At 62.7% G+C, this 53382-nt stretch carries 60 protein-coding genes, 1 tRNA gene and 1 pseudogene (2 of these 62 only partly in view); 29 read left to right on the plus strand and 33 right to left on the minus strand.

From position 1 onward, the window contains the following. Positions 1–5, plus strand: the 3' portion of a protein-coding gene (locus AC1DXU_RS24000) for a chloramphenicol phosphotransferase CPT family protein (protein ID WP_477372987.1). Its footprint begins 547 nt before the window's first position; the window shows 5 of its 552 coding nt (coding positions 548–552); its start codon lies beyond the left edge, outside the window; it ends in the stop codon at positions 3–5. Between the two features lie 6 nt (positions 6–11). Next, the gene (locus AC1DXU_RS24005) at positions 12–749 is read left to right on the plus strand and encodes a class I SAM-dependent methyltransferase (protein ID WP_477372989.1); all 738 of its coding nucleotides are present in this window, start codon (positions 12–14) and stop codon (positions 747–749) included. Positions 750–753: 4 nt separating this feature from the next. Here the strand turns inward: AC1DXU_RS24005 and AC1DXU_RS24010 are convergent, their stop codons facing one another. Both AC1DXU_RS24010 and AC1DXU_RS24015 read right to left on the minus strand, forming a co-directional pair. Then, the gene (locus tag AC1DXU_RS24010) at positions 754–3087 is read right to left on the minus strand and encodes a response regulator (protein WP_477372991.1); all 2334 of its coding nucleotides are present in this window, start codon (positions 3085–3087) and stop codon (positions 754–756) included. Positions 3088–3190: 103 nt separating this feature from the next. After that, positions 3191–3775 (minus strand): TetR/AcrR family transcriptional regulator, encoded by a 585-nt coding sequence (locus AC1DXU_RS24015; protein WP_477372993.1) that lies wholly within the window; start codon positions 3773–3775, stop codon positions 3191–3193. Between the two features lie 103 nt (positions 3776–3878). Here AC1DXU_RS24015 and AC1DXU_RS24020 point away from each other — a divergent pair, with 103 nt between their 5' ends. Genes AC1DXU_RS24020 through AC1DXU_RS24030 form a run of 3 tightly spaced genes read left to right on the plus strand, consistent with a single transcriptional unit; the run spans position 3879 to position 6678 of the window. Further along, positions 3879–4694 (plus strand): oxidoreductase, encoded by an 816-nt coding sequence (locus tag AC1DXU_RS24020; RefSeq protein WP_477372995.1) that lies wholly within the window; start codon positions 3879–3881, stop codon positions 4692–4694. A 24-nt stretch (positions 4695–4718) separates the two neighbouring features. Then, entirely contained in the window at positions 4719–5642 is a 924-nt protein-coding gene (locus AC1DXU_RS24025; RefSeq protein WP_477372997.1) for an alpha/beta fold hydrolase, read from the plus strand. A gap of 31 nt (positions 5643–5673) precedes the next feature. Next, on the plus strand, positions 5674–6678 hold the full coding sequence (locus AC1DXU_RS24030) for an NADP-dependent oxidoreductase (protein ID WP_477372999.1): 1005 nt from the start codon (positions 5674–5676) through the stop codon (positions 6676–6678). A 46-nt stretch (positions 6679–6724) separates the two neighbouring features. Here the strand turns inward: AC1DXU_RS24030 and AC1DXU_RS24035 are convergent, their stop codons facing one another. Then, the gene (locus tag AC1DXU_RS24035) at positions 6725–7303 is read right to left on the minus strand and encodes a TetR/AcrR family transcriptional regulator (protein WP_477373490.1); all 579 of its coding nucleotides are present in this window, start codon (positions 7301–7303) and stop codon (positions 6725–6727) included. A 110-nt stretch (positions 7304–7413) separates the two neighbouring features. Here AC1DXU_RS24035 and AC1DXU_RS24040 point away from each other — a divergent pair, with 110 nt between their 5' ends. Together AC1DXU_RS24040 and AC1DXU_RS24045 are read left to right on the plus strand one after the other, a co-directional pair. Then, positions 7414–8202 (plus strand): SDR family NAD(P)-dependent oxidoreductase, encoded by a 789-nt coding sequence (locus AC1DXU_RS24040; RefSeq protein ID WP_477373001.1) that lies wholly within the window; start codon positions 7414–7416, stop codon positions 8200–8202. A 124-nt stretch (positions 8203–8326) separates the two neighbouring features. Next, a complete protein-coding gene (locus AC1DXU_RS24045; protein WP_477373003.1) occupies positions 8327–9412 on the plus strand; it encodes an alkene reductase in 1086 nt (361 codons plus the stop codon). A 115-nt stretch (positions 9413–9527) separates the two neighbouring features. On the opposite strand, the gene ssuD is transcribed toward AC1DXU_RS24045, so the two are convergent. The 6 genes from ssuD to AC1DXU_RS24075 form a co-directional block, all read right to left on the minus strand. Then, the gene (gene ssuD, locus AC1DXU_RS24050; protein ID WP_477373005.1) at positions 9528–10670 is read right to left on the minus strand and encodes an FMNH2-dependent alkanesulfonate monooxygenase; all 1143 of its coding nucleotides are present in this window, start codon (positions 10668–10670) and stop codon (positions 9528–9530) included. A 41-nt stretch (positions 10671–10711) separates the two neighbouring features. Next, positions 10712–11560, minus strand: a complete 849-nt coding sequence (locus tag AC1DXU_RS24055) for an ABC transporter permease subunit (protein ID WP_477373007.1) — start codon at positions 11558–11560, stop codon at positions 10712–10714. Then, positions 11557–12351, minus strand: coding sequence for a taurine ABC transporter ATP-binding protein (locus AC1DXU_RS24060; protein WP_477373009.1), 795 nt, complete (start codon positions 12349–12351; stop codon positions 11557–11559). Before AC1DXU_RS24060 ends, AC1DXU_RS24055 begins: the two co-directional genes overlap by 4 nt. A 67-nt stretch (positions 12352–12418) precedes the next feature. Further along, entirely contained in the window at positions 12419–13426 is a 1008-nt protein-coding gene (gene tauA, locus AC1DXU_RS24065) for a taurine ABC transporter substrate-binding protein (protein ID WP_477373011.1), read from the minus strand. 334 nt (positions 13427–13760) lie between these two features. Beyond that, positions 13761–14639, minus strand: a complete 879-nt coding sequence (locus AC1DXU_RS24070; protein ID WP_477317878.1) for an FkbM family methyltransferase — start codon at positions 14637–14639, stop codon at positions 13761–13763. A 169-nt stretch (positions 14640–14808) separates the two neighbouring features. Beyond that, the gene (locus AC1DXU_RS24075) at positions 14809–15726 is read right to left on the minus strand and encodes a polyprenyl synthetase family protein (RefSeq protein ID WP_477373013.1); all 918 of its coding nucleotides are present in this window, start codon (positions 15724–15726) and stop codon (positions 14809–14811) included. 79 nt (positions 15727–15805) lie between these two features. On the opposite strand from AC1DXU_RS24075, the gene AC1DXU_RS24080 reads away from it, so the two are divergent. The 3 genes from AC1DXU_RS24080 (at position 15806) to AC1DXU_RS24090 (ending at position 17561) form a co-directional block, all read left to right on the plus strand. Next, entirely contained in the window at positions 15806–16567 is a 762-nt protein-coding gene (locus tag AC1DXU_RS24080) for a biosynthetic peptidoglycan transglycosylase (protein WP_477373015.1), read from the plus strand. Between the two features lie 164 nt (positions 16568–16731). Continuing rightward, positions 16732–16914 carry a 50S ribosomal protein L32 gene (gene rpmF, locus AC1DXU_RS24085; protein ID WP_008834724.1) on the plus strand — a complete coding sequence of 61 codons (183 nt, stop codon included), beginning with the start codon at positions 16732–16734 and terminating at the stop codon, positions 16912–16914. A gap of 245 nt (positions 16915–17159) precedes the next feature. Continuing rightward, the gene (locus AC1DXU_RS24090) at positions 17160–17561 is read left to right on the plus strand and encodes a hypothetical protein (protein ID WP_477246266.1); all 402 of its coding nucleotides are present in this window, start codon (positions 17160–17162) and stop codon (positions 17559–17561) included. Between the two features lie 17 nt (positions 17562–17578). Here AC1DXU_RS24090 and AC1DXU_RS24095 read toward each other — a convergent pair whose 3' ends face one another. The 3 genes from AC1DXU_RS24095 to AC1DXU_RS24105 all read right to left on the minus strand — a co-directional run bounded on the left by AC1DXU_RS24095 (position 17579) and on the right by AC1DXU_RS24105 (position 19053). Next, on the minus strand, positions 17579–18010 hold the full coding sequence (locus AC1DXU_RS24095) for a GlcG/HbpS family heme-binding protein (protein ID WP_477317886.1): 432 nt from the start codon (positions 18008–18010) through the stop codon (positions 17579–17581). 196 nt (positions 18011–18206) lie between these two features. Continuing rightward, positions 18207–18446 carry a hypothetical protein gene (locus tag AC1DXU_RS24100; protein WP_477373017.1) on the minus strand — a complete coding sequence of 80 codons (240 nt, stop codon included), beginning with the start codon at positions 18444–18446 and terminating at the stop codon, positions 18207–18209. Positions 18447–18525: 79 nt separating this feature from the next. After that, the gene (locus AC1DXU_RS24105) at positions 18526–19053 is read right to left on the minus strand and encodes a winged helix-turn-helix transcriptional regulator (protein ID WP_477373019.1); all 528 of its coding nucleotides are present in this window, start codon (positions 19051–19053) and stop codon (positions 18526–18528) included. Positions 19054–19154: 101 nt separating this feature from the next. Between AC1DXU_RS24105 and AC1DXU_RS24110 the strand changes: the two genes are divergently transcribed. The 4 genes from AC1DXU_RS24110 (at position 19155) to AC1DXU_RS24125 (ending at position 21602) form a co-directional block, all read left to right on the plus strand. Continuing rightward, entirely contained in the window at positions 19155–19991 is an 837-nt protein-coding gene (locus tag AC1DXU_RS24110) for an alpha/beta fold hydrolase (RefSeq protein ID WP_477373021.1), read from the plus strand. 122 nt (positions 19992–20113) lie between these two features. Then, entirely contained in the window at positions 20114–20770 is a 657-nt protein-coding gene (locus AC1DXU_RS24115; protein WP_477373023.1) for a glutathione S-transferase family protein, read from the plus strand. A gap of 11 nt (positions 20771–20781) precedes the next feature. Then, the gene (locus AC1DXU_RS24120; protein ID WP_477373025.1) at positions 20782–21126 is read left to right on the plus strand and encodes an ArsR/SmtB family transcription factor; all 345 of its coding nucleotides are present in this window, start codon (positions 20782–20784) and stop codon (positions 21124–21126) included. An 11-nt stretch (positions 21127–21137) separates the two neighbouring features. Next, positions 21138–21602, plus strand: a complete 465-nt coding sequence (locus tag AC1DXU_RS24125; RefSeq protein WP_477373027.1) for an SRPBCC family protein — start codon at positions 21138–21140, stop codon at positions 21600–21602. A 15-nt stretch (positions 21603–21617) separates the two neighbouring features. On the opposite strand, the gene AC1DXU_RS24130 is transcribed toward AC1DXU_RS24125, so the two are convergent. The 3 genes from AC1DXU_RS24130 to AC1DXU_RS24140 all read right to left on the minus strand — a co-directional run bounded on the left by AC1DXU_RS24130 (position 21618) and on the right by AC1DXU_RS24140 (position 23551). Next, positions 21618–21905 (minus strand): ArsR/SmtB family transcription factor, encoded by a 288-nt coding sequence (locus AC1DXU_RS24130; protein WP_477317898.1) that lies wholly within the window; start codon positions 21903–21905, stop codon positions 21618–21620. Positions 21906–21936: 31 nt separating this feature from the next. Beyond that, the gene (locus tag AC1DXU_RS24135) at positions 21937–23184 is read right to left on the minus strand and encodes an MFS transporter (RefSeq protein ID WP_477373029.1); all 1248 of its coding nucleotides are present in this window, start codon (positions 23182–23184) and stop codon (positions 21937–21939) included. Positions 23185–23356: 172 nt separating this feature from the next. Continuing rightward, positions 23357–23551: a DUF1192 domain-containing protein gene (locus AC1DXU_RS24140; protein ID WP_477373492.1), complete on the minus strand. Its 195-nt coding sequence runs from the start codon at positions 23549–23551 to the stop codon at positions 23357–23359. A 112-nt stretch (positions 23552–23663) separates the two neighbouring features. Between AC1DXU_RS24140 and AC1DXU_RS24145 the strand changes: the two genes are divergently transcribed. The 3 genes from AC1DXU_RS24145 (at position 23664) to AC1DXU_RS24155 (ending at position 26169) form a co-directional block, all read left to right on the plus strand. After that, positions 23664–24674, plus strand: a complete 1011-nt coding sequence (locus AC1DXU_RS24145) for an NAD(P)H-quinone oxidoreductase (protein ID WP_477373030.1) — start codon at positions 23664–23666, stop codon at positions 24672–24674. A 358-nt stretch (positions 24675–25032) separates the two neighbouring features. Further along, positions 25033–25173 carry a DUF1127 domain-containing protein gene (locus AC1DXU_RS24150; RefSeq protein WP_477317903.1) on the plus strand — a complete coding sequence of 47 codons (141 nt, stop codon included), beginning with the start codon at positions 25033–25035 and terminating at the stop codon, positions 25171–25173. Between the two features lie 300 nt (positions 25174–25473). Then, a complete protein-coding gene (locus tag AC1DXU_RS24155; RefSeq protein ID WP_477373032.1) occupies positions 25474–26169 on the plus strand; it encodes a DUF1013 domain-containing protein in 696 nt (231 codons plus the stop codon). Between the two features lie 81 nt (positions 26170–26250). Here the strand turns inward: AC1DXU_RS24155 and AC1DXU_RS24160 are convergent, their stop codons facing one another. From AC1DXU_RS24160 to AC1DXU_RS24180, 5 genes are all read right to left on the minus strand, one after another. Next, a complete protein-coding gene (locus AC1DXU_RS24160; RefSeq protein ID WP_477246294.1) occupies positions 26251–26970 on the minus strand; it encodes a helix-turn-helix transcriptional regulator in 720 nt (239 codons plus the stop codon). A gap of 73 nt (positions 26971–27043) precedes the next feature. Beyond that, positions 27044–27454: a hypothetical protein gene (locus tag AC1DXU_RS24165; RefSeq protein WP_477373034.1), complete on the minus strand. Its 411-nt coding sequence runs from the start codon at positions 27452–27454 to the stop codon at positions 27044–27046. Between the two features lie 14 nt (positions 27455–27468). Further along, positions 27469–27834: a VOC family protein gene (locus AC1DXU_RS24170; protein ID WP_477373036.1), complete on the minus strand. Its 366-nt coding sequence runs from the start codon at positions 27832–27834 to the stop codon at positions 27469–27471. A gap of 53 nt (positions 27835–27887) precedes the next feature. Next, positions 27888–28478, minus strand: a complete 591-nt coding sequence (locus AC1DXU_RS24175; protein ID WP_477373038.1) for a DJ-1/PfpI family protein — start codon at positions 28476–28478, stop codon at positions 27888–27890. An 85-nt stretch (positions 28479–28563) separates the two neighbouring features. Continuing rightward, positions 28564–28731: a hypothetical protein gene (locus AC1DXU_RS24180; RefSeq protein ID WP_477246300.1), complete on the minus strand. Its 168-nt coding sequence runs from the start codon at positions 28729–28731 to the stop codon at positions 28564–28566. Between the two features lie 278 nt (positions 28732–29009). Here AC1DXU_RS24180 and AC1DXU_RS24185 point away from each other — a divergent pair, with 278 nt between their 5' ends. Then, positions 29010–29963 carry a ring-cleaving dioxygenase gene (locus AC1DXU_RS24185; RefSeq protein WP_477373040.1) on the plus strand — a complete coding sequence of 318 codons (954 nt, stop codon included), beginning with the start codon at positions 29010–29012 and terminating at the stop codon, positions 29961–29963. 46 nt (positions 29964–30009) lie between these two features. Continuing rightward, complete coding sequence (locus AC1DXU_RS24190; protein ID WP_477373518.1) at positions 30010–30189, plus strand: hypothetical protein; 180 nt, start codon at positions 30010–30012, stop codon at positions 30187–30189. A gap of 16 nt (positions 30190–30205) precedes the next feature. Here AC1DXU_RS24190 and AC1DXU_RS24195 read toward each other — a convergent pair. The 8 genes and pseudogenes from AC1DXU_RS24195 to tkt form a co-directional block, all read right to left on the minus strand. Then, a pseudogene (locus tag AC1DXU_RS24195) lies at positions 30206–30918 on the minus strand (SGNH/GDSL hydrolase family protein). A 79-nt stretch (positions 30919–30997) separates the two neighbouring features. Next, a complete protein-coding gene (locus tag AC1DXU_RS24200; protein WP_477373042.1) occupies positions 30998–31753 on the minus strand; it encodes a DUF899 domain-containing protein in 756 nt (251 codons plus the stop codon). Positions 31754–31927: 174 nt separating this feature from the next. Further along, positions 31928–32953, minus strand: coding sequence for a class I fructose-bisphosphate aldolase (locus AC1DXU_RS24205; protein WP_477373044.1), 1026 nt, complete (start codon positions 32951–32953; stop codon positions 31928–31930). A gap of 124 nt (positions 32954–33077) precedes the next feature. Next, on the minus strand, positions 33078–34274 hold the full coding sequence (locus AC1DXU_RS24210; protein ID WP_477373046.1) for a phosphoglycerate kinase: 1197 nt from the start codon (positions 34272–34274) through the stop codon (positions 33078–33080). Between the two features lie 113 nt (positions 34275–34387). Beyond that, positions 34388–36277: a potassium/proton antiporter gene (locus AC1DXU_RS24215; protein WP_477373048.1), complete on the minus strand. Its 1890-nt coding sequence runs from the start codon at positions 36275–36277 to the stop codon at positions 34388–34390. 136 nt (positions 36278–36413) lie between these two features. Next, positions 36414–36968, minus strand: coding sequence for a putative glycolipid-binding domain-containing protein (locus tag AC1DXU_RS24220; protein ID WP_477373050.1), 555 nt, complete (start codon positions 36966–36968; stop codon positions 36414–36416). Positions 36969–36972: 4 nt separating this feature from the next. Next, on the minus strand, positions 36973–37980 hold the full coding sequence (gene gap, locus AC1DXU_RS24225; protein WP_477317926.1) for a type I glyceraldehyde-3-phosphate dehydrogenase: 1008 nt from the start codon (positions 37978–37980) through the stop codon (positions 36973–36975). Between the two features lie 213 nt (positions 37981–38193). Next, positions 38194–40185: a transketolase gene (tkt, locus tag AC1DXU_RS24230; RefSeq protein WP_477373052.1), complete on the minus strand. Its 1992-nt coding sequence runs from the start codon at positions 40183–40185 to the stop codon at positions 38194–38196. A 261-nt stretch (positions 40186–40446) separates the two neighbouring features. Here tkt and AC1DXU_RS24235 point away from each other — a divergent pair, with 261 nt between their 5' ends. The 3 genes from AC1DXU_RS24235 (at position 40447) to AC1DXU_RS24245 (ending at position 41947) form a co-directional block, all read left to right on the plus strand. Then, positions 40447–40719, plus strand: coding sequence for a DUF4164 domain-containing protein (locus AC1DXU_RS24235; protein WP_477317930.1), 273 nt, complete (start codon positions 40447–40449; stop codon positions 40717–40719). 4 nt (positions 40720–40723) lie between these two features. Beyond that, positions 40724–41089, plus strand: coding sequence for a cell division protein ZapA (locus AC1DXU_RS24240; RefSeq protein WP_258606986.1), 366 nt, complete (start codon positions 40724–40726; stop codon positions 41087–41089). A 198-nt stretch (positions 41090–41287) separates the two neighbouring features. Further along, positions 41288–41947: a peroxiredoxin gene (locus tag AC1DXU_RS24245; protein ID WP_477373054.1), complete on the plus strand. Its 660-nt coding sequence runs from the start codon at positions 41288–41290 to the stop codon at positions 41945–41947. Between the two features lie 324 nt (positions 41948–42271). Here AC1DXU_RS24245 and rpoH read toward each other — a convergent pair whose 3' ends face one another. Beyond that, on the minus strand, positions 42272–43183 hold the full coding sequence (gene rpoH, locus AC1DXU_RS24250; RefSeq protein ID WP_477246322.1) for an RNA polymerase sigma factor RpoH: 912 nt from the start codon (positions 43181–43183) through the stop codon (positions 42272–42274). Positions 43184–43371: 188 nt separating this feature from the next. Further along, entirely contained in the window at positions 43372–44412 is a 1041-nt protein-coding gene (locus tag AC1DXU_RS24255) for an RluA family pseudouridine synthase (RefSeq protein ID WP_477373056.1), read from the minus strand. Positions 44413–44435: 23 nt separating this feature from the next. Between AC1DXU_RS24255 and AC1DXU_RS24260 the strand changes: the two genes are divergently transcribed. The 3 genes from AC1DXU_RS24260 (at position 44436) to AC1DXU_RS24270 (ending at position 45430) form a co-directional block, all read left to right on the plus strand. Next, positions 44436–44819, plus strand: a complete 384-nt coding sequence (locus tag AC1DXU_RS24260; protein ID WP_477373058.1) for a fimbrial protein — start codon at positions 44436–44438, stop codon at positions 44817–44819. A gap of 36 nt (positions 44820–44855) precedes the next feature. Continuing rightward, positions 44856–45269, plus strand: a complete 414-nt coding sequence (locus AC1DXU_RS24265) for a VOC family protein (protein WP_477373060.1) — start codon at positions 44856–44858, stop codon at positions 45267–45269. Positions 45270–45355: 86 nt separating this feature from the next. Beyond that, positions 45356–45430 (plus strand) — tRNA-Glu (locus AC1DXU_RS24270). Between the two features lie 669 nt (positions 45431–46099). Here the strand turns inward: AC1DXU_RS24270 and AC1DXU_RS24275 are convergent. Then, positions 46100–46990 carry an adenylate/guanylate cyclase domain-containing protein gene (locus AC1DXU_RS24275; protein WP_477373062.1) on the minus strand — a complete coding sequence of 297 codons (891 nt, stop codon included), beginning with the start codon at positions 46988–46990 and terminating at the stop codon, positions 46100–46102. Positions 46991–47383: 393 nt separating this feature from the next. Here AC1DXU_RS24275 and AC1DXU_RS24280 point away from each other — a divergent pair, with 393 nt between their 5' ends. Both AC1DXU_RS24280 and AC1DXU_RS24285 read left to right on the plus strand, forming a co-directional pair. Then, positions 47384–47965, plus strand: coding sequence for a VOC family protein (locus tag AC1DXU_RS24280; protein ID WP_477317942.1), 582 nt, complete (start codon positions 47384–47386; stop codon positions 47963–47965). 29 nt (positions 47966–47994) lie between these two features. Next, positions 47995–48852, plus strand: a complete 858-nt coding sequence (locus tag AC1DXU_RS24285; RefSeq protein WP_477373064.1) for a glutathione S-transferase family protein — start codon at positions 47995–47997, stop codon at positions 48850–48852. 457 nt (positions 48853–49309) lie between these two features. Here AC1DXU_RS24285 and AC1DXU_RS24290 read toward each other — a convergent pair whose 3' ends face one another. Further along, complete coding sequence (locus AC1DXU_RS24290; RefSeq protein WP_477317946.1) at positions 49310–49525, minus strand: hypothetical protein; 216 nt, start codon at positions 49523–49525, stop codon at positions 49310–49312. 189 nt (positions 49526–49714) lie between these two features. Between AC1DXU_RS24290 and AC1DXU_RS24295 the strand changes: the two genes are divergently transcribed. After that, positions 49715–49951, plus strand: a complete 237-nt coding sequence (locus AC1DXU_RS24295; protein WP_477373066.1) for a hypothetical protein — start codon at positions 49715–49717, stop codon at positions 49949–49951. Positions 49952–49979: 28 nt separating this feature from the next. On the opposite strand, the gene AC1DXU_RS24300 is transcribed toward AC1DXU_RS24295, so the two are convergent. Then, a complete protein-coding gene (locus AC1DXU_RS24300) occupies positions 49980–50327 on the minus strand; it encodes a hypothetical protein (protein WP_477373068.1) in 348 nt (115 codons plus the stop codon). A gap of 189 nt (positions 50328–50516) precedes the next feature. Here AC1DXU_RS24300 and AC1DXU_RS24305 point away from each other — a divergent pair, with 189 nt between their 5' ends. Continuing rightward, a protein-coding gene (locus tag AC1DXU_RS24305) for a PAS domain-containing protein (protein ID WP_477373070.1) crosses the window boundary here: on the plus strand, positions 50517–53382 show its 5' portion. 1715 nt of this gene lie beyond the right edge of the window; only the first 2866 of its 4581 coding nucleotides appear in the window; the start codon lies at positions 50517–50519; its stop codon lies off the right edge, out of view.

The raw sequence follows: 53382 nt of genomic DNA on the forward strand, positions 1-53382 counted from the left end.
TATAGGTTGCCATGACCGACCGCCTCTACAGCGACCCCGACCTCGTCCAGTTCTACGACATCGAGAATGAGCGCGGCGTCGATTTCGACTATTGCGTCCGCTTCGCTGGCGACGCCCGCTCGGTTCTCGATCTCGGCTGCGGCACCGGGCAACTGGCCGCGGCACTTGCCGATGGGCGCAGCGTCACCGGCGTCGATCCAGCCCCGGCGATGCTCGCTATCGCGCGCAGCCGAGCGAGCGGCGAGAGCGTCGATTGGGTCGAGGCCGATGCGCGAAAAGTCCGGCTCGGGCGGCGCTTCGATCTGGTGTTGCTGACCGGACATGCTTTCCAGGTGTTTCTCACGCCAGAAGATCGCAAGGCGGTGCTTGGCACCATCGCGGCGCATCTTGCTCCGGGCGGGCGCTTCATCTTCGACACGCGAAATCCCGCGGTCGAGGAATGGCTGGAATGGACGCCTGAGCGGTCGCATCGGATGCTGGATCATCCCGGACTGGGCACGATCAAGGCATGGAACGATGTCCGGCACGATGCCGCAACCGGCGTCGTCACCTATTCGACCCACTATGAAATCCCGGGCCGCAGGGAGGTTCTGAGCGCCGAATCGAAAATCGCGTTCCCGGAGAAGGACGAGCTTGCCGGCATGCTCGGTGAGGCCGGCCTAGTTGTAGAAGAATGGCTCGGCAGCTGGCTCGGCCAGCCCTATGGTCCTGTGTCGCCGGAGATCATCCCGATCGGCCGGCTGCGCTAACGGGCTATGCCGTCTTTGCCACCACCGTCTCGCTGAGCCAGGTGCCGATCTTGCTGCCGAGGCGATCGGGCGAAACGGGCTTGGGCAGATAGTCGTCCATGCCGGCCTCGATGCATTTGTCACGGTCGCCCTTCAGCGCGTGCGCAGTGACGCCGATGATCGGTGTGTGGCTGCCGGTCGTCGCCTCGATCACCCTGATGGCGCGGGTCGCTTCGTAGCCGTTCATCTCCGGCATGGAGACATCCATCAGCACCAGCTTGGGCCGCAGCGCCCGGTACATCTCGACCGCCGTGCGGCCATTGCCGGCGATGCGGTAGCTCAGGCCGAGACCGTTGAGGATCTGGCCGAAAACCAGCTGGTTGACGTCATTGTCCTCGGCAATGAGGATGTCGATGGGGCCGTTCGGCGTGGCGGTCGATTCCGGTGCGACCGCTGCCGGCATCGCCGGGCCGCGAATGACGGTGAACGCCGGCGGCGCCGCTACGGGGACAACCGGCTCGCGGACGAATTGTGCCTTGCCGACCTGGAAACGGGCTCTCTGGATGACCGAGATGACGGTGCCGAGCAGGACGGCCGAGCGGGCCGGCTTGGTCAGATGCGCGGCGATGCCGAAATCGATGACCATCTTGCCGAAATCGATCTGGTCGACCGAGGTCAGCAGCACGACCGGAATGGCGGACAGGCGGCTGTCCGAGGCAATGGCTCTGGCGACATCGGCGCCGTTCATGCCGGGCATCTGGTAGTCGAGGATGATGCAGTCGACGGCGGCGCCCAACTGGTTGGCGCGGTCGAGGAAGGCCAGGCCGACGGCGCCGCTTTCGGCGGCGGCGCAGTCGAAGCTCCAGCTTCTGAGCTGTTCGAGCAGGATCTCGCGGTTGACCGGATTGTCGTCGATGACCAGCACGCGGGCGCCGGTGACGTCGACCGGCACGATCTCGTCGCGCGCATTCTGCTGATGCGCGGGCACAGGCACGGCAAACCAGAAGACGGAGCCGCGGCCGATTTCGCTTTCGACGCCGATCTTGCCGCCCATCAGGTCGACGAGGCGGGCCGCGATGGCGAGGCCAAGGCCAGTGCCTTCGTGGCGGCGCGTCGACGAACCGTCGACCTGGGCGAATTTTTCGAACACGTTCTGCAGCTTTTCGGCCGGAATGCCGATGCCGGTGTCTTCGACGCGCACCTTGAGCTGGACCAGGCCGTCGACGATTTCGCCGCCGACATCGATCAGCACATGGCCCTTTTCAGTGAACTTCACCGCATTGCCGAGCAGATTGGTGACGATCTGCCGGAACCGGCCGGCGTCGCCGACGACAAAGGCCGGCAGGCGCGGATCGACACGCACGATCAGTTCGAGGTTCTTCTCGGCGACGCGCGCCGACACCAGCGTCGCCACGTCCTCGACCGCTTCGGCGAGACGGAACGGGGCAGGGTCGAGCATCAACTGGCCGGCATTGATCTTGGAGAAATCGAGGATGTCGTTGATGATGGTGAGCAGCGCATTGCCGGATTTGACGATGACGTCGGTGAAGGTCTTCTGGCGCGGGGTCAGCTCGGTCTTGGCGAGCAATTCGGCCATGCCCAGTACGCCGTTCATCGGGGTGCGGATCTCATGGCTCATATTGGCAAGGAATTCCGATTTGGCGCGGTCGGCGGCCTCGGCCTTGAACAGGGATTCGGCGGATTCGGCAAAGGCGCGGCGGATCGCCTTTTCCATCGGCCGGAAAATCCACAGGGCAACGATGGCAAGCACGGCAAACAAAAGCCCGCTCGCCCACAATAGCAGCCTGTCGCCGGAGGCATCGGCCAGATGGCGCTCGTTGTCCATGGCGGTGCGGACGCGGACCAGCATCGGCTGGGCAAACAGATCATTCTGGTTACGGATCTCGCGATAGCTCCATTCGTCGACCTTTTGCGCCACCGACATCAGGTTGAAGTTGCGCACCATGTCGCGTGTCGACCAGAACAGATCGCCGTTGACGGAGGCGGATTCGAGCTCGTTGACGGTCTTGCTGGAGAGGCGCGGCTTGATCGCGGCAATCTGGGCGGTGAGTGTTTCGATCTCACCGGTCAGGCGTTCGGAATGGCCGCGCGCCGATGCGGCCAACCCATCGCGTGTTTCCGCCCGCCAGGCGGTACCGGTCGTTTCGGCGAAGCTGGTGGCGTTGCGCAGGTCGCGGGTGAAGATGACGAGGTTGCTGCTCAGCGCATCGATGTCGTGACGGAAGGAATTTACGCGGTTCAGCGCAAACATCACGGCGGCGGAAGCCAGCGCGAAAATCAGCAATCCCGAGAGATAGCGGATGCGGATCGAGCGGATGAAGAAAGAATATTCCGGCATGCGCAACCCCAACACATACGCATCATTTTAATTGCCGGGATTACGCTTCATTTGCATTAAAATTTCGTTCGTACCGCGCGGCGCAAATCAGTGACTGACCGCTCTAGGAGGCCTTCTCGTCCTCAGACGGCTGGATCAGCGTCCGCGCCGCATCTGCTCCTGCCGCAAGGATGCGGTCCGACAATTCCGTCCCTGCCACCGCGCGGGCCAGCTGAAGCGCGCCGATGAGGGTCGCAAAGACACCCAGCGCCACACCTTCCGGGTCCTTGCCCTGCGGCAGTGCGGCAGACACCTGCCGCACCTGGGTCAGGAAGCGCTGGGTATAGACCTCGCGCGTTTCAGGCGGCTGGCGCGCGATCTCCGGCAGCAGTGCGGCCGACGCGCAGCCCTTGTCTGGATTGTCCCGGTGCTCGGCCGACAGATACGCCTGAATGGCCATTTCCGGACCGCCCGAAGCCAACAACTCCTGAATTTGCTGCGACTGGGCATCCAGGGCCGCCGCCACGCTTTCGCGGATTAGCTCCGCCTTTGATTGAAAGTGCGGGTAGAAGGCTCCGTTCGTCAGCCCGGCGTCGCCCATGATGGTTGCCAGTCCGGAGGCGGCTATGCCGTCACCCCGAAAACGCTGGGCGGCGACCTCCACGATCCGATCGCGGGATGCGTCCTTTCGGCCCTTTTCGTAGCGCATGGCGGCCTTTCCTTTCTGCTATTGCATTATGCTCGTAATGTGATATTATGATCATAATCCAATCAACGGCAAAAAGCTAGCCCTCATGTCTGTGGAGTATCAAATGAGCACCCTTTCGGGAAGAACCGCGATCGTGACCGGAGCCTCCTCGGGCATCGGCCGCGCCAGTGCCGAGGCCCTGGCGCGGGCAGGATATACCGTCTTCGGGACAAGTCGCAGCAAGGCCAGCAGCAGTCCGGCGCAGGTGTCCATGCTGACATGCGACGTGACCGATGGTGACTCCGTCAGCGCCCTCGTTGCAACCGTGCTGGCGCAGACCGGCCGGATCGATCTGCTGGTCAACAATGCCGGTGTCGGCCTGCTTGGCGGCGCCGAGGAATCCTCGGTCGCACAGGTGCAGTCCCTGTTCGACGTCAATCTGTTCGGGGTCATGCGCATGATCAACGCCGTGTTGCCCTCGATGCGGCGGCGTGGCGAAGGGCGCATCATCAACATTGGCTCGATTCTGGGATTGGTACCCGCGCCATACTCAGCGCACTATTCAGCGGTCAAGCACGCGCTCGAAGGCTATTCGGAATCGCTCGATCACGAGGTCCGTGCCTTCAATATTCGTGTCTCGGTCATAGAGCCGGCATTCGTGCGCACCGTCTTCGACCAGAACGGCATCGAGCCGGATTCGCTGTTGAAGGAATACGATCAGGCGCGAGCCGGGCTCAAGGCGCTGCTTGCCGATGTGATGCCCAAAGCCGATCGGCCGGAAGTGGTGGCGGATGTGGTCGTCAAGGCGGCGACCGATGCCCGTCCGCGACGGCGCTACACCGCTGGCAAGGCGGCGCGGCAGGTCAGCCTGCTGCGCCGCTTCGCCCCCGCAGGGATGTTCGACAAGACCTTGCGCAAGCAGTTCCGCCTACCGGTCTGAAACCAGGCGAAGGAGTTCACGCAGATGAGACTGGCAACCACAACACAGTTGGTTAGACACCACAGCACGGAGGTGTCAAACATCCCCCATGCATTCAACCAGCCGCCCCATTCACGGGCATCGTTCCAGGACGCGCCAACGCGCTCTGTCGATGTCGGTGATGCGGCATTCGTTTACAGGGAACTCGGGCCCAGGACCGGCGTGCCGGTGATCCTGCTCAACCATCTGGGCGCTCAGCTGGACAACTTCGATCCCCGTATCGTCGATGGTCTCGCCGCGACCCGGCGGGTGATAGCCTTCGATAACAGAGGCATCGGTGCTTCAGGCGGCAGGACGCCGTCAACCATCTCCGCGATGGCGCGCGATGCCGTCGCTTTTATCCGGGCGCTGGGGTTCGAGGAAGTCGACCTCTTCGGCTTTTCCCTCGGCGGCTTTGTGGCGCAGGAGGTTGTGCTGACCGAGCCGACGCTTGTGCGCAAACTCATCCTGGCCGGCACAGGGCCCGCCGGTGGCGAAGGCATCGACAAGGTGACGCCATTGACGATCGTGGACATGATCAAGGGCGCGCTGACTTTTCGGGATGCGAAATATTATCTGTTCTTCACAAGGACGCCGAATGGCCACCGTGCCGCAAACGCATTTCTGCAGCGGCTGAAAGAGCGTAAGAACAACCGGGACAAGGCGATTTCGCTGAGCGCGTTTGGCGCGCAACTGAAGGCGATCAAGGCCTATGGCCTGCATGCGCCGCAAGATTTGAGCACCATCCGCATTCCTACATTGGTTGCCAATGGCGATCAGGACAGGATGGTGCCGAGCAGCAATACCTACGATCTCGCCAGGCGTATCCCGGGGGCACAGTTGGTGATCTACCCGGATGCCGGGCATGGCGGGGTGTTTCAGAACCACGCCGATTTCGTCTCGAAAGCCCAGTCCTTCCTCGCGGCCTAGCGCCCAAGAAGCAATTTAGAAAGTCACGGCCATGAAAGCATTCGTTGTCGATAAGTATAGCAAGAAGGGCCCTCTGCGGCTGGCCGAGATGCCGAAGCCGGAGCTCGGGGACAGCGATGTCCTGGTCGAGATCCATGCCGCAGCGGTGAACCTGCTGGATTCAAAGATCAAAACCGGCGAATTCAAACTCATCCTGCCCTATCGCCGGCCGTTCATCCTGGGCCACGACGTGGCCGGGAAGGTTGTCGGAGTGGGCTCAAAAGTCCGCAAATTCAAAGCCGGCGACGCTGTCTATTCGCGGCCATGCGACGGCCGGATCGGGACATTCGCCGAATTCATCGCAATCGATGAAGCCGACGTGGCCCTGAAGCCTAAAAATCTCAGCATGGAAGAGGCGGCCTCAATCCCACTGGTCGGCCTGACTGCCTGGCAGGCGCTGATCGAGAGGGCAGGCTTGAAGAAGGGCCAAAAAGTCTTCATCCAGGCTGGCTCCGGCGGTGTGGGGACGTTCGCCATCCAGCTGGCAAAGCATCTCGGCGCGACCGTTGCGACAACGGCGAGCGCGGCGAGTGCCGATCTGGTCAAAGGTCTCGGCGCCGATGTCGTCGTCGACTACAGGAAGGATGACTTCGAGAAAGTCCTGTCAGGCTACGACGTCGTGGTGAATAGCCAGGACGCCAAGACGCTTGAAAAATCCCTGAATGTGCTCAAACCGGGCGGCAAGCTCATCTCCATCTCCGGTCCGCCGGATCCGGAATTTGCCAAGAAGCAGGGACTGAACCTGGTGCTAAGACTGGTGGTGCGCCTGCTGAGCCGTGGTGTGCGGAAAAAGGCCAAAAGCCTCGGCATTCGCTATTCGTTCCTACTCATGCGAGCGCAGGGTCAACAGTTAAGCGAGATCGCCTCCCTGATCGAATCAGGTGTGATCCGCCCCGTCGTTGACAAGGTTTTCCCGTTCGAGAAGACCGGCGATGCCTTGGCCTACGTCGAGACAGGGCGCGCGAGGGGTAAGGTCGTCATCACCATGAAACGATAGCACCTGTATCCACGTTGCTTCCTGTTCGACGCTACAACGCGCTGGCTCATTGACGTTCTGAAACTGCCGAGGCCGGCCGGCGGAGCCCTTCATGGACCCAGGCCAGGGTTTCCGTCAGGATCTCATTCGACAAGTCGGGATCGACCATAGCCCGGGCCAGGATCGTAGCCCCGACCATCGCGGACCAACTTCCGATCGCCCGGCGTCGTCGGTCGGCTTCGGTCGCCTCTGTAGACTTCTCACTCATCCAGTCGAGCTGTGCTCGCACGCCGTCTGTCACCGCCGCACGGGCCTCCGGTGTCTGGCGCAGCGTGTCGGCGACGAGCCCGGCGATAGGACAACCGCCAGCCCTGTTGTCGCGGTGGCGCGGCGACAGATACTCGTCGATGTATGCTCCAAGGGGAAGTGTCGCGCCATTGCGTTCGCCAAGCGCGTGAGCGAGCGCCTGCACGATGAGGTCATCCTTCGAGCTGAAATGACCGTAGAAGCCGCCATGCGTTAGCCCCAAGGCCTGCATGACCTCCGAGACGCCGACTGCCTCAAACCCTTTTTCTCGAAACAATCGGCTTGCGACCTCCAGGATTCTTTGGCGGTTTTCGGCCATCTGTTCGCGGCTCACTTTCATTTCAGATTTCTCCATCTTTGCCATTGACTTTTTCATGATATCTATCATCTTTAGGTCGCAATCATGACCACGATCATAAATATAGCGTTTAATCGAAAGAGAGCAAGAGAATGACTGAGACTCAAACCGTCCTCATCACCGGTGCTTCCGCAGGGATCGGGGCCGCATATGCAGAACGTTTTGCCCGACGTGGGCATGATCTGGTTCTGGTCGCCCGCAACAAGGCAAGACTGGAGGCCCTCTCGGAACAGCTCCGCAATGAACATGGCGTTGCCGTCGATGTTCTGCAGGCCGACGTAACAAACTCGGATGATCTTGCTGCTGTGGAAAGGCGCCTGCGCGACGACCATAGGATAGGGATCCTGATCAACAATGCCGGTGCGAGCCTAGGAGGGACATTTGTGGATCAAACTGCCAGTGATCTGTCCCAGCTTATCGCGCTCAATGCGACGGCGGTTGCGCGCCTCGCCAGCGCCGTCGCGCCACGGTTCATCGAGGCAGGCGCCGGCGCGATCGTCAACGTTTCCTCGGTCGTCGGGCTTGCCCCGGAATTCGGAATGTCCGTCTACGGCGCGACCAAGGCATTCGTGACGTTCCTCTCTCAGGGGCTGAGCCTCGAACTCGGTCCCAAGGGCATTTATGTGCAAGCAGTCTTGCCCGCGGCGACACGAACGGAAATCTGGGAGCTTGCCGGCATCGACGTCAACACGCTCCCGGCCGTGATGGAAGTAGACGAACTCGTAGACGCAGCAATGGTCGGTTTTGACCGGCGCGAGGGTGTAACAATCCCAACGCTGCACGATGCCACCCAGTGGGATGCGTATCACGCCGCGCGCCAAACGATGGTTCCCGAATTCGCACAAGTTCTTGCTGCGGAACGCTACCGCACTGCCCTTTAGCGCCAGCCATGGAAAGCGCCGTGGCGGGACGACAACGTTCCGCCACGTGGACAGGCACGCCGCCTGTCTGCCAGCGCGAAACCTGACATCCCAGAGCCTACAAACTCCAGACGGAAGACGCAAAATGACAGATAACGCCCTTTTTCAACCCTATAGGCTCGGCACTCTGACCTTGGCGAACCGTATCGTCATGGCGCCTTTGACCCGTAACAGAGCCGGCGCCGGATTCGTCCCCGGTGACCTTGCCGCCAAATACTATTCCCAGCGCGCCGCCGCAGGCTTGATCATAACGGAAGGTGCACAGATTTCCCAGCAAGGGCAGGGTTATCAGGATACGCCGGGTATCTATACGCAAACCCAGATCGACGGTTGGCGAAAAGTGACCGACGCAGTGCATTCCAAAGGTGGCCACATCTTTTTGCAGCTCTGGCATGTCGGACGTGTGTCGCATGTGGACCTGCAGCCGAATGGGCAAGCGCCGGTCGCACCCTCCGCCATCAAGCCGGAGACCAAAGTCTTCGTCAACAATGCGTTCGTCGATGTGTCCGAACCTCGCGCGCTCGAACATGATGAAATCCATGGCATCATCTCAGGTTTTCGCCGGGCAGCCGCCAACGCAATTGCTGCAGGCTTCGATGGAGTCGAAGTCCATGGTGCCAACGGCTATCTGCTGGAACAGTTTGCCAAGGACGGTTCGAACGAACGCTCCGATGCCTATGGCGGATCGATCGAAAATCGAGCGCGGATGATACTTGAGGTCGCGACCGCTGTGGCTGCGGAGGTTGGAGCCGAGCGTACGGGTGTCCGCATCTCACCGGTCAACTGGGTCCCTTCGACTGATCCGCAGTCACAATTCAACTACATCGCCGAAAAGTTGGGCCAGATGGGAATTGCGTATCTCCATGTTGTTGAAAGTGCGACAGCCGGATCGCAGGGCGTCGCTGCCTTCAGCTACGCAGACCTCAGAGCAAAATTCGGGAATACCTACATTGCGAACAATGGCTTCGACGTTGAACGCGCATCGTCGCGCCTTTCCCAGGGCTCGGCGGATCTCTTTTCGTTTGGCCGACCCTATATCGCCAATCCTGATCTCGTTGAGCGGCTGAAGACTGCCTTTCCGCTTGCTGAGGTGAATCCGCAGACCATCTATGGCGGCGGCGCCAAGGGATATACTGACTATCCGTTCATGGCTGACTCCAGCAGCACCTGAAAGACGGGCGCCGTGCTGTTGCGCGGCGCCTTCAACATCGTGACCAGAACCAAGGCCCGGGTGGAAGCGCCCGGATAGCCCGTTCGTGCCTTCCCCTCCTGCTCCCGGCAGCACGTCACGAAGCGGACGCTGCGACCTTGGGGCGTCCGAATTCGACGTCCCAGCTGCGCTCCTGGGGTGCGGTCTCGCCGCTCAGCCCGAGTTTTGGGAACAGCAATTCGGCGACGTTGAAGGCCTCTTCCAAATGCGGGTAGGCGGACGCGATGATCGTTTCGATGCCGATCTCCTGATACTCGCGAATGCGCGCGGCAACATTGTCTGGATTGCCAACCAGCGCCGTTCCCGCGCCGCCACGCACCAACCCGGGTCCCGCCCACAGGTTCGGGCCGACAACCAATTTGTCGCGCCGGCCCTGATGCAGCGCCGACATGCGCTTTTGCCCAACGGATTCCGAGATGTGGACAAATCCGTTCTGGGCTTCGACGATCAGGTCGTCGGTGACGTGGCTGATCAGCCGGTCAGCTGCCGCCCAGGCCTCGTCCTCCGTTTCGCGCACGATCAGATGAATGCGAAGGCCGAAGCGGATCGTGCGGCCTTGCGCTGCCGCTGCCTGTCTGACGCGGTCGATCTTTTCGGCGAGCTGGTCCACCGGTTCGCCCCAGCTGAGATAGGCGTCCACATGCTTGGCGGCGATCGCAATGCCGGCGTCGGAGGAGCCGCCGAACCAGAGCGGCGGATGGGGCTGCTGGATCGGCGGGAAGGAAATGTCGGTGCCGTGGGCAGACAGGTACTTGCCCTCGAAATCGGCCGGCTCACCCGAAAGGATCCGCCGCCAGATGGTCAGGAACTCGTCGGTCTGCGCATAGCGCTCGTCATGGCTGAGCTTGTTGCCGTCGCCGGCGAGGTCGGCCGGATCGGCACCGGTGACGACATTGAGCAGGACGCGGCCGCCGGAGATGCGGTCCAGCGTGGCGGCATGACGCGCAAACAGCGCCGGTGTGCCGCTGCCCGGCCGCAGCGCCACGAGGAACTTCAGCCGTTCGGTCAGCGGGATCAGCCCGGCCGCCACGATCCAGGCGTCCTCGCAGCTCGTTCCGGTGGGCAGCAGAACGCCCTTGAAGCCAAGCCGGTCGGCTGCCTGGGCGATCTCCTTGAGATATCCGAAAGTTGCCGGGCGGTGCCGCTCGTCAGTGCCGAGATACGGCCCGTCGCCATGGGTCGGCAGGTACCAGTAGAGGTCGAGTGGCTTGCTGGACATAGGCTTGTTCCTTCAGCGATGCGAAATGTGTGGACCGGGCGTCAGAGCTTGCCCTTCCAGGGGATGAGGCGGTGCTCCAGCCAGCGCATGCCGCTGGTGAAGGCGAAGGCCAGGACAGCGATGACGATGAGGCCGACGAAGACGACGTCGGTGGCGAGGAAATTGGCCGCCGACATGATCATGTAGCCAAGGCCCGACTGGGCCGCGATCAGTTCGGCGGCGACCAGCGTCGACAAGCCGGCGCCGATGGCGATCTTCAGGCCGGTCATGATTTCCGGCAATGCCGACGGCAGGATGATGCTGGTGAACAGTTGCAGGCGGCTGGCGCCAAGCGACAGCGCCGCGTTGATCCGTTCATCGGGCACGGACCGGACACCGGCCTGTGCGGCAAAGCAGACCGGGGCGAAGGTCGAGAGCGACAGCAGCACGATCTTGGAGGTCTCGCCGATGCCCAGCCAGATGATCAGCAGCGGCAGGTAGGCCAGCGGCGGCAAGCCCCAGTAGAGGTCGATCGGAACGCTGAAGATGCCCTTGATCCAGCGGTTGAGCCCCATCAGCAGGCCGAGGGGAATGCCCAGGAAAATGCCGACGCCGAGCGCCGCGGCGATGCGACCAAGGCTGGCCAGCGTGTGCTCGAGCAGCGTGCCGTTGGCATAACCGTCGACCCAGACGGCGCTGAACTGGGCCAGCACCTCGGCCGGCGACGGCAGGAACAGCGGCGACGCCCATTCGAAATGTGCGGCGAGGAACCACAAGGCAATCAGCGACGCCAGAGTGACCAGGCTGATGCCGAGTGTGCTTGTCGACGCAGACCGGCGCGGCGGAGCGGACGGCCTGCGCTGGGTCGTTGAAGCCCGGAATGAAGTGGGGGAGTTGGCGGCAAGCGTCATTGCAAGTTTCCTGTACGGGCGGCTTCCGGCTGGTGGATGAGCGAGCGGATTTCCTGCCGCAGTTCGATGAAGCGCGGATGGGACTGGATCGGCCCGATGTCGCCACTCTCGGCGAACTCGCGAACGAAGTCGGCCTCGAAGCGGGCAACGATGCGGCCGGGCCTCGGCGACATCACGACGATGGTGGTGCCGAGCGTCAGGGCTTCCTCGATCGAATGGGTGATGAACAGGATCTGCTTGCCGGTCTTGGCCCAGACCGAGGCCAGAAGCTGCTGCATCGTCTCGCGCGTCAGGCTGTCGAGGGCGCCGAACGGTTCGTCCATCAGAAGAATCTTCGGATCGGTGGCCAGCGCCCGCGCGATGCCGACGCGCTGGCGCATGCCGCCGGACAGTTCATAGGGCGGCTTTTCGGCGAAATCGGCGAGCCCGACCAGTTCCAGCAGACGCCTTGACCGCTCATGGCGTTCGTTGCGCCGCACGCCCCGGTATTTCAGGCCGAGCGCGACATTGTCCAGCACGTTGGCCCAGGGCAGCAAGGTGTCCTTCTGGAAGACGACGCCACGATCGCCGCCGGGCTCGACAATCTCCTTTCCGTCCAGTGTGATCGTGCCTTCGGTGAGCGGCAGGAAGCCGGCGATGGCGTTGAGCAATGTCGACTTGCCGCATCCGGACGCACCGACCGCGACAACGATGGAATCGGGAGCGATATCGAGCGAGACGTGATCAAGCGCGTGCACGTCCTGGCCATCCGAGGCCGGGAAGGTGACGCTGGCATCGCGGATTCGAAGCATGGTGGCCTCCAAGCAGTCTGGCTGGCGGGAATTCCGCCAGCCAGAACCTGAATGTTGTCAGTGATTTCTAGTTCGAGGCCTTGGCGGCCTCCACATATTGCGGATCGGCGGCTGCGGCGTAGCTGTCCTTGATGGCGGTGATCTTCTTCTGGTCCTTCAGGAAGCCCGCAGTGTCCTTGAGGATTTTCGCAACGGCGCCCTTCTCACCACCGCCCAGCCATTTGTCGGACACCTGCTCGTCGAGCGGCGGAACGACTGTCGTCTTCAACTGCTCCGAATTCTCAGCCGCCGTACCGCCTTGCAGTTTTGCGATCAGCTTGGCGCTCTCGGACTCGGGTCCCCATGCGGCCGGGTTGCTCAGATAGGCCGTGTTGTAGCCGTCGATCAGCCGGACATACTGGCCGAGGAAGTCGGGATTGGCCTTGGCGAAATCGCCGGTCACCACCAGCGCGCTGAAGGTCGGCGCGCCACGATCGGCGACCTGGCCGGCTGTGAGCAGGACCTTGCCGTCCTTCTTGAGTTCGGAGAGTGCCGGATCCCAGACGAAGGCACCGTCAATGTCACCGCGCTTCCAGGCGGCGACGATTTCGGGCTGGGGAATGGCGATGACCTGGGTTTCTTTCTCCGAAATGCCTTCCTGCTTGAGGACGGCGAGAAGCTGGTAGTGGTCGGTCGAGACGGGTGCCGCGGCAAGCTTCTTGCCGCGCAGGTCGGCCGGCGACTTGATATCGGGCCGCACCACGAGCGCTTCGCCGTCACGGGAGACCGAGGAGATGTAGAACGCCTTCACGTCGAGGCCCCTGCTGACGGCAGCGGCGAACGGGCTCGATCCGACATCGCCGATCTGGACGTCGCCGGATGCGATGGCGGCGGAAATATCAGCACCGGAATTGAAGCGGCGGAATTCGATTTCCCAGCCGGTCTTCTGGGCAAGATCGCCATTGGCGATGCCGAGATTGTAGGGGTTGGCTCCGGTCTGATAGGCGATGACGACTTTCTTATCGGCGGCAAGGGCTGCGGCGGAAGTGGCCGCCAAAGCAAGCCCGACAAGGGCAGCGGAAATCAGTTTTCTCATGGCATTTAATCCTTTTGAACAGAGGGCAAGTCCCTCGATTGCCCGCTCTGGCCGAGAGCGTTGGATTAAAGTCCACTTAACTTATAGACTTAGATAGAAATGGAATTCTGAAAATCAGCTCGCGCTTAAAAAAGAATTCGGATTGGACGGCAGGCCGTCGCTTCAGGACTGTCGCATACGCAAAATGCGGAGCTTCTTGCTGGTTTTACAGGTTGCCTGGAAAAAGAGCGCAAGCGGCAATCGGAGATGGCTTCGACGGACGGTTCTCGACGTCAATCTCCCTTTGTCGCCTTTGTCGCCTTTGTCGCGCACTGGCGCTCCGGCCGTCGCTCCATCACGGAGTGAGAGGATTTCCTTGCAGGAGGTGTAGCGCAGACGCCGAAGCACTTTGCAACGGCAAGGGCGGAAGGTTGGAGAACATATGATCCCAATGATGCTGGGCCACTTTCGTAAGCGTGTCCGGCACGCAATCCTTCAATCGATCTTCGAACCCGGGAAAAACCTCGACCTGCAGATAAATTTCGTTCTCCGCGAGCAGCCGCCGCATTCCAGCAAGCACCCGCGCCTCACTTCCTTCCACGTCGATTTTGACGAACAGGATCGCGCCTTTGACGTCCAGCAATTCGTCAAGAGTGACCACCTGGACGGGTTCGGAGTCTTCGCTGGATTCCTGTATCATTGCGCCGCCGCGATTGCCGTCGGCAATCGACGTGCTGCGCAGCAGTCTCGCCGTGCCCGGTTTGTCCAGAACGGCCGCCTTGATGCGCTTGATGTCGTAGCTGGCTCCATTGAGAAACATCTGCGCTTCCAACTGCGCGAAGTTGTTTGCGTCCGGCTCGAAGCAAAGTATCTCGTCAAACACCCCCAGGCGCCACATCTTGAGGCTATACAGGCCCCAATAGGCGCCGACATCGAGAAACAGTTTGCGCCGCGGGTTGCCTTTGAGGGCTCGCGCTGCGTCGATCATCAGGCCGATTTGTGTGGCCTCCCAAGCCCCATGGTCCAGCATCTCCCGGTCGACCAGCGAGGAAGGGTCGAGCAGTAGCCGAAGATCGCCCCGTTGCACAACGGTGGCCCCGTCGCGCCGATACAGTTCGGACACGATCCCTCCAAGGCGTCGTGCCTCTTGCTCGGCAAAGCGAAGCTCGCGACGAAGTCGCCTCACATGAGGGATGCGTTCGAGCGCCCATTTTGCAAAGGCGGGGGTTCTCATCGTCGGTTGCCAATTTCCATCCGGAAAGCCTACAGGCGATGCAGATTGCGTGGCAAATGATATCCGCCAGAGCTGCGTCGAGGCCCAAGCGGCGGTCATTCTATGACCACTGGTGGCGCAACGCAGACAATTCCAAAACCGGTCTTCCGACGATTTGACCGGCGCAGTCTCAGTTGTTGCGGGCCGCGACGAACTTTGCCGCAGCTTTGAGCAGAACCGCCTGTTCGCCATAGGGTTCGAGCAGCGCGTGGGCCTGGTCTACGAGGCCGTGGAGCTGCTCGCGCGCCCATTTGGCGCCATGCAGCGCCACCAGCGTCGCCTTGCCGGCGGCCGCATCCTTGCCGGTGGCCTTGCCCATCTGGCTGATATCAGCCGTCAGGTCGAGCAGGTCGTCGGCAAGCTGAAAGGCAAGTCCGATCGCCGAGCCGAATTCGGCCAGCCGGTCGCGGTCTTCGCGTGGCGCGCCGGCAATGATGGCGCCCGCCTCGCAAGCGAAGCGGATCAGCGCGCCAGTCTTCATCGCCTGCAGCCGGATGATGCCGGCCTCGTCGGGCCTGATACGCTCGGCTTCGAGGTCGAGCATCTGGCCGCCGACCATGCCGCCGGCGCCGGCGGCGCGGGCCATTGCAAGCACCAGCGCTGCCCGGCGCTCCGCCGGTAGTGCCGTCGCCTCGTCGGCGAGGATGTCGAAGGCGAGCGTCAGCAAGGCGTCGCCGGCAAGGATGGCGGTGGCCTCGTCGAAAGCCTTGTGCACGGTCGGCTGGCCGCGGCGCAGGTCGTCATCGTCCATGGAAGGCAGATCGTCATGGATCAGCGAATAGCAATGCACGCATTCGAGCGCTGCCGCCACGCGCAGTGCCGCCTCGCCATCGGCGGCAAACAGGGCGGCACTTTCCATGACCAGGAAGGGGCGCAGACGCTTGCCGCCGTTCAGCACACCGTGGCGCATGGCTGCCATCAGGTGTTCCGGGCGAGCGATCTCACCGGAAAGCGTGCGTGCGTCGAGAAGCCGCCGCAGCAGCGCCTCCAGCGCGCCTGCGCGCGCGCCAAGCAAGGCTTCGAAGGCGATTTGGTCGTCTTTCGTCATGGCCGGGAGCGGTAGCCGACACTCAGACGTTGCGCAAGAAGCCAAGCGCCATTATGCCGGAGCAGGGGTGTAGCACGGGTTGGGCGGCTTGGCGGAACCGATCGTCGATCAAGAAACCGAAGGGCTGGACATGGCGGCGAGACCGAAAGGCGGCAACCGCATCGGTCTCAAACGCTGGGTCCGGCGCGGCATTGTCGTGGCTGCCGTACTGGCGCTGATCCCGACGGTGCTGACTTTTCTCTACATGCCGTCCTTCGTGCATCCGGTGTCGACATTGATGCTGAAGGATCTGGCGACGTTTTCCGGCTACGACCGGCGCTGGGTTTCGATCGACGATGTGGCGCCGGTGCTGGCCAATTCGGTGATCATGTCGGAGGACGGGCAGTTCTGTTTCCATCGCGGCGTCGATCTTGGCGAGTTGCGCGGGGTCGTCGACGATGCGTTGGCCGGCGAGATGACGCGCGGCGCCTCGACCATCACCATGCAGACGGTGAAGAACCTCTATCTGTGGTCGCGGCCGCTTGGCTCGGTGCGCAAAATCGTCGAACTGCCGCTGGCGGTCTATTTCGACGCGGTGCTGTCAAAACGGCGGATCATGGAAATCTATCTCAACATCGCCGAGTGGGGACCGGGCATCTATGGCATCGAAGCCGCCGCCCAGCATCATTTCGGCGTCTCGGCAAAACGGCTGACACGGCGCCAGGCGGCGCTGCTGGCCGTCAGCCTGCCCAACCCGATCACCCGCAACCCGGCCAAGCCCGGACCAGGGCTGAGACGGCTGGCGGCGCTGATCGAGCGGCGCGCCGGAAGGTCCGGCGCCTATGTCGGCTGTCTTCAATAGACTTGCGGCTTCAAAAGTCTGGCGGCTTCAAAAAAATTCGGCACAGTGCTGGCCAAAACCACATCAGGCGTGTATAGGCACCCGACTTCTTCAGATTTCGGCCCCTGACACGGCCCTTTCACGAGGGCGGGCGGGGCTTTTTGACCATGTAATGGAGCATATCCATGGCCGTTCCGAAACGTAAAACCTCTCCGTCCAAGCGCGGCATGCGCCGCTCGGCCGACGCCCTCAAGGCCCCGACCTATGTCGAGGACAAGAATTCCGGCGAAATGCGCCGTCCGCACCATATCGACCTGAAGACCGGCATGTATCGCGGTCGCCAGGTGTTGACGCCCAAGGAAAGCTGAGACCAGCTTTTCCGAAGGTTTGAGTTCTAAAAGGACCGGCCAGTGGCCGGTCTTTTTGTGTCTGGCAGCCGGTCGCCGAACTGAATGGGGCTGGAGCGTCCGGGCAGCTCCGCCGGATGCCGGCCGGGTTCAGTGACATCGTTGTTTCGCGCGGTTTTTTTCCGTGTTTGCGGTTGTTTACGAAAATTCTTGACGGCGGGCGCCGGGCGCATACTACAGAAGGCAGTCCAATCCGGAGCCGTCCGATGTTCGGTGCCATTCCGCTGCTGATCGTGCCTTTCGTGCTCTACAATCTCGGGCTTTTAGGGATATTCGGCAGCGGCGACGATCCGTGGGCGAGTGAAATCTTCTCGTTCAAGATGATGTCGGGCGGGGTGTTCTCGATGACGCTCGGCGACCTGATGGTGCTGATTGGGCTGGTCTTCCTGTTCCTCGAAATGGTGAAGTCGGTGCGCACCACAAACGCCTCGATCATGGACCATCTCTTGTCGACGCTGGTCTTCGTCGCCTTCCTGGTCGAATTCCTGTTGGTGAAGGGCGCGGCGCACTCCGTCTTCTTCACGCTGATGCTCATCGCGCTGTTCGACGTGCTTGCCGGCTTCTCCGTCTCGATGCGGTCAGCCAGCAGGGATATCAACCTGAACTAGGCTGCGATCCTGCAAGCTCAACCCGGGTCGGCTGTGAAACCAGCGGCCTCGATGCCGGCGATGGCGGCGGCCTCGTCATTGTCCGACGTGTCGCCGGAAATGCCGACCGCGCCGATGACGACGCCCGCCTTGTCGCGGATCAGCACGCCGCCGACCACCGGCAGGACGCGTCCGCCCGACACGTCGGAGATGCCGGCGACCAGGTGTGGGCGTTCCTTGGCGAAAGCCTCGACGCGGCGCGAGCCCATGCCGATGGCGAGCGCGCCATAGGCCTTGCCGGCCGACATTTGCGGGCGCAGGAACGAGGCGCCGTCCTGACGCTGGAAGGCGACCAGATGAGCGCCGGCGTCGAGCACTGAGACACCCAACGGCCTGAACTTCAATTCGGCACCCTTGGCAAAGGCGGCGTCAATGATTTGCTTGGCTTTGTCGAGCGTCAGGGCGGTCATGGCAGTCTCCTGTTGGAACACGCGATTCATTGACCGGGAGCGGGAGGAATGAAATCCCGGTTGCAGTTGAAATTGCTTCGCGTGAAAAGGCGTAGTGGAGGCCGATGGCATTCTGGACCATGCCGTTGGCGGGCACCGTCCTGATATGGCGTTGCCGTGCGCCTGCTTCCAGGCCTGCTGTAGAAGACGGGGGTTTCTAGGCGATTTTTTTCTTGGCGCGCGACGGCTTCTTCACCGGGGCCGCAGGCGCATTGGCGAGGTCTTCGGCTTCCTTGGCGAGGCGCAGCGCCCTCAGCTTATTGGTCTTGGCCTGGCGGGCATCGCTCTCGGCGACATATTCCGCCATCGCCTTCTGGCGGACCGTGGCTGCTTCTTCCTGCTTCTTGAAACGCGAATCGGCCCGCGCGCGGGCAGTGTCCTTAGAGTTCTCAACCAAGTGCGTTTTCCAATCCCGTAAATTATGATTTTCAGTCACTTGATAGCAGAGCCGGCCTGCAAATAGCAAAATAAGTTGGTCAGGAGCCCGGTTGACGCCCAGCCGCCTGCGCCTTGCGGGCGACCACGGCCTCGTATGCGGCCTGCAAGGTGGCGCGGACAGTAGGGCTGGCCGACGCCTTGAGAGGCGCCCCCAGATGGTCGTGGCGCAACTCATCCATGAACCGTTCCCATAGTGGCGGGCCGCCTTTTTCCAGTAGCTCGGCGCGGATCGAGAGTTCCTCGCTGACCGGCAGCCAGATACGGCCCCAGGCGCCGAGATGGGCCAGGATCGGCACCAGCGTTATCGCCATTTCGGTCAGGCTGTAGATCGCCTTCTGCTTGTGGCTGGGATCGTCGGCCTTGGTCAGCATGCCCAATTCCATCAGCCGCTTCAGCCGGTCGGCGAGGATGTTTGAGGCGATGCCTTCCATTGAGCCGTTGAGCAGTTCGCGAAAATGGCGTCTGCCGCCAAAAATCATGTCACGAAGGATGATCAGGCTCCAGCGGTCGCCAAACACCTCGAGCGACAGATTGATCGGGCATCCGGACCGGTGATCGAGGCTCATGCGACTCTCCAGAAAAAACTGGTTGCATTATCGTATCGGTTTTATTATCGTGCAACCGATTGCAAAATGCAATCAGTTTGAGATGCGGAGAGGAGATCCCCATGACAAAGACTGAAGCACCCGAGATCGCGTCGCAGACGTTTGGCGACCCCGCACATCCGGCGCTGCTGCTGATCATGGGCGCCATGGCCTCGATGCTGTGGTGGCCGGAGGCGTTTTGCCGAAAGCTCGCCGGCGAAGGTCGTTTCGTGATCCGCTATGACAACCGCGATACCGGCCTGTCGACCAAATATGCGCCCGGCGCGCCGCCCTACACATTCGATGACATGGCCGACGATGCCATTCGTGTTCTCGACAATCATGGCATCCAAAGCGCGCATGTGGTCGGCATGTCGATGGGCGGCATGATCGCGCAGTTTGTGGCGTTGAAGCATCCTTCGCGTGTCATCTCGCTGACGGTGATCAGCAGTTCGCCGGTGGGGATCGACACGTCGCATCTGCCTGGGACGACCGAGGCTTATATCGAGCACTCGGCCGCAGGCGCCGATGTCGACTGGTCGAACCGCGACCAGGTGGTCGGCTTCATCGTCAAGGACGCACGCGCGATCGCCAGCACCGCGCATCCGTTCGACGAGACGCGGATGAGGGCGTTCGTCGAACAGGACTACGACCGATCCAGCGGGTTTTTGAGCGCCACCAATCATTTCATGCTGAAAGGCGGCGAGGACTGGAAAGGACGCCTGCACGAGATCAGGACTCCGCTTCTCGTCCTCCACGGGACGTCAGATCCGATCTTTCCGGTCGAGCATGGCGCAGCCCTTGCCGAAGCCGTGCCCGACGGACAGCTTATCCGCATCGAAGGCGGCGGCCACGAACTGCATCCGCAGGATTGGACAACGATCGTCGCTGCTATCGTCGCCCACACTCAAGCCAGATAAGTGCCCGAGCCGGACCTTGACACCAAATGGCCGCGGCAATAGTTAAGTAAATGCTTCAGTGTTAAGCTCTGCCGCCTAAGCAAGGCCAGATCTGCAAACCACGAAAAGAGACGAGCAAGACAATGTCCCTGATGATGCATCTCCATCCGCTGGCGTCCTTCTGCTGGAAGCCGCTGATCGCGCTTTACGAGAACGGCACGCCGTTCGCCGCCCTGATCGTCGATCTCGGCGACGAGCAATCACGCGCGGCCTTCCTGAGGATATCGCCGACCGGCAAGATGCCGGCGCTGCGCGACGATGCGCGCGACCGCACGGTGCTGGAATCGACCATCGTCATCGAATATCTGGCCGCGCACTATCCCGGTCCGGTCGACCTCGTTCCCGCCGACATCGACCTGGCGCTGGCAGTTCGTCAGGCCGATCGTTTCTACGATTTCTACGTGCAGGCGCCGATGCAGAAGATCGTCGCCGACAGGCTGCGGCCGCAGGACAAGACCGACCCGTTCGGGGTCGAGGAGGCGCGCGCGCAATTGCGCAATGCCTACGCCATCATCGAGCAGGAGATGCAATCGAGGACCTGGGCGACCGGCGAGGCCTTCACCATGGCCGACTGCGCTGCGGCGCCGGCATTGTTCTACGCCAACAAGGTGGAGCCGCTGGGTGACAAATACCCGGCTGTGAGGCGCTATCACGACCGGTTGCTGCAGCGCCCGTCGGTCGCCCGCGTCATCGAGGAAGCGCAGCCTTACTTCAAACTCTTTCCCTACAATAACGGTTGAGGCGAACGCCGATGCTGCACGATCCCGCCCAGCTCGACCTGATGTTCCAGGCGCTTGCCGACCCGGCGCGGCGCAGCATGGTCGAGCGGCTGTCGCGGGGACCCGCTTCGGTCAGCCAGCTGGCCGAGCCGCTGGCGATGTCGCTGTCGGCGGTCGTCCAGCACCTCAATGTGCTCGAGGCAAGCGGCCTCGTGCGCACGGAGAAACTCGGCCGGGTGCGCACCTGCCAGATCGAACCGAAGGCGCTGCGGAGCGCCGAGCACTGGATCAACGAGCGGCGCCTGACCTGGGAGAGCCGGCTTGACCGGCTGGGCGACTTCCTGGCGCAGGCCAAAGACGAAATCGACGAGACCTAGAGGAGTCCAGCATGATCGAACGATCCGTCGTCCATTCCACCTTCGTCATCGAGCGCTTCTATCCGGCAGCGCCGGCGAAGGTCTATTTCGCGCTCAGCAATCCGGCCGCCAAGCGACGCTGGTTTGCCGACCCGGACAGTCCGAACCCCAGCAGGCACGAGATGGACTTCCGCGTCGGCGGCAGGGAGATCAATGCCGGCGGGCCGAAGGACGGGCCGATCCATGTCTACAACGCCGTCTACCAGGACATCGTGCCGAATGAGCGAATCGTCTACAGCTACGACATGCTGTTTGGCGAGGTTCGGATCTCGGTGTCGCTGGCAACGATCGAACTTCGCCCGGAGGGCAAAGGCACGCGGCTGGTCTTGACCGAGCAAGGCGCCTTTCTCGACGGCCATGACAAATCTGCGACCCGCGAACATGGCACAGGCGTGCTGCTCGATATGCTGGGCGCAGCACTGGCCGCCGAGGGCTGACAGCGGCTCGACGCCTCAGCTTCCCGGCGTTCCAAGCTGCTCGGCTTCCCAGAACTGGTCGAGCCAGATGTTGAGTTTCAGGAAGCCGGCAGTGCTGACTGTATAGACGCGTCGCGTGCCTTCGGCCTTGGCGTTGACCAGTCCGGCCTCGAGCAGCACCTTGAGATGTTGCGAAACGGCCGGGCGCGACACCGGCAGTCCGGCAGCCAGTTCATTGACTGTCTTCGGCCCGCGCCGGAGCTCTTCGAGAAGATGGCGCCGATTGGGATCGGCAATCGCCAGGAAGGCGTCGGAAAAGATCATGCCTCATTTGTGAGGCAAAGTTTTCCGAATCTCAACCATTGGTTTCATCTTTTCTGCGCGGGTCGAGCCGCAATGCTTCCGGCGTGACCGAGCGATCGGCCGGTTGTGTCTTGAACGCATCGCGGTTTTCGATCGGCACCGGCGCGCGGCGGCTGATGCGCAGCAGCGTGTAGCCCGCCAGACTGAGATGGGCGAGCGCGGTCGCCAGGAACAGGCCCTCGGGACGCATCCAGCCCATCAGGCCAGCGGCCAGCAGTGGACCGATCATGGTGCCGAAGCCATAGAGCAGCAGCAGGCCACCCGACACTTTGACGAAATCCTCGGAGCGGGCGTGGTCGTTGGCATGCGCCACGGCGATCGAATAGAGCGTGTAGGCGAAGGCGCCATAGGCGCCGGTGAAGACCAGGACGAAGACGGCGGAGCGCGGTTCGAACAGGAAGATGGCGAGGGCAAACAGCGCCGCGCCGAAAGCCGCGCCCGCCAGCACGAAGCGGCGGTCGGTCTTGTCGGACAGACGCCCCGCTGGAAGCTGCATGGCCGCACCCGCGACGACGACCAGGCTCATCATCAGCGCGATCTCGGCCGTGGAAATGCCGATGCGGGCGCCGTAGACGGCGCCCAGCGTGCCCCAGGCGCCGTTGGCGATGCCGATCAACAGGCAGGCGATCGCCGACACCGGCGAATTTTTATAAAGGCCTTTGACGTCGAGTGAGACGTCCTGCAGCGGCTTGGGGTGCGAAGCCGTCGAGACGGCGGTTGGAATGAGCGACAGGCAAAACAGGATGCCGGTGATCATGAACAGCGACGCCGATTTCACGTCGCCGCCGGCAACGATCATCTGGCCGCCCATGATCGAGGCGTAGGTGACCATCATGTAAAGGCCGAAGACGGTGCCGCGATTCTCGTTGGTGGCCTTCTCGTTCAGCCAGCTTTCGATGACCATGAAGGCGCCGGCCATGGTGAAGCCGGTGAAGGCGCGCAGCAGGATCCAGAAATATTCGTCGATGATTAGGCCGGTGAGCAGTGCGACGATCGCGCCCGACGCGGCAAAGGCACCAAAGGCCCTGACATGGCCAGCGCGGCGCACGATGCGCGGCGCAAAGAAGCAGCCGGTGACGAAGCCGCCAGCCCAGGCCGTGCCCATCAGGCCGAGCGATGCCGTCGAAAAACCTTCGAGCTGGCCGCGCAACGGCAACAGCAGGCCGTGCAGCCCCGATGCCGCCAGCAGGAAGGCGGTGCCGCGCAGCAGCGAAAGGATCGGTCGGTAGGTTGCAAACATTTTTGGATCCGGCTGGGGTTACGGGGCAGGTCTGAAGACAGTCGTATTCGGGCTTTTCGGCGGCGCTCTATCTCTTTGTTTTAAAGCAATTCCCTAGGGAAAGCGCTACGCGCTTTTCCCGGGAAAACCGTTTCACACTTTTCCTGGAATTGCTCTAGCGCCAGCCCCGGAATTATCCGCGGCGAAACAATGCTTCGGCCGCGGACTTGGTGGTGTCCTTGCTCTTAAGCTCAGCTTCAAGCCGGGCAATCTCGTCGCGCAGGATGCCGATCCGCTCGGACAGTTCGCTGAGCGAAAGCAGCGACAGATCCTGCCCGATCTCGTGCGGTCGTGGCTTCTTTTTGGGTTCGTCGTCGAAGATCGCCATCGTCGCTCCTCCCTGATTTGGCCATTTGCCTGATTTGGCAATCAGCATACATAGGGCAAGGGCGTGGATGCAAACAGCCGGCATAGGCAGGCGAAGCAAGACGGGAAATTTCATGGCGAGCGGACAGAAAATTCCGGCGAAAATGACGGCCATCGCAATCTCCGAACCCGGCGGCCCCAAGGTGCTGAAGCCGGAAACGCGCGACGTGCCGATGCCTGGTCCAGGCGAAATCCTGATCCGGGTGCGTGCGGCCGGCGTCAACCGACCGGATGTGCAGCAGCGCAAGGGCGCCTATCCAGCGCCGCCCGGCGCGTCGGACCTGCCGGGCCTCGAGGCATCTGGCGAGGTGGCAGCGCTTGGCGATGAGATATCGCGTTGGCGTGTCGGCGACCGGGTCTGTGCGCTGACGCCCGGCGGCGGTTATGCGGAATATGTCAAGGTTCCCGCCGGCAGCGTGCTGCCGCTGCCCGCCGGGTTCACCCACACGGAAGCGGCGGCGGTGCCGGAAAACTACTTCACCGTCTGGCACAATGTGTTCGAGCGCGGCGGCCTGAAGAAGGGCGAGACATTGCTCGTCCATGGTGGCTCGTCCGGCATCGGCACCACGGCAATCCAGCTGGCGTCCGCCTTTGGCGCCTATGTCATCACCACCGCCGGCTCCAAGGACAAATGCGATGCCTGCCTGAAGATCGGCGCCGACCGGGCGATCAACTATCGCGAGGAGGATTTTGTCGCCGCGGTCAAGGAGGCAACCGGCGGCAAGGGCGCCAATGTCATTCTCGACATGGTCGGCGGCGACTATGTGGCGCGCAACTACGAGGCGGCGGCTATCGAAGGCCGCATCGTCCAGATCGCCGTTCAAGGCGGGGCGGTGGCGAGCGCCGATTTCTCGAAGATCATGGTCAAGCGGCTGACCCATACCGGTTCGGCGCTGCGGCCACGCACCGTCGAGTTCAAGGCTGCGCTGGCTGCTGCGCTAGAAGCCCAGGTCTGGCCATTGCTCGGCACGCGCAGGATAGCGCCAATCATGGACATGATCTTTCCGCTCAAGGAAGCCTGGCGGGCGCATGAGCGGATGGAGGAAGGCGAGCATATAGGCAAGATCGTACTCGACGTCGGCTAGGATGTGCCGATATTCAGGTGAGGCCGGCCTGCGAACAGCTGATACCTGCGCTTCCGGCCTTCGCCGGCCGAAGCACTCATGAATGGTCGTGGCAGCTAAGGCTACGGCCGGCGTAGGCCGGTGCTCACGTACTTAAGTACGCTCCGCGCCGGTTCTCGGTATCAGTCGTTCTCGGCTCGGCCTGACCTGAATCTCGACACATCCTCAGCGCTCACCCCTGCCAACAAGATGAACAGACGCTTAATGCTGCAATGCACAATTGCATTGCGGCCATGCAAAAGCGTCTGTTCAATTCGTGGGCAGCGATGCCTATCTAAGCGCCATCGAAACGATTTGATCCAACAAATGGAGGAATGTCATGAACCCGATCCGCGCTTACCGCAACTGGCGTATGTACACCGAAACCGTGCGCGAGCTGAACAAGCTCAACGCCCGCCAGCTCCACGATCTCGGCATCAACCGCGCCGACATCGAAGCAATCGCCCGCAAGGCGATCTGATTTAGAGCATGGTCCGCCCCCAAGACCGGACCATGCTTTAGAAGCCAGAGCCGAAGCAGACGCTTTGCCGTCGCCGGTTCCGAACCCGCTGGACTCCGTCCGGCGGGTTTTGTCTTTTCAGCCGTTGGGTCCATGGCTTTGGCCGGTCCCACATCCGTGCTGTCGCCGCCTTGTCGCGTGCCCTCCCAAAACCGTTGCGATTTGACCTGAGAGCGGTTATACAGACCGCGAATTTCCCATTTTGGTGGCTCTAAACCACCGCCCGCGCGGGAACGCGGGCGAACGAGAAGGATTTTTGCAATGGCCAATACGCTGCTGATGCCCAAGGCGACCGCCGTTTGGCTGGTCGACAACACCGCGCTGTCGTTCGAGCAGATCGCGCAGTTCTGCGGGCTGCATCCGCTCGAGGTCAAGGCGATCGCCGACGGCGAATCGGCGCAAGGCATCAAGGGCATGGACCCGATCATGACCGGCCAGCTGAGCCGCGATGAGATCGCGCGCGCCGAGAAGGACCCGAACCAGCGGCTGAAGCTGTCGGATCCCAAGGTGCGGGTGCCGGAGTCCAAGCGCAAGGGTCCGCGCTACACGCCGCTGTCGAAGCGTCAGGATCGGCCCAACGCCATCCTCTGGCTGGTGCGCAACCACCCCGAGCTGAAGGACGCGCAGATCTCGCGCCTGGTTGGCACCACCAAGTCGACGATCGATCAGATTCGCGACAGGAAGCACTGGAATTCTGCCAATCTGCAGCCGATGGACCCGGTGACGCTTGGTCTCGCCTCGCAGATCGACCTCGACATGGAAGTCAACCGCGCCTCGCGTGGCCGCGAGCAGCCGCAGCCGGTTGGCGACACGCTGCTGCCGGCGGCCTTGACCGAACGGCTGGTGCCGACGCCGGAGAAGCCCAGGGATGAGGACGCCGAACTCGACGCCAACGCCGTCTTCGCCAAGCTTTCGGCGCTGAAGTCGAAGAATCCGGATCCGGACGAAGAAGAGTAAGAATCGGTCGGCCGCAGGCCGATCCGGCACAGCAAAAAGCCCGCTTCGAGCGGGCTTTTTTATTGGCGGGATTTCTGCGGTTCAGGTTCGCGCCGCCCGGTCCGGCGCCATGCCGTAATCCTCTGAGCGCTCCACCGCCCGATAGAAGTCGGTCAGCTGCTTGCCGCGCTCCGGCTTGAAGTTGCGGCCGGCGATGACCACCGAGGCGAGGCGATCGATGCGGAAGGCGCGGAAATCGTCGCGCATCTCGCACCAGGCGACCAATGTCCAAACCTTGCCCCAGAACCACAGGCCGAGCGGGCGGATATCGCGCGCGGTGCCGCGGCCGGCCTCGTCGGAATAGTCGATGGTCAGCACCTGGCGTTTTTCGACTGCGCGCTCGATCAGGTCGATCGCCTCGCGCGCTGCATCGCTCACCACCCACATCGGCGTGTGGATCTCGGTGCGGGCGATACGGTCTTTCTCGGCATCGGGCAGCACGGCGCCGATCTTGACCAACGCCTCCTCGGCCGCCCGTGCCATGGCAGCACCGCCGAAGGCGCGCACCATGCGGGCGCCGGCGACCAGCGCCACGATTTCGTCACGCGTAAACATCAGTGGTGGAAGGTCGAAACCCTCCCTCATCATGTAACCGACACCGGCCTCGCCGTCGATCGGCACCCCGGTCGACTGCAGGTCGGCAATGTCGCGGTAGATGGTCCGCTCGGAAACCTCGAGCCACGTGCCCAATTTCTGGGCGGTGACCAGACGGCCACCGCGCAGATGCTGCACGATCTGGAAGAGCCTGTCGGCGCGACGCATCGTATGGTCCCTCGGCGTTGTTTCTATGCATGTCGTGGCCCCAAAACCGGTTCCCGTTTTTGGGCGGCATACACTATGGTTCTAGGCCTTCGCGCTTGCGCTGCGCGGCAACGAATGCCGTGCCGAAGGACAATTTCTTGGTGGTCGGCGTGTTGGCGTCGAGCACCCGCCAGAATGGCGCGATGTCATTCAATGTCATGCCGCGCTCGAGATCCTCGTTGGCGGCCTCGGCAACAGTGCGTAGATGATAGCCGATGGTGACCGGACATGTCACTTCGGCACCGTGCTCGATGGCGAGCGCGGTGCGCAGGGCGCGAACGTCCATGTCCACGCCTTTGGGAATTGTGCGGATGAACTCATGAACCTGCCGCGCCGTCGGCACCAGCATCGGCTGGCCTTCGACGACGTCGGACATCGTGCGCGGCGTCGGCTTGACGACGTGAATGCCTGGCGTGTTCAACTTGTCGTTCCAGCTTTTCACCATATGAATGCGTTCCGCTAGACGAAAAGGCCAAAGCTGTTGCCGTCCGGGTCGAGACAATAGGCGAATGTACCGGCCGGGATTGAGATCGCCGGCGAGACGACCTGGCCGCCATTCTCGGTCACCCGTGCCATCGCGCCCTCAATCGGTGCCGCGACCGCCAAATGGATGGTCGGCCCGGTTCCGGGGGCGGCAGGTTTTCCGGGATAGACATGCCCCGACGCCAATCGTTCCTGGGCACTGAACATGGCGATCGGGTTTGGACCGCTCTCCTCGAGCGTCAGATCGTTCTGCAGCACCGAAGCGTAGAAGGCGCGTGCCCGGTTCATGTCAGTTACGGGTATTTCGAACCATGCCGATGCTTTTGCGGGAATGAAGGCCATATCTCTCTCCTGACATCGCTACACTATGGCACGCCGCTCCTGACACCATACTGTCAGGAGCCTTCAGCATATTCCCTGGCGAACAGCGTCCGCATCTGCGCAACGTCGCCGCTTCTCTCGGGATAGAGCGTCTTCAAGTAAGCTAGGGCAAACGTGCCCGGCGCCGAACCAGGCGCTGAAACGATGCGACCGTCGGCCACCGCATGCGGCACATCCTGGTAGTTCTCGGCGCCGGAGTAGCCCGGCTCGTTTTCATTGATCCAGTCGCGGCCGTTGCTGGTGTGTTTGACCTTGTCGAACAGGCCGGCTCGCGCCAGTGCCAGCGTGCCGGCGCAGATGCCGCCGACCACGCCGCCGCGGGTCGCAACCGCCGTCAGCAATCCGGAGACGTCCGGCGACGCATCGCTGGTCCACCGGTCGGAGCCGATGACCGCAACCCCATCGAGGTCTGTGTTCTCGTCGGCTTTGGCCGAACGATCGGGTGTCAGTAGAAAGCCGCTGGCCGAGCCGACCGGCTTGCCGTCCGGCGTCAGCGACACCGCGCGGGTGCCGAACCATTCGACCGCCGATGCCGCCAACAGGCCGTATTCCCAGTCGGCGAAGCGATCGATGAAAAGCACACCGATGATCTTCTGTTCAGGCATATGTTCGCTCCATCCTCGTGCCAACCGTATTTGTTATCTGGGCGCTGCGACGCCCGCATCCAATTGATGCGGGCAAGAAATTGTTTCAATTGCCGCGGATGTGGCGGCCTTCAAACATATCCGGCCAACCGATGTCCTTGCGGACGTCCGGTGGCAGCGAATTCATGAAGCGCTGGGTGCGGATCTCGTTGCGCATCGTGCGGATCTTGCCGACATAATGCTGCACGCTGCGAAGAATTGTGGAACCGTTCATGGCGACTCTCCTCTGTTTTGATGAGAGCATCATCGCACACCCCTCCTGACAGCAGTCTGTCAGGAGCCTTCAGGGTCTTTGACGATCCTTGCCGCTTGTGCCGGCGTTGCGTTCGAGGCTTGGCGATTGTTCACTATCAGTGTCGGCCAGGACCTACGTCGTTCAGTCTCCGGCGACGGACTGTCGGCCTTTGCGACCTTCAGCAACAAGGCCGGCGTTCTGATATGGGAGGGGAACAATTTTCCTTAAGAACAGGTCCACGACCTGGGGAGACGACCATGAGCCTGCAACTGACAGGAATTCACCATCTGACGGCGATCACCGCCAATGCGCCCGGAAACCTCCACTTCTATACCAGGGTTCTGGGCTTGAGGCTGGTCAAGAAGACGGTGAACCAAGACGACACGTCCGCCTATCATCTTTTCTACGCCGATGGCGAGGCGACGCCGGGCACCGACCTGACTTTCTTCGACTGGCCGGTTGGGCGCGAACGCCGTGGCACCCACAGCATCATCCGCACCGGCCTGCGGGTGGGCAGCCCCGAAAGCCTTGCCTGGTGGAAAGAACGCCTGGCCGGCGAAAACATCGCGACCGGAGAGATCGGCGATATTGGCGGCACCCTGTCGCTGGATTTCGAGGATCCCGAGGGCCAGCGCCTGCGTCTTGTCAGCGATGGTGGCGCGGGTGACGGCCACCCCTGGGCGCAAAGCCCGGTCCCTGCCAGGCACCAGATACGCGGGCTCGGACCGATCGTGATCAGCGTTCCCGACATCACCAACACCGAGGCGGTGCTGACCAGGGTGATGAACATGCGCAAAGTGCGCGACTATGCCTCGCCGGACGGCCAGGGTCAGGTGCATGTCTTCGAAATGGGCGAGGGCGGGCCGGCTGCGGAGCTTCATGTCGCGGTGCAGCCAGGCCTGTCGCCGGCCGGCCAAGGTGCGGGTGCCGTCCATCACGTCGCCTTCCGGGCGCCGGACCAGGCAACATTGCATCAATGGACGGCGCGATTGGCTGAGTTCCGCCTGCCGTCAAGCGGCGAGGTCGAGCGCTACTATTTCCGTTCGCTCTACTTCCGCGAGCCGAACGGCATCCTGTTCGAGGTCGCCACCGACGGGCCGGGCTTCACCGCCGACGAGCCGCTGGAGACGCTGGGCGAGAAGCTGGCCTTGCCGCCGTTCCTCGAACCGAAGCGCGCCGCGATCGAGGCAGGCCTCAAGCCGCTAGCCTAGCGCGCTAATCAAGACGGGCGAAGGAGCGCTTTGACAGCCGGCCTCGATGCTGGTCAAAGGCGGCATGTCGAAACTCCTCGCCCTCGTCATCATCGCCATGATGGCCATCCAGCTGATCAAGCCGCTCGGCTGGCCGGGGCTGAAGCGGCGCAGCGACTTCTGGAAGCTGGCGCTGCTGGCGATGGCGGCGATTTCGGTCACGGCGGTGCTGGGGCATTGGACCTGAGACCGGCCGGGGTCGATCATTCGGCGACCACCAACCCCACCAGATGTTCCGCCCAGGCGCGGTAACCGGCCTCCGAGGCGTGAAATCCATCCGATGCGAAGCCGGCCTCGGGGTCGGGGATCGGCAGGCGTGGCGCCGGCACCGCGCCGCGCTCGAGACAAAGGCGCTCGCCCATGCGGTTCATCTCGCCAGCGCGGATCTCCAGGATCTTGCCGAGCAGCGACGGCATTGCCGGAGCCCTCGTGAATTCCAGCACCGGCGACCACACCACGCGCGCCTCCGGCCATTTGGCGCGTAGCGCATAGAGCAGGCCGCCAAACTCCTTCTTGAAGCGCGGCACCGAGTGAAAATTCTTGGTATCGTTGGTGCCGATGGCCAGCACGATATGCGTCCATGGATCGGCCGACAGATTGGGTAGTACGTGGTCGCGGATCTGGCCCGATGTCGCCGAGTTGAAGCCGGCCGCCCGCCAGCGCACGGCCCGGCCGGTGCGTTGCGAGATCAGCGCTGCCAGTTGCGCGGCAAGCCATTCTCGGAATTGCCGATGCCGACCGAGGCAGCCGAGGAATCGCCCAGCACCAGCAGCGAGATTGTTGGCGCCTTGCCCTTGATATCGTGCATGACCGGGCCTTGCGCCGGCAACATGCGCGAGGTGCGGCGGCGAACGCCGAGCCCTTGCCAGATGTAGACTGGAAAGGCGAACCAGGTGAGGAGGGCGAGAAGGCGCACGGCGAAGACCCTAAGACTATCGAGGTTATGCACTTAGCGCATCTGGCGTTGCCGGTGAACGACCTTGTGCCGGCCGGTGTCAGCCTTTGCTTTCATGGCAGCAGTCGTCGCCTTGTGTTCCTGACCTGTCGCCATACTCATCGTGCAGCCGCACCCAGTCCATCAGGCTGTGGTAGGGACCGGTCTCGTTGCGGCCTTTCGGCGTCATGTCGAGATAATGATAGGCGCCGATCAGCGGATCGCCGCCCCTGGAGCGCGACATGAAGGTCAGGAAGATGTCGCCCTTCTCGTCCCTGTAGAACACGCTGCAGCCGGCAAGCTCCTTCGATGTCCGGGGGCGTGTCTCGAAATTGTAAGTGGTGTCACCGGCTGCGATCTGCTTGTCAGTGAAGGAAACCTGCATGTCGAAGTTGAAATCCGAGGCGTAGGCCGACAGCCAGTCGAACTTCCAGCCCATGCGCTGCTTGTAGGGAAGCAGCTCGGCCAGCGGCGCACGCGAAACCACGACCAGCGACACGTCGTGGTTCCTCAGATGCTGGTTGGCGCCATCGATGTGGTCGGCAAGGAAGGAACAGCCCTCGCAGCGGTAGTCGGCGCCCGGCCCGAACATGAAGTGGTAGACGATCAGCTGGCTTTTGCCGCCGAACAGGTCGGCCAGCCGCTTCGGTCCCTGTTCGGTCTCGAAGACATAGTCCTTGCGCATTTTCAGCCACGGCAATTCCCGGCGCTCGGCGGCAATGCGGTCGCGAAACCGCGTCAACTCCTTCTCGCGCGCCAGATGCGCCTTGTGCGCCTCGAACCAGTCTTCCCGCGAAACGACCTTGTTGCGATGCATGAACTTCTCCCTGTCATTCACCCCAAGGACGTTCGAGATCGGCGCAAACCGACATTGCCGCCAGCTTTCCCAGACAGGAGATAGGCATGCCGCTGCAGCGCCCCAAGCCGGGCGGCTGCAAAACAAAACCCGGGCGCATCCGCCCGGGTCAGCATCAAGACAAATGCGTTGGGGTCAGGCAGCCTTTTCCAGGCTGGCCTGCCATTTTCCGAGCGCCGCCAGATGGTTCATGCGGGCACGGTGGGCGAAGGCGGCCTGGCCGGCAGCAATGTTCGACGCCTTGCCGCTCCAGGCCTTTTGCGGCGCCGCCTGCAGCGCGCGGCCATAGGAGAAGGTCAGTTTCCACGGATGCGGGCCGATGGCATTGATGGCGTTGAGGTTGGCCGTCGCCTCCTCGTCCTCCTGGCCGCCGGAGAGGAAAGCGATGCCCGGCACCGCGGAAGGCACCGTCTCGCGAAACAGCTTTATGGTCTTTTCGGCGACTTCTTCCGGGCTGCTCACCTTGCCCGATTTCTTGCCGGCGAGCACCATGTTGGGCTTCAGGATGGTGCCTTCCAGCACGACGCCGGCGGCATGGAGCTCGTCATAGAGCTTGATCAGCGTCGCCTTGGAGATCGCATAGCAAGTGTCGATGTCGTGGGCGCCGTCCATCAACACTTCGGGCTCGACGATCGGCACGATGCCGGCCTCCTGGCAGAGTGCTGCGTAGCGGGCGAGCGCATGGGCGTTGGAGGCGATCGAATTTGTGGAGGGCACGCCCTTGCCGGTGTCGATATCGATCACCGCGCGCCATTTGGCAAAGCGGGCGCCGAGCTTGTAATAGTCGGCGAGCCGCTCGCGCAGGCCGTCGAGACCTTCGGTGACGGTGTCGCCGGGAAAGCCGGCCAGCGGCTTGGCGCCGGCGTCGACCTTGATGCCGGGGATGGCGCCGGCGGCCTTGATGATGTCAACCAGCGGCGTGCCGTCGGCGGCCTTCTGGCGAATGGTCTCGTCATAGAGGATGACGCCGGAGATGTATTTGGTCATCGCATCCTTGGCGCGGAACATCATCTCGCGATAGTCGCGGCGGCTGTCGGCGGTGGATTCGACGCCGATGACGTCAAAACGCTTCTTGATGGTGCCGGAGCTTTCGTCGGCGGCCAGCAGGCCCTTGCCATCGGCCACGATCGCGGCGGCAATGTCTTCGAGACGTTCGCTCATGCTTGCTTCTCCTGAAACGGTTTTCCGCGCCAACGGAACTCTACCGCCAAAGGAATGGCGCCGGAAAGCGTGAATCGCTTGAAAGCCGCCGGCCCCACCGTTCGCTCGCTGAGTGTTGATCGGCTTAGCGCTTCAGAACGTCGACGCCGGGCAGCGGCTTGCCTTCCATCCATTCCAGGAAGGCGCCGCCCGCGGTCGAGACATAGGTGAAGTCGTCGGCGACGCCGGCATGGTTGAGCGCCGCCACCGTATCGCCGCCGCCGGCGACCGAGACCAGCTTGCCGGCCTTGGTGCGCGCCGCCGCATGCTTGGCGGCCGCCACCGTCGCATGGTCGAAGGGCTCGATCTCGAAGGCGCCGAGCGGACCGTTCCAGACCAGCGTCGCGGCGCGGTCGATCCAGTCGGCGACGCTCTTCACGGTCTTTTCGCCGACATCGAGGATCATGCCGTCGGCCGGCACCGCCGATATGGCGACGGTTTCGCTGGCGGCGCCCGCCTTGAACTCCTTCGCCACCACGCCGTCGACCGGCAGGATGATGGCACAGCCGGCCTCGGCGGCCTCGATCATGATCTGCTTGGCGGTCGGGGCAAGGTCATGCTCGCACAGCGACTTGCCGACATCGGTGCCGCGCGCCGCAAGAAAAGTGTTGGCCATGCCGCCGCCGATGACCAGCGCGTCGACCTTCTTCACCAGATTCATCAACAGGTCGATCTTGCTCGACACCTTGGCGCCGCCGACGATCGCAACCACCGGGCGGACGGGATTACCGAGGCCCTTTTCCAGCGCGTCGAGCTCGGCCTGCATGGTGCGGCCGGCGAAGGCCGGCAGCAGATGCGCCAACCCTTCGGTCGACGAGTGGGCGCGGTGCGCGGCGGAGAAGGCATCGTTGACGAAAATGTCGCCATTGGCGGCGAGCTTTTCGGTGAAGGCCGGATCGTTCTTCTCCTCGGCCTTGTAGAAGCGGGTGTTTTCGAGCAGCAGCACGTCGCCCTTGTTCATGGCGGCAACGGCGCTGGCGGCCTTTTCGCCGATGCAGTCGGCAGCAAAGCCGACGGGGCGGCCGAGGACGTCGGCGGTCGCCTTGGCGATCGGTTCCAGCGAGAATTCGGGCGAGGGGCCATCCTTGGGCCGGCCGAAATGGGCGAGCAGGATGACCTTGGCGCCTTTGCCGGACAATTCGGCGATGGTCGGGGCGATGCGCTCGATGCGGGTGGCGTCGGTGACCTTGCCCTCAGCGACGGGAACGTTGAGGTCGACGCGCACCAGCACGCGCTTGCCCGAGATGTTGCCGATATCGTCGAGTGTCCTGAAGCCGGCCATGCTGGTCCCTTTCCGCGAAAAATCGCCGGGACCATACCCCGCGCCAACGACGATGCAAGACCTGCGACGGGGCAGAGCGGAAAATATGATCCGGTGGCTTGTGTCGGGAATGGTCAGCTCTCGCTTTGTGTCTTTTCCACCACCGGTTCCGGGGCTGGCTCCACCTCTGCTTCAGCCTCGGCAATCTGCGTTTCACCGGGTTTGCGCCGATTGCGAACAAGGGCGGAGACACGGTCGCGGATTTCGCCGGCGCTCAGGAAGACCGGGACACGCGCCACCGGCGCAGTCGGCTCGAAGGACAGGCCGAGGCCGATGATCTTGCCCTTGTCGTCGACGTCGCGGACGATCAGTTCGATCGGGCCAATCAGCACCCGGTCGGCATATTCGGCATGGCCGCCAAGCCGCGCCGTCACCATGGCACCGACGGTCAGCTTGCGCTCCGCTTCGGTCAGGCCGGGCGCGTAGGCAGCCTCCAGTTCCTCGGCCGAGCGGGCCGGGTCGACGGCGAAGGCGCCGAAGAAATCCGCATCCTCGGGATCGACCACGGCGCGGCTGGCGAACAATTTATCGAGCAGGCGCGGATAGCGGTCCGGCACGAAGATGTAGACCTGGTCGCCGGCCGCCAGCCGGCCCATGTCCTGGAAGCGCATCGAGCGCCCGTCGCGCAGCACCAGTGAGGGCCGCGCCCAGCGCGGAATGCGCTCGCCGCGCGCCACCGGGCTGCCGGGTGCGACGCGGTAGGCAAGCAGCTCGTGATGGGCCGAGCCCGGCAGTTCGAGCTCGACCTTGTCCAGCGGCCCAAGGCGGGCCGGCACGATCAGGCCAAGGCGGCGCGCCAGCGGTCCGACGGTCCAGCCCTGGAAGACCAGCGACACCAGCACGATGATGAAGGCGGTGTTGAAGATGAGGCGGCCATTCTCGAGGCCGCCAAGCAGCGGGGTGATGGCGAGCAGAATGGACACGGCGCCGCGCAGGCCGACCCAGGAGACGAAGGCGACCTCGGGGCGCGGCAGGCGGAACGGGATAAGGCAAAGCCAGACGGCAAGCGGCCGGGCGATGAAGATCAGGAACAGACCGAGCAGCACCGCCGGCACCATGATCGCCGGAAACTGCGACGGTGTCGCGAACAGGCCGAGGATCAGGAACATGATGATCTGCGCCAGCCACGACATGCCGTCCTGGAAGCGCTTGAGAATGGTGACGGCACGGATGTCGGAATTGCCGGCAACCAGGCCGGCGAGATAGACCGCCAGAAAGCCCGAGCCGCCGATGGCGCCGGCGGCGGCGAACACCATCAGCGACAATGTCAGCACGAAGATCGGCAGCAGGCCGTGATCGAGATTGAGCCGGTCGACGAGGCGCACGATGGCCATGCCGCCGAGAATGCCGACGACGGCGCCGAGCCCCATATTGAGCAGGAAGCCGAGGACGAGGTTGGTGACCAGAACCTTGGCTTCGGGGTCGGCGTGGGCGGCGATGATTTCGACCAGCGTGATGGTCAGGAAGATGGCGATCGGGTCATTGGTGCCGGATTCGACTTCGAGCGTAGCACGCACGCGCTCGCGCAGATTGATCTCGCCGGCGCGCAACAGGAAGAACACCGCCGCGGCATCGGTCGAGGCGACGGCGGCACCGAGCAGGAAGGATTCCAGCCAGGTGAGATCGAGCACATAATAGGCCGCGGCGCCGAACAGGCCGGTGGTCAGGAGGACGCCGACGGTCGCCAACGACAGCGCCGGCCCCGCCGCCTGCCGCAAGGCGTTGAGCGGCGTGCCGAAACCGGAATCGAAGAGAATGACGGCGAGCGCCAATGAGCCGGCAAAGTAAGCCAGCCGCGCATTGTCGAACTGGATGCCGAGACCGTCGGTTCCGGTGGCCAGGCCGATGCACAAAAACAAGAGCAGGAGGGGAGCGCCGAAGCGGAAGGCGATCAGGCTCGAAAACGCGGCGGCAAGGACAAGCGCGGTGCCGACCAGCGTGACGAGATAGATCGCATGCTCCATCCGTGATTTGCCCCTCGAATTCCTCTGCCTCTCGCTTTACGGCAGAGTGGGGCGAAGGCATGGCCAGCGCAAGGCGAGAGGATGGTTTTTTGGCCTCGTCGCCAACAACGGCAGCGGCCGAACGCCAGCTGTGGTTTCAGAGCCGAACGAAGAGCGTCGGATAATCCAGCACCAGGGCGTGCTCGTCGACGGGAAGCTCGGCGGTGAAACGGCCGTCGGCGGCCTCATAACGGTAAAGTTTTCCGGCTTCGAGACAGGTGTAGCGCTGGCCGTCGACGACGGGAATGAAGTCGTCGAAAGGGACGTAGAGCATCCGCAATTCGACGGTGCCGTCTTCGGGTCTCAGTGCCAGCCTCTGTATCGGCAGCGTGTTGGTAAAGGGTGTGCCGGCCAGGTCGATGTCGATGCAGCCGTCGAATTCCTGGCGTGGTTTGCCGTCCGGGTCGCTCCAGTGGCCGGCGCCGTCCGACACGAGCGAAAGCGTGTGGCCGTCGGTGGTCTCGACCGTGAACGAGCGCACGCACCAGCACGCATCGCACTCGATCCGGTAGGTCGCGCCGAAAGGCTTGCCGTCGCGCTCACCGATCACCACGCTGTCGGCAACGAGACCGCCAGCTTTCGGCTGCAACGTCAGATGCTCGAGCCCGGTGCCTTGCACCGGGCGCCAGCGACGCGTGAGCGGCGGCAACATGCCGTCAGATGGTTTTGCCGAAGGCGACTGCGGTGTCGGACATACGGTTGGAGAAGCCCCACTCATTGTCGTACCAGGACAGCACCGAAACGAAGTTGCCGTCCATGACCTTGGTCTGGTCGAGCGCCATGATCGAGGAACGCGGATCATGGTTGAAGTCGATCGAGACGTTCGGATGATGGGTAACGCCGAGGATGCCCTTGAGCTTGCCATTGGAGGCGGCGATGACCGCGTCGTTGATTTCCTGGACGGTGGTCGAACGCTTGGCGATGAACTTGAAATCGACGACCGAGACGTTCGGGGTCGGCACGCGGATCGAAATGCCGTCCAGCTTGCCCTTGAGGTCGGGCAGCACCAGGCCGATCGCCTTGGCCGCACCGGTCGAGGTGGGGATCTGCGACAAAGCGGCGGCGCGGGCGCGGTAGAGATCCTTGTGCATCGTGTCCAGCGTCGGCTGGTCGCCGGTGTAGGAATGGATCGTCGTCATCATGCCCTTCTCGATGCCGACGGTCTCGTGCAGCACGGCAGCCAGCGGCGCCAGGCAGTTGGTGGTGCAGGACGCATTCGAGATGACGATGTGGTCCTTGGTCAGCTGGTCGTGGTTGATGCCGTAGACGACGGTGAGGTCGGCACCTTCGGCAGGAGCCGAGACGATGACACGCTTTGCGCCGGCGGCCAGATGCGCGGCTGCCTTGTCGCGGGCGGTGAAGATGCCGGTGCATTCGAGCGCGATGTCGATGCCGAGTTCCTTCCACGGCAGCTGCGTCGGATCCTTGATCGCCGTGACCTTGAACTTTTCCTTGCCGACGGTGATCTGGTCGCCATCGACGGACACTTCATGCGGGAAGCGGCCGTGCACGCTGTCGTAGCGCAGCAGATGCGCGTTGGTCTCGACCGGGCCGAGATCGTTGACGGCGACGACGTCGATGTCCTTGCGGCCGGATTCGTGGATGGCGCGCAGGATGTTGCGGCCGATGCGGCCGAATCCGTTGATGGCTACTCTGACGGTCATTTTTCTCTCCCGGGGAGCTGGAGGGCAGACAATTGGTCCGCAGCTTCATAGCGGCGGAAGCGGAAAGAATCCAGCCGCAGCGATGTGAATTTAAATCGATTAGGTTGGGCCAGTCCGGCGAAACCGCTTTGCGCGATTCCGCCGGAGCATTCTTGTTTGGTGCATGTCGTTATCCCAAAACCGCAATACACTTTCGGGCGACAGGCACAGGTCTTACTTGCCGTGCAGGCGGGCTTCCGCTGCCTTGGCTGCCGCATCGGCGGTGATGCCGAAATGCGGGTAGAGCTGTTCGATCGTGCCCGAGGCGCCGAAGCCGGTCATCCCGATGAAGATGCCGTCCGAGCCGATGAAGTGGTCCCAGCCCTGGCGGATGCCGGCCTCGATGGCGATCTTCACCTTGGCGGTGCCGATCGTCTTGGTGCGGTAGTCGGCGCTCTGCTGGTCGAACAGCTCGAAGCAGGGAACCGAGACGACGCGGGTCGGATGGCCGTGTTTTTCCAGCAATTCACGAGCGGCGACCGCGATCTCGACCTCGGAGCCCGAGGCAAAGATGGTCACCGCCGCTTCACCACTGGCGGCGACGAGCTCATAGGCGCCCTGGCTCGACAGGTTCTTGGCGACGAATTCGGTGCGCAGCGTCGGCAGGTTCTGGCGGGTCAGCGCCAGGGTCGACGGTGTCTTTTCCGTCTCAAGCGCCAGCTGCCAGCATTCGGCGGTTTCGACCGCGTCAGCCGGGCGGAAGACGTTGTGATTGGGGATGGCGCGCAGCGCCGCCATGTGCTCGACCGGCTGGTGGGTCGGACCGTCTTCACCCAGACCGATGGAATCATGGGTCATGACGAAGATCGAGCGGATGCCCATCAGCGAGGCGAGACGCATCGCCGGACGGGCATAGTCGGAGAAGCACATGAAAGTGCCGCCATAGGCGATGAGGCCGCCATGCAGCGTCAGGCCGTTGAGCGCGGCGGCCATGCCGTGCTCGCGGATGCCGTAGTGAACGTAGCGCTGGCCGTAATCGTCCGCCGTGATGTTCTTGGTCTGGCTGGTCTTGGTGTTGTTGGAGCCGGTCAGGTCGGCCGAGCCGCCGATGGTTTCCGGCACGGCGCCGTTGATGACTTCAAGCGCCATTTCCGAGGATTTGCGGGTGGCGACCTTCGGCTTGTCGGCTGCGAGCTTCTTCTTGTAGTCGGCAATGACGGCGTCGAAGTTTGACGGCAGCTTGCCGGCGAGGCGGCGCTCGAACTCAGCCTTCAACTTTGCATCGGCCTTGGCCAGACGTCCCTCCCAGTCGGTGCGGGCCTTGACGCCGGTCTTGCCGGCGCCGCGCCATGCGTCGAGAATGTCGGCGGGAATTTCGAAGGGCGGCGACTCCCAGTTGAAGAACTTGCGCGCGCCGGCGATCTCTTCGGCGCCGAGCGGCGAGCCGTGCGCCTTGTTGGTGCCGGCCTTGGTCGGTGCGCCGAAGCCGATGGTGGTCTTGCAGGCGATCATCGTCGGCTTGTCGGAGTGGCGGGCCGCCTCAATGGCATAGGCGATGGCTTCGGGATCGGTGCCGTCAATGTGGCTGGCGTTCCAGCCTGAGGCCTGGAAGCGGGCGACCTGGTCGGTGTTGTCGGCGAGCGAGACCGGACCGTCGATCGAGATGTTGTTGTTGTCCCAGAAGACGATCAGCTTGTTGAGCTTGAGATGGCCGGCAAGCGCGATGGCTTCCTGCGAAATGCCTTCCATCAGGCAGCCGTCGCCTGCCAGCACATAGGTGTAGTGGTTGACGAGGTCATTGCCGAAGGCGGCGTTCATGATGCGCTCGCCAAGCGCGAAGCCGACCGAATTGGCGAGACCCTGGCCGAGCGGGCCGGTCGTCGTCTCGATGCCGGCGGCGTGGCCGTATTCGGGATGGCCCGCCGTCTTCGAGCCCAGCTGGCGGAAGCTCTTGATCTGGTCGATCGTGATGTCTTCGTAGCCGGTCAGATAGAGCAGCGAATAGAGCAGCATCGAACCGTGGCCGGCCGACAGGATGAAGCGGTCGCGGTCGGCCCAATGCGGGGCCTTGGCATCGTATTTCAGGAAGCGCGTGAACAGCACCGTGGCGATGTCGGCGCAGCCCATGGGCAGGCCGGGGTGGCCCGACTGGGCCTTCTCGACGGCATCCATGGAAAGAAAGCGGATCGCATTGGCCATCCGGTCATGTTGTTCACGCGAGGTCATGCTTCCTCCAATATGGGGGGTTGGGGCCTTGGGAGAGCCCTTGAAAAGGGTGCGCGACACATAGCAGGCGCGGCCTTTTAGTCAACAAACCGGTGCGTTTTTGCCGGCCTTGTGATGGTGGGTGCGTCGGTACATTAGCGTTAGCGGGGGACAGTCGTGAGAGCTTTGTTGACGTCACCTTCACACGGCGCCTAATGTTTCGGAGATAACGCGTTCTGAATGCGAATGATTCGGTGATGGGCAGGGCACAGGACGAAGGCCATGACCGGGGAAACGACACTTAAGGAAGTCATCGGCAGGCTGGGCAAGGCCATCGAAGGGCTGGAAAACGCGGTCGCGGCCAAGCTCGAGCATGAGCGGGATTATTCCGAATCCGAAGCCGAGGTGCAGCGCATGAACGCCGACCGCTCGCGGCTGGCGCAGGAACTCGACAATTCAGAAGCCCGCGCCGAACGGCTGGAAGACGCCAACAAGGAAGTGTCGCGCCGACTGGTGACCGCCATGGAAACCATCCGCGCGGTGCTGGACAGGTAGGCTCATGGCACAAGTCACGGTTTCCATCGACGGCAAGCAGTATCGGATGGCCTGCGACGAGGGCCAGGAAGAACACCTGATCGACCTTGCCGAGCGCTTCGACCGCTATGTCTCGCATCTGAAGGATTCGTTTGGCGAGATCGGCGACCAGCGGCTGACGGTCATGGCCGGCATCATGGTCATGGACGAGTTGTCGGAACTGCAGAAACGCGTCAAGGGCATGGAAAGCGAAGTGCTGACGCTGCGCAAGACGCGCGACGACGCGCTGACCAAGGCCGACAAGAACGATTCCGTGCTGACCGGCGCGCTCGGCGCACTCGCCCAGCGCATGGAAGACCTGGCGACGTCGCTGGCGGTGAAGAAGGCCTGACGCTGCCTTCGTATTCCCGGCAGCAGGAAAATGCTCACGCCGCCGCTGACAAGAGTTTCATATTTTCTTGCAACCCGAATTTTTGCGCTAAGATGCAGCACGCCGGGCGGACGGCTTGAAGGCGGCTTGCCGGCTGCCCGACATTCGCTGCCGGCGGCAATTGTCTGTAAAAGCATCTGTCTACAAGGGGAGTGTGTCATGAGCCTTCGTATCAACGATATCGCGCCGGATTTCACCGCCGAGACCACGCAGGGGACGATCAGTTTTCATCAATGGATCGGCGACGGCTGGGCGGTGCTGTTCAGCCATCCGAAGAATTTCACCCCGGTCTGCACGACCGAGCTCGGCACGATGGCGGGGCTGGAAGGCGAGTTCAAGAAGCGCAACGTCAAGATCATCGGCATTTCGGTCGATCCGGTCGCGAGCCACGACAAGTGGCAGGCCGACATCAAGACGGCTACCGGCCAGACGGTGAACTACCCGCTGATCGGCGACAAGGAGCTCAAGGTCGCCAAGCTCTACGAAATGCTGCCGGCGGGCGCCGGCGAAACCTCGGAAGGGCGCACGCCGGCCGACAACGCCACGGTGCGTTCGGTCTACGTCATCGGTCCCGACAAGAAGATCAAGCTGGTGCTGACCTATCCGATGACCACCGGCCGCAACTTCGATGAGATCCTGCGCGTCATCGATTCCATCCAGCTGACCGCCAAACACCAGGTGGCGACGCCGGCAAACTGGAAGCAGGGCGAGGACGTCATCATCACCGCCGCCGTCTCCAACGAGGACGCGATCAAGCGCTTTGGCGCCTTCGACACGATCCTGCCGTATCTCAGGAAGACCAAGCAGCCGACAGCGTAAGCTTCCTTCTCCCTTCTCCCCGTTTCACGGGGAGAAGGTGCCCGAAGGGCGGATGAGGGGCGGCGCGGCGTTCGATGATCGCGCCTCGCTCCCTCGCATGTCCTGAATGACAACCTCCCAGCCTCGGCGCTGCCCCTCATTGCCCTGCCGGGCGTTCGTCACTCGAAAAGCCAAGCAATTGGCTTTTCGTCCGCTTCGCGGACCATTCCTCAACTCCCCGTGTAGTGACGGGGAGAAAGGGGCGCGCCACCGCTTTCGCCAAATAAAAACGGCGGCGCCAGATCCTGGCGCCGCCGTTTTGTTATTGCTTAGTGCGCGGTGGCTTTACGCCGCCGGCTGTACCTCGATGGTGCGCAGCGCCTGCATCTGGCGCTTGGCCGCGGCCTTGACCGCGTCCTGTACCTTCTCGAAGGCGCGCACCTCGATCTGGCGCACGCGCTCGCGGCTGATGTCGAACTCGGCCGACAGCTCTTCCAGCGTCAGCGGCTCTTCGGCGAGGCGACGCGCCTCGAAGATGCGCCGTTCGCGCTCGTTGAGCACGGCAAGAGCGCCCGACAGCATGCCGCGCCGGTTTTCCAGCTCGTCCTGCTCGATCAGCATCTCTTCCTGGCTTTCATGGTCGTCGACCAGCCAGTCCTGCCATTCGCCGGATTCACCTTCGCTGGCGCGGATCGGCGCGTTGAGTGAAGCGTCGCCCGACAGGCGGCGGTTCATCGACACCACTTCGGCTTCCGAGACGTTCAGCCTTGTCGCGATCTCGGTGATCTGGTCGGGCTTCAAGTCGCCATCGTCGAGCGCCTGGATCTTGCCCTTCACCTTGCGCAGGTTGAAGAACAGGCGCTTCTGGTTGGCGGTGGTTCCCATCTTGACCAGGCTCCACGAACGCAGGATGTACTCCTGGATCGAGGCCTTGATCCACCACATGGCGTATGTGGCGAGGCGGAAGCCGCGCTCGGGTTCGAATTTCTTGACGGCCTGCATCAGGCCGACATTGCCTTCCGAGATCACCTCGCCGATCGGCAGGCCGTAGCCGCGATAGCCCATGGCGATCTTGGCAACGAGCCGAAGGTGGCTGGTGACGAGCTTGTGCGCAGCCGTGGTGTCTTCATGCTCGGCGTAACGCTTGGCGAGCATGTACTCTTCCTGCGGCTGCAGCATCGGAAAGCGGCGGATTTCTTCCAGGTAGCGGCTGAGGCCGCCTTCGCCGGAAACGATACTGGGTAATGACTGGGCCATGATAGCGCCCCCTCTCTCTTGGAGTGATGCCCCCGAAACGCGGCGGGCATGTGACGCGAACGCCAAAAGGCTCATCCGCGACAACGAATTCATATAGGAACAAAACCAGAAAAGACAGGCATTTGTTCAACACGAAACAGTGTGTCACGCCAAAGTGAACAATGCCGCTCAGGTTTTAGAAGACCGGTTCAGAGCTTGCGAAAACCGCCGACGAGTTCCTCCATGTCCCCCGGGATCGGCGCCTCGAACCTCATCGATAAATGGGTAGTCGGGTGGCGAAATGCAAGGAGGCGGGCATGCAACGCCTGCCGCGGAAATGCCTTCACTTGGGTCTTCAAGGGGTCGGGCAGCCGGTTGGCCTTGGTGCGAAAGGCTTGGCCATAATCGGGATCGCCGAGCACAGGATGGCCGATATGCGCCATGTGGACGCGGATCTGATGGGTGCGGCCGGTCTCCAGCCGGCATTCGACCATGCTGGCCGTGGCAAACTCCTGCTGCTGTTCGCCAAAACGCTCCAGCACGGTGAAATGGGTGATGGCGTGGCGGGCGTCGTCGCGCCCCGCCGGCACCACGGCGCGGCGCACGCGGTCGGCGGCACGGCCGAGCGGCGCATCGACCTTTCCCGTCGGCCTTGTCGGTATGCCCCAGACCAGCGCCAGATAGGCGCGTTCGAGATCGCCGGTCAGTCCGTGATCGGCAAAGGCTTCCGACAAGGACTTGTGGGCACGATCGGTCTTGGCCACGACCATGACGCCGCTGGTCTCCTTGTCGAGGCGGTGAACGATGCCCGGCCGTCTGACGCCGCCAATGCCGGATAGGCTGTCGCCGCAGTGATGGATCAGCGCGTTGACCAGCGTGCCGGTCCAGTTGCCGGCGCCGGGATGGACGACCAGCCCGGCCGGCTTGTTGATGACGATCAGCTCGGCGTCTTCGTAGAGCACCTCCAGCGCAATGGCTTCGCCTTGCGGCTCGGCCGGCTCCGGTTCCGGCATGTCGACCGACACGCGGTCGCCGACCGCCATCTTGCGCTTCGTCTCGTCGACCGGTTTGCCGTTGACGCTGACCGCGCCCTGCTTGATCAGCATCTGCACCCGGCTCCGCGACATGTCCGGGCCGAGCTGACCGGCCAGCCATTGGTCAAGCCGCTGGCCGACCGCGTCAGCGCCTGCTTCCAGCGTGATCGGCGCGGCCTCTATGAATTGCTGGGTCTCTTCGCTATGAGCGCTCATCGAAAATGTTCCGGAATTTTGCCATGGCCAAGCCGCTTGCCGACGAAGACCAGGAAAAACCGCTCGACCCCGAAGTCGAAAGCGTGCGGAAGAAACTCCTGCGCTTCATGGCCGTCAATCTCGGCCTGCTGTTGCTGGCTCTTATGGTGGTGATCGGCGCGCTTGTCTACAAAGCCCGCAATGCGCCTTCCGTCAGCCCGCCGCTTGCCGGCGACATCCAGGTGCCGGCCGGTGAGCCGCTGACCGGGGACATCGTACTGCCGGTCGGCGCCAAAGTAATCAGCCAGTCGCTGTCCGGCAGCCGCATCTCCATCGACGCCGAGCTTGCCGACGGCAGCCGGACAATCTTTGTCTATGACATTGCCGAGCGTCGCATCGTCGGCCGCTTTGCAATCCGCAACAAGTAGTTGGCCGCACATGCAGCAAACAAGTTTGCAGCAGATATGACCGGGTTTGCCGAAAGCCGCCGCATAGCCACCGTCACGCTCGTCGTCGCCGATTATGACGAGGCGATTGCCTGGTATGTCGGCAAGCTTGGCTTTGCCCTTACCGACGACATCGATCTCGGTGACGGCAAGCGCTGGGTGACGGTGACGCCGGCAAACGGGCAAGGCGCGCGGCTGCTTCTGGCCGAGGCTGCGGACGATGCCCAGAAAAGCCGGATCGGCAACCAGGCCGGCGGCCGGGTTTTTCTGTTCCTGGAAACCGACGACTTCACCCGCGACCACGCAACGATGCTCGAAAACGGCGTCGACTTCCGCGAGACGCCGCGCCATGAGCCCTATGGCACAGTGGCGGTTTTCGCCGATCTCTACGGCAATCTCTGGGACCTGATCGAGCCGAGACGCCAGGCCTGAAACGGCCGGGATTCTACGGAGAACGGATTGTCCCGAAGTCCCGTTGCTTTTTCCCAGCCGTCAGCCTATATCGCCGGTTCTTGAACGCGCCCATCGTCTAGCGGTCAGGACACCGCCCTCTCACGGCGGGAACAGGGGTTCGATTCCCCTTGGGCGTACCAACAAGATCAATACTTAGCTTTTCTCACTACCCCCCGCCCGCGGTGCGTTCCCGCAGGTGTGGCCTTAAGTCGCAAGCTATTGGCTTCACGGAAGGCGCAACCAACACCATATAGCGGTCCACAGCCTCCAAAACGAGAGAAGCTCGCCCAAGCGCGGTCGCACTGCGGCCGTCAGCCGGCGTCGGCTTATGAACCAGGAACCTGAAAACCATCATGCCTAAGAATGTCAGACTAGCTTCGAGAGACGTCCCCCTTATGCAGCTCGGCGTTTATCAGTGCCGCTTCCCGGTTAGCGAAGACCGGTCAGTGCCCGGCGGTTACCGTTTTTGCGCCGGGACAACTTCGCCGGATCGCGTGTATTGCGATCACCACCACACCATTGTGACCGCGGTGGACCCTCGTCGTTCCCGTCCGGGTCTCCAGTTGGCTCAACGACGCGCCGCTTAGTTTACGTGTTGGTGGGCTGAGCCCACCACGCGCTGGCGGCGGGCGTTGCTTTGTCGTCCATGGTGTCGTCCCCTCAAATCCAATCGGCGACCCCATTTCAGTCAACGAAAAGGTTCAACGCGACCATGACGGCGTCAGCGAACCAGCGCTGCGCGCACGCGGAATTGCCAAAGAGATCGCGCGGCCGCTTGAAGCCGGTCGCGGCTGACGAGCGCGGCCGGGTCAGTCTGAGACAATTTCGTAGTGAAGAACCTGGGCGTCGCCGAGGGACGGCCTCAGTCCAGGCGAGATGACGCCGGAGCCGAAGAGGAGAATATCTTCGCGGCGTACGAATACTTCATGGCCGGGTCCCATCGATACAAATGTGCCCGACGAGCTTCGCTCGACAAGCCGGGCCCTGCCATTCGAAATGGTGAAGGTCGCGTGGTGCCTTGAAACCCAGGGCCGCTCGACGACAATATTGCATTCCGGAGATCGGCCGATGGTCACGAATTCGTTGTTTCGACAGGATCGCAACTGATCTCCATAGCGGATGACCAGTTTGGCCAGCCGCGGCGGGACGGAGCGCCTGCCGGTAATGGTGCCCCGGCTGGTGATCTGCGTACTGAGGGCCCCATCGTCGCTCCACAGGGTATAGACATCGAAGAGTTCTTGTTTCCCCTTCAAGGCCATTTTGTCGAGGAGCCGCAAGCCACTGCGGCTCCCCGCGGAAAGGGCTTCGCAGAAGCTCTGGCTGATCAGCACCTCCCCGGGGTTGGCCGTAGTGGACAACCTTGCGGTGACATTGACAACGTCACCGAAGACCTCGCCCCGTGCGCGGATGACCGCCCCGAAATGCAATCCTATACGGGCGCTCAACGGCCCTTCCGTCAGTTGGCGGCTGATTTGGCAGACGGCCCTCAGCGCTGCCTCCGGGCTCTCGAACAGGCTGAGTACGTCATCGCCTTTCGAATGAATGAAATCACCGCCGTGCCGGGCGACGATCTCGCGCATCGCGTCCAGGCAATCCGAGACCTGCTGCAGAGCGGCATCGTCGCCGATGCGCTCATAGAGGGGCGTGCTGCCCACGACATCAGCTAGGAGGACTGCAGCTAGAAGTCTTTCCTGATCCATCGAACTCGTATCCGCCCCGAGAACACAGCGTATATAACACACCAAAGCTGCCTTTGACCTATCCACTTGCGCGCCTGGGGCCGCGGCGGTGCTTCGCTTCTAAGGGTTACGCCCTCACTCGGGAACAGGGGTTCGATTCCCCTTGGGCGTACCAAGATCTCAAAACATTGTGCTCGGATTCGTCGCTTCTGGCGCGGCGCTGCCAATTGATTTAGCATCACTTCAAAAGCCATGAGCCAAAGGCTCGGGACGGCGCGCAGGACGCCGGGGAACGGATCGGGAAAGCCGCCAAGCAGGCACATCCGCCGCGCGGATGACGTGGTTGGCGATGGCGTCCGGCGGCCAGAGATCGAAGCTCGTCGCAAGGGACGGGACGAGGCAGGGAGAGGGCCAATGCAGAAACTGCAATCGCAAGGCGTCCATCACATCACGCTGGTCGGTGCCGGGCGACAGACCTCCATCGATTTCTGGGAAGGTGTGCTGGGCATGCCGTTCATCTTCGAGCAGCCCAACCTCGACAAAGCCAAGGAGAGCCATCTCTATTTCGATCCGGGCGACGGAAGGCTGATCACCATCTTCACCGATGAGAGCCGCACGGCGGTCAAGCGGCGCACGCCGACCGATCCGGGTTGCGTCCACCACATTGCTTTCTCGGTGTCGCGCGTCACTTTCCTGCAGGCGGTCGCCCGGCTCGACGAGCGCGCCATCAAGCACAGCGGCGTCAAGGATCGCGGCTTCATGGATTCGATCTATTTCGAGGATCCGCTCGGCTTGCTGATCGAGCTTGCCTCCTACCGCTTCGAGCCGCCGGCAGGCTTCACGCATGCCGACGTGCTGATGGAAGCGCACAAGATCCGCGTCGCGCGCGGTGACTACGCAATAGCCGAAGTGCATCTCGCCGACGCGATCCAGGCGCTCGTAGAGCGCTCCCGCGCGACCTTGTCGGACGACCGGGCGGCGAAGAATCCATACTGACGACCAACAAAAATAAAGGGAGGAACACAATGGCAAAGACAGCGACGAAAAGTGCGAAGAAGCCCGCGGCCAAGGCAGCCGCCAAGCCGACAGCGAAAGCTGCAACCAAGGCAGCGTCGAAAGTTTCGGCCAAGCCGGTAGCGAAAGCGGCGGCAAAGCCGGCGCCGAAAGCCAAGGCGAAAGCGGCGAAAAAGCCGGCGCTGAAGCTCAGCATGCTGAAGCCGAGCGTCAACAACATGACCGTTCGGGTGTTTGCGCGCGCTGCCGGGTTCGACGCTGCCGAGACCGACGCCTGGGGCCACACGCGCTCGCCCGAATATATGGCGCGCAACCCGGCGCATCTGACGCCGATGATCGAGGACAAGGGCCTGCCGCGCGGCGTGCTGTGGGAAAGCTGCGCCATCATGCAGTATCTCGCCAACAAGCACGGGCTGGACAAATTCTATCCCAAGGCACCGGCCAAGCGGGCGATGGTCGACAGCGCCATGTTCTACCTGATCGGCACGCTCTACCCCTATGTGGCGCGCGCCACCTATCCGGCGCTCGGCTTCCCGCAATATGCCGGCGAGGTCGGCCACAGCGACGCCCATCCCGACAGCAAGTCGCAAGCCCAGAAGGCTGCCATGGCCGCGATCGCCGAGCCGCTGGAAGTCTTTCACAGCTTCTTCCGGGACGGCAAGCCGTTCATCGGGGGCAACAACCCGTCGATCGCCGACATCCGCCTGGCGTCGACGCTCGAGTTCCTGGCGGTCATCGACTACGCGCTGCCCAAATGGGCGACGGAGTATATGGCGGCGATCGAGAAGAAGCTTGGAAAGGCCTATGCCGAGCCGGCCGCCGATGTTCGCGGTTATATCGCCTATGTGAAATCGCAGGCCACGGCATGATGCTAAGAATTCGTTAACCAAAGCCCTGTCTACTCAAGGCAATTCACCTCCGGTCCGTGACCACGGATGTACTGGCGCGGATGTCGAGGTGAAAGGAAAGGTCGGCTCCGCGCCGGCCTTTTTGCTTTTCGCGGACGCCCATACAAAAAGCCCGCGCGTTTCCGGGCGGGCTCGTTCAAGCGCGGGTCAGCGTCGCTGGTGCGGACAGTTCTAGACTACGGGGGACTGTTTGGTAGCTGCCGTGACGTTCGACAGCTTTTCTCGCTTCTGAAGCGTCGGCTTTTCGTAGGTTTTCTTCATGATTTTCCCCCGGGGCAAATGATGTGCGAGTGGTGATATTCCACTGAAGACTGGATCGAATTTCTATCGAAAATGCTACGTCCGGACAACAAAAAGTATCAAGCCCGCACGATGCGGGCCAGTCACAGGTGGGTGGAGCATTGCTGCCTTGTCGCGATCAATGGTGTTGGCGCCTGGCATTGACATGCCGTTCCAGCTCCGGCGTCTCGAAAACATAGTCGTTCCAGGCCGATTCCGGAATCTGGCCGGCCAGATAGCATTCCAGCAACAGGCTTTGCTCAGGGGTCAGGGGTCTCGGCGCCCGCTCATGGTCCAGTCCCAGCGAGTGGATCAGGTTTCTGGTCAGGCCAGAGACGGTGAAGTGAATAGACATCTTCGGTCTCCTTTGCGCATACAACGCGCAAGGCCGAGCAAAGGTTTCAACGGCAAGCGGCCGTTTTTGCGAGATTGATCGCTGGCCGTGGCGCGCCTCCCGCGACGCCGTTTTTGGGCGACATGCATTGGCCTGGAACGCTCTTGCTGTCGCCGCGTTGTGACAGGCGATCAACCAGGAGCAATCGCCATGGTCACGTTCAGGGAAATGAAGGTGCAGGAGATTGTCGAAGACCAATCTCTCACCATCGAAGAGAAAATCGCCGGGCTTCGCGAGATCGAATCCGAGGCGCGCGGGTTGCAGCGCGCGGCGTCGGAAAGTTCGATGAGCGACGACGACGGCTGGCAGGACGAGTTGCGCCAGGTGCGTTTCGCACTGGAAAAACTCGGCGCCAAGGAGCCTAAAAAGGGCGCAGCGTCGCTTTGATTGCCTTCAGCTGAGAAAAGTCGGCCGGCTATTCGCAGACCACGCGGTAGCGCTTGCCGGGTGCGGTGACATCCTTGCAGGCCAGCGGCTTTGTCGGTTCGGCAGACAGGCTTGGTGGGTTGGAGAGCCTCGTCAGGCGCCTTGCCGGCGGAGCGTCCCTGCTGGCTGCGAACCGTCTTGGCTCGTGCGGTGCCACCGGAAAGACACCGGATTGCGCCTGCAATTGGCTTGCCCGCGTCTGCGATGGATCCGGGTCCCAAAACCGCCTGACATCGAGCGGCCTGGGGATGACCACCGTGCCGTCATAGCTGCGTGCGCAACCGCTGCCGAAAAGCAGCGTCGCGCCCAGGAAAAAAGGCAGAATCCGACCGAACATTAGCAATACCCCTGGGTACTTATAACGCGGCCGCGGTCTCGCCGACAACCGGCCGAATTGACGCGTTCCAGTTGCGGTTTTTTGGATCATTGCAACCCGTTATGGTTAGCGGATCGTTAATGCTTCTCGGGCACATTCCGTCCGCGAACCGCGGGGAGGGTTCGGCCTTGGTTTTCGGGGTGGGACGGGATGGCGGAAGCGGACGAAACAGTTGGGGCACGTGGCAAGCGCGGTGCCCGCAAGAAGGGTGTGCACGGCGACGATGCGCTCGCCGATCACATCGATTCGGCCGAGGCGCTACGCCAGCTGGTCGAAGCGGGTGCTGACTGGATCTGGGAGACCGACCCCGAGTTGCGCTTCTCCTGGGTTTCGGAAAACTACCAGGCCGCCACCGGCATCGATCCCGCCAGCATTCTTGGCCGGTTCCGCTTCGATTTCCTCAAGCAGATGCTGGACGGCAATCGAAATGCCGCCGCGCATCTGGAGGATTTGCAGGCGCATCGGCCGTTCCGGGATTTCGTCTACGAATTGCAAGGCGGCCGCCCCGACTGCCAATGGGTTTCGATCACCGGCTTTCCACGCTTCGATGCCGAGGCGAAATTTGCCGGCTATCGCGGCATTGGCCGCAATGTCACGGCGTTGGCCGATGCATTCGACCAGCTGAAGCAGACGCCGCAAGTCAGCGATGTGCCGGCAGCCGGCGAGAATGCCCAGCATCTGGCCGATCTCGAGCGGACCATGGATGCCATGCATATGGGCGTCGTGCTGCTGGACGCCCGGCTCGACACGCTGATCGTCAACAAGGCCTATCGCGACCTCTCCAGGATTCCGGAAGGCGCCGTGACCATCGGCGCCCCGTTCAGCCTGTTGATGGAGTTGAACCGCCGCAACGGCATCTATGGCGATATCGACGAACGGGCGTGGCAGCGCTACCTCGCCAGCCGCATCGAGGAGATTCGCGCCGGCTCCGTCGCGCCGCGCGAGTTCCCGCACGCCGATGGCCGGACGATGATGTTCTCGGTAACGGCGCTGTCCGGGGGCAAGCGGCTGTTGACCTACTACGAGGTCACCGAGCTCAAGGCTCGCGATGCCGAGATCGTCAGCGCCAACGCCCGGACTGCTGAAACCTTCGCCAATCTGCGCACGATGGTCGACCAGATGCCGATCGGCGTCCTCGTCCTCGATGCCGATATGCGCGCCGAAGTCATCAATCGCGCCTTCTACGATTTCTGGGGGATCGACGCCCGGCGCGCCGAGATCGGCTGCAGCTTCCGCGACCTGATGCAGGCCAGCCGCGACGTCGACCCCTATGGTTCCGACGATGCGACATGGCAGCAGCATATGGTCGAGCGCGAGGCGGAGATCAGGGCGGGCACGGCCGGATCGAAGCAATTCCCGCGCAATGACGGCCGCACGCTGATCTCGTCGATGGCGCCGCTGGCCGGCGGCAAGCGGCTGATTTCCTATGTCGACGTCACCGAGATGAAGGATCGCGAGGCGGAACTGGCGGAAGCGCTGGAGAAGTCGCGGCTGGCCGAAGCGGTGATCAACGGCGTCAAGGACCCGATCTTCGTCAAGGACGATAATCTGCGCTTCGTCTTCGTCAACCAGGCGTTCTCCTCGCTGTTCGGGCAGACGCCGCAGGCGATGCTCGGCAAGTCCGGTGGCGATTTCGTCACGCCGGACGAGGTGGTACTGTTCGAGGAAAGCGAAAAGCAGGTCCTGGCAAGCGGCAAACCCTACGAAGTGGAAGAGAACTTCGCGTTTGCCGGCATCGGCCGGTCGCGCATTGTCAGGAAAAACCGCGTCTCGATGGCCAGCGGCCGCAACTATGTCGCCGGTTTCATCTTCGACATTTCTGACATGAAGCGCCGTGAGACGGAAGCCGAGGATGCGCGCAAGAATCTCGCCACCGTGCTGGAATCGCTGCCGGCTGCCGTCATCATCTACGACCGCGACGACAAGTTCGTTTTCGCCAATCGCAAGCTGCAGGATACGCTGCCGGCCCTGAAGCCGGCATGGCACCCCGGCGGCACCTTCCGCGACGCGCTGAAGCTCGGCCATTCGGTCGGCTATTTCCGCCTCAGCGGCGATCCTGAGGTCGACAAACTGTATGACGGCGATCCCGAGCGCTGGCTCGACGCCATTCTCGCCCGCTACCGCTTGCCCAACTCGTCCTATGAGCGCCTCAATCCCGATGGCCGCTGGTACCAGGTCTACGACATGCGGACCGAGGACGGCACGTTCATCGGCGTGCGCGTCGACATCTCGGAGATCAAGAGCCGCGAAAAGGCGCTGCAGGAAAGCATGCGCCAGATCGACCTCTTCCGGCATGTGATGGACGAACTCCCGGTTGCAGCCTTCATCAAGGCCGACGATCTGAGCATCGAATTCGTCAACAAGGCCTGGTGCGCGCTGACCGGCATCCCCAAGGAAGAGGTCATTGGCCGCACCGACCGCCAGCTTTTCGGCGTCGACGATGCCGAAAGCTACAGCCATGACGACACTGAGGTCGTCGTCACCGGCCGCGTCCGCGAGATCGAGGAGCCCGTCACCCATCGTGACGGCACGCTCAAGCAATTGATGACGCGCAAAAGCCGGCTGGTGGCGCTCGACGGGTCGGTGCACCTGGTCGGCTCCAGCACCGACATCACCGACGTCAAGGCGCGCGAACACGCGCTGCAGGAGAGCATGCGCGAGAACGAGGTGTTCCGCAGCCTCATCGACAACGTGCCGGTGTCGATCTACGCCAAGCGCTCCGACCTCAGGCAGTTCTATGTCAACAAGGGCTGGTGCGACCTCACCGGCCTCAGCAGGGAAGATGCGATCGGCAAGACCGACATCGAGATTTTCGGGCAGGACGGCGAAGCTTTCGTCAATGGCGATCTCGCCGTGCTGCGCACCGGCGAGACCCAGGAGGTCGAAGAGACGGTGACGCTTGCCGACGGCAGTGTGCGCCACCAGTTCGCCCGCAAGGGCGCGATGATCGCCTCCGACGGCTCGCTCTATCTGATCGGATCGACCACCGACATCACCGAACTGAAGCTGCGCGAGG

The organism is Mesorhizobium sp. P3_A10, assembly GCF_056403175.1.

Excerpts from the sequence above, each read along its gene's own strand:
- AC1DXU_RS24005 (WP_477372989.1), top strand. The coding sequence starts at position 12 with ATGACCGACCGCCTCTACAGCGACCCCGACCTCGTCCAGTTCTACGAC.
- AC1DXU_RS24010 (WP_477372991.1), bottom strand. The coding sequence starts at position 3,087 with ATGCCGGAATATTCTTTCTTCATCCGCTCGATCCGCATCCGCTATCTC.
- AC1DXU_RS24015 (WP_477372993.1), bottom strand. The coding sequence starts at position 3,775 with ATGCGCTACGAAAAGGGCCGAAAGGACGCATCCCGCGATCGGATCGTG.
- AC1DXU_RS24020 (WP_477372995.1), top strand. The coding sequence starts at position 3,879 with ATGAGCACCCTTTCGGGAAGAACCGCGATCGTGACCGGAGCCTCCTCG.
- AC1DXU_RS24025 (WP_477372997.1), top strand. The coding sequence starts at position 4,719 with ATGAGACTGGCAACCACAACACAGTTGGTTAGACACCACAGCACGGAG.
- AC1DXU_RS24030 (WP_477372999.1), top strand. The coding sequence starts at position 5,674 with ATGAAAGCATTCGTTGTCGATAAGTATAGCAAGAAGGGCCCTCTGCGG.
- AC1DXU_RS24035 (WP_477373490.1), bottom strand. The coding sequence starts at position 7,303 with ATGAAAGTGAGCCGCGAACAGATGGCCGAAAACCGCCAAAGAATCCTG.
- AC1DXU_RS24040 (WP_477373001.1), top strand. The coding sequence starts at position 7,414 with ATGACTGAGACTCAAACCGTCCTCATCACCGGTGCTTCCGCAGGGATC.
- AC1DXU_RS24045 (WP_477373003.1), top strand. The coding sequence starts at position 8,327 with ATGACAGATAACGCCCTTTTTCAACCCTATAGGCTCGGCACTCTGACC.
- ssuD (WP_477373005.1), bottom strand. The coding sequence starts at position 10,670 with ATGTCCAGCAAGCCACTCGACCTCTACTGGTACCTGCCGACCCATGGC.
- AC1DXU_RS24055 (WP_477373007.1), bottom strand. The coding sequence starts at position 11,560 with ATGACGCTTGCCGCCAACTCCCCCACTTCATTCCGGGCTTCAACGACC.
- AC1DXU_RS24060 (WP_477373009.1), bottom strand. The coding sequence starts at position 12,351 with ATGCTTCGAATCCGCGATGCCAGCGTCACCTTCCCGGCCTCGGATGGC.
- tauA (WP_477373011.1), bottom strand. The coding sequence starts at position 13,426 with ATGAGAAAACTGATTTCCGCTGCCCTTGTCGGGCTTGCTTTGGCGGCC.
- AC1DXU_RS24070 (WP_477317878.1), bottom strand. The coding sequence starts at position 14,639 with ATGAGAACCCCCGCCTTTGCAAAATGGGCGCTCGAACGCATCCCTCAT.
- AC1DXU_RS24075 (WP_477373013.1), bottom strand. The coding sequence starts at position 15,726 with ATGACGAAAGACGACCAAATCGCCTTCGAAGCCTTGCTTGGCGCGCGC.
- rpmF (WP_008834724.1), top strand. The coding sequence starts at position 16,732 with ATGGCCGTTCCGAAACGTAAAACCTCTCCGTCCAAGCGCGGCATGCGC.
- AC1DXU_RS24090 (WP_477246266.1), top strand. The coding sequence starts at position 17,160 with ATGTTCGGTGCCATTCCGCTGCTGATCGTGCCTTTCGTGCTCTACAAT.
- AC1DXU_RS24095 (WP_477317886.1), bottom strand. The coding sequence starts at position 18,010 with ATGACCGCCCTGACGCTCGACAAAGCCAAGCAAATCATTGACGCCGCC.
- AC1DXU_RS24105 (WP_477373019.1), bottom strand. The coding sequence starts at position 19,053 with ATGAGCCTCGATCACCGGTCCGGATGCCCGATCAATCTGTCGCTCGAG.
- AC1DXU_RS24110 (WP_477373021.1), top strand. The coding sequence starts at position 19,155 with ATGACAAAGACTGAAGCACCCGAGATCGCGTCGCAGACGTTTGGCGAC.
- AC1DXU_RS24115 (WP_477373023.1), top strand. The coding sequence starts at position 20,114 with ATGTCCCTGATGATGCATCTCCATCCGCTGGCGTCCTTCTGCTGGAAG.
- AC1DXU_RS24120 (WP_477373025.1), top strand. The coding sequence starts at position 20,782 with ATGCTGCACGATCCCGCCCAGCTCGACCTGATGTTCCAGGCGCTTGCC.
- AC1DXU_RS24125 (WP_477373027.1), top strand. The coding sequence starts at position 21,138 with ATGATCGAACGATCCGTCGTCCATTCCACCTTCGTCATCGAGCGCTTC.
- AC1DXU_RS24130 (WP_477317898.1), bottom strand. The coding sequence starts at position 21,905 with ATGATCTTTTCCGACGCCTTCCTGGCGATTGCCGATCCCAATCGGCGC.
- AC1DXU_RS24135 (WP_477373029.1), bottom strand. The coding sequence starts at position 23,184 with ATGTTTGCAACCTACCGACCGATCCTTTCGCTGCTGCGCGGCACCGCC.
- AC1DXU_RS24140 (WP_477373492.1), bottom strand. The coding sequence starts at position 23,551 with ATGGCGATCTTCGACGACGAACCCAAAAAGAAGCCACGACCGCACGAG.
- AC1DXU_RS24145 (WP_477373030.1), top strand. The coding sequence starts at position 23,664 with ATGGCGAGCGGACAGAAAATTCCGGCGAAAATGACGGCCATCGCAATC.
- AC1DXU_RS24150 (WP_477317903.1), top strand. The coding sequence starts at position 25,033 with ATGAACCCGATCCGCGCTTACCGCAACTGGCGTATGTACACCGAAACC.
- AC1DXU_RS24155 (WP_477373032.1), top strand. The coding sequence starts at position 25,474 with ATGGCCAATACGCTGCTGATGCCCAAGGCGACCGCCGTTTGGCTGGTC.
- AC1DXU_RS24160 (WP_477246294.1), bottom strand. The coding sequence starts at position 26,970 with ATGCGTCGCGCCGACAGGCTCTTCCAGATCGTGCAGCATCTGCGCGGT.
- AC1DXU_RS24165 (WP_477373034.1), bottom strand. The coding sequence starts at position 27,454 with ATGGTGAAAAGCTGGAACGACAAGTTGAACACGCCAGGCATTCACGTC.
- AC1DXU_RS24170 (WP_477373036.1), bottom strand. The coding sequence starts at position 27,834 with ATGGCCTTCATTCCCGCAAAAGCATCGGCATGGTTCGAAATACCCGTA.
- AC1DXU_RS24175 (WP_477373038.1), bottom strand. The coding sequence starts at position 28,478 with ATGCCTGAACAGAAGATCATCGGTGTGCTTTTCATCGATCGCTTCGCC.
- AC1DXU_RS24180 (WP_477246300.1), bottom strand. The coding sequence starts at position 28,731 with ATGAACGGTTCCACAATTCTTCGCAGCGTGCAGCATTATGTCGGCAAG.
- AC1DXU_RS24185 (WP_477373040.1), top strand. The coding sequence starts at position 29,010 with ATGAGCCTGCAACTGACAGGAATTCACCATCTGACGGCGATCACCGCC.
- AC1DXU_RS24190 (WP_477373518.1), top strand. The coding sequence starts at position 30,010 with ATGCTGGTCAAAGGCGGCATGTCGAAACTCCTCGCCCTCGTCATCATC.
- AC1DXU_RS24200 (WP_477373042.1), bottom strand. The coding sequence starts at position 31,753 with ATGCATCGCAACAAGGTCGTTTCGCGGGAAGACTGGTTCGAGGCGCAC.
- AC1DXU_RS24205 (WP_477373044.1), bottom strand. The coding sequence starts at position 32,953 with ATGAGCGAACGTCTCGAAGACATTGCCGCCGCGATCGTGGCCGATGGC.
- AC1DXU_RS24210 (WP_477373046.1), bottom strand. The coding sequence starts at position 34,274 with ATGGCCGGCTTCAGGACACTCGACGATATCGGCAACATCTCGGGCAAG.
- AC1DXU_RS24215 (WP_477373048.1), bottom strand. The coding sequence starts at position 36,277 with ATGGAGCATGCGATCTATCTCGTCACGCTGGTCGGCACCGCGCTTGTC.
- AC1DXU_RS24220 (WP_477373050.1), bottom strand. The coding sequence starts at position 36,968 with ATGTTGCCGCCGCTCACGCGTCGCTGGCGCCCGGTGCAAGGCACCGGG.
- gap (WP_477317926.1), bottom strand. The coding sequence starts at position 37,980 with ATGACCGTCAGAGTAGCCATCAACGGATTCGGCCGCATCGGCCGCAAC.
- tkt (WP_477373052.1), bottom strand. The coding sequence starts at position 40,185 with ATGACCTCGCGTGAACAACATGACCGGATGGCCAATGCGATCCGCTTT.
- AC1DXU_RS24235 (WP_477317930.1), top strand. The coding sequence starts at position 40,447 with ATGACCGGGGAAACGACACTTAAGGAAGTCATCGGCAGGCTGGGCAAG.
- AC1DXU_RS24240 (WP_258606986.1), top strand. The coding sequence starts at position 40,724 with ATGGCACAAGTCACGGTTTCCATCGACGGCAAGCAGTATCGGATGGCC.
- AC1DXU_RS24245 (WP_477373054.1), top strand. The coding sequence starts at position 41,288 with ATGAGCCTTCGTATCAACGATATCGCGCCGGATTTCACCGCCGAGACC.
- rpoH (WP_477246322.1), bottom strand. The coding sequence starts at position 43,183 with ATGGCCCAGTCATTACCCAGTATCGTTTCCGGCGAAGGCGGCCTCAGC.
- AC1DXU_RS24255 (WP_477373056.1), bottom strand. The coding sequence starts at position 44,412 with ATGAGCGCTCATAGCGAAGAGACCCAGCAATTCATAGAGGCCGCGCCG.
- AC1DXU_RS24260 (WP_477373058.1), top strand. The coding sequence starts at position 44,436 with ATGGCCAAGCCGCTTGCCGACGAAGACCAGGAAAAACCGCTCGACCCC.
- AC1DXU_RS24265 (WP_477373060.1), top strand. The coding sequence starts at position 44,856 with ATGACCGGGTTTGCCGAAAGCCGCCGCATAGCCACCGTCACGCTCGTC.
- AC1DXU_RS24275 (WP_477373062.1), bottom strand. The coding sequence starts at position 46,990 with ATGGATCAGGAAAGACTTCTAGCTGCAGTCCTCCTAGCTGATGTCGTG.
- AC1DXU_RS24280 (WP_477317942.1), top strand. The coding sequence starts at position 47,384 with ATGCAGAAACTGCAATCGCAAGGCGTCCATCACATCACGCTGGTCGGT.
- AC1DXU_RS24285 (WP_477373064.1), top strand. The coding sequence starts at position 47,995 with ATGGCAAAGACAGCGACGAAAAGTGCGAAGAAGCCCGCGGCCAAGGCA.
- AC1DXU_RS24290 (WP_477317946.1), bottom strand. The coding sequence starts at position 49,525 with ATGTCTATTCACTTCACCGTCTCTGGCCTGACCAGAAACCTGATCCAC.
- AC1DXU_RS24295 (WP_477373066.1), top strand. The coding sequence starts at position 49,715 with ATGGTCACGTTCAGGGAAATGAAGGTGCAGGAGATTGTCGAAGACCAA.
- AC1DXU_RS24300 (WP_477373068.1), bottom strand. The coding sequence starts at position 50,327 with ATGTTCGGTCGGATTCTGCCTTTTTTCCTGGGCGCGACGCTGCTTTTC.